Source organism: Pseudomonas massiliensis (assembly GCF_000826105.1).
Classification (GTDB): domain Bacteria; phylum Pseudomonadota; class Gammaproteobacteria; order Pseudomonadales; family Pseudomonadaceae; genus Aquipseudomonas; species Aquipseudomonas massiliensis.
Genome location: NZ_CCYK01000006.1, coordinates 115,344 through 169,986, shown reverse-complemented (window position 1 = coordinate 169,986; position 54,643 = coordinate 115,344). Strand labels below are relative to the sequence as shown.

55 protein-coding genes and 1 pseudogene (2 of these 56 only partly in view) are annotated in these 54,643 nt (G+C 63.0%); 33 read left to right on the top strand and 23 right to left on the bottom strand.

What is annotated here, in order from left to right:
• The 4 genes from dusA to BN1188_RS06845 all read right to left on the bottom strand — a co-directional run.
• On the bottom strand, positions 1-459 hold the 5' portion of the coding sequence (gene dusA, locus BN1188_RS06855) for a tRNA dihydrouridine(20/20a) synthase DusA (RefSeq protein WP_040260692.1). It extends 552 nt beyond the left edge of the window; 459 of the gene's 1,011 nt are visible here — the first part of the coding sequence; it begins with the start codon at positions 457-459; its stop codon lies off the left edge, out of view.
• A gap of 239 nt (positions 460-698) precedes the next feature.
• Entirely contained in the window at positions 699-1,319 is a 621-nt protein-coding gene (locus BN1188_RS06850) for a hypothetical protein (RefSeq protein ID WP_052469192.1), read from the bottom strand.
• A 15-nt stretch (positions 1,320-1,334) separates the two neighbouring features.
• A complete protein-coding gene (locus BN1188_RS21580) occupies positions 1,335-1,481 on the bottom strand; it encodes a hypothetical protein (protein WP_157395808.1) in 147 nt (48 codons plus the stop codon).
• A 68-nt stretch (positions 1,482-1,549) separates the two neighbouring features.
• A complete protein-coding gene (locus tag BN1188_RS06845) occupies positions 1,550-1,879 on the bottom strand; it encodes an Ogr/Delta-like zinc finger protein (protein WP_084596170.1) in 330 nt (109 codons plus the stop codon).
• 278 nt (positions 1,880-2,157) lie between these two features.
• Between BN1188_RS06845 and BN1188_RS06840 the strand changes: the two genes are divergently transcribed.
• Together BN1188_RS06840 and BN1188_RS21575 are read left to right on the top strand one after the other, a co-directional pair.
• Entirely contained in the window at positions 2,158-2,475 is a 318-nt protein-coding gene (locus tag BN1188_RS06840) for a helix-turn-helix domain-containing protein (protein ID WP_040261384.1), read from the top strand.
• A gap of 101 nt (positions 2,476-2,576) precedes the next feature.
• Positions 2,577-2,735: a hypothetical protein gene (locus BN1188_RS21575; protein ID WP_157395807.1), complete on the top strand. Its 159-nt coding sequence runs from the start codon at positions 2,577-2,579 to the stop codon at positions 2,733-2,735.
• A gap of 79 nt (positions 2,736-2,814) precedes the next feature.
• Here BN1188_RS21575 and BN1188_RS06835 read toward each other — a convergent pair whose 3' ends face one another.
• Together BN1188_RS06835 and BN1188_RS06830 are read right to left on the bottom strand one after the other, a co-directional pair.
• A complete protein-coding gene (locus BN1188_RS06835; RefSeq protein WP_040260691.1) occupies positions 2,815-3,129 on the bottom strand; it encodes a phage holin, lambda family in 315 nt (104 codons plus the stop codon).
• A 51-nt stretch (positions 3,130-3,180) separates the two neighbouring features.
• Positions 3,181-3,576, bottom strand: a complete 396-nt coding sequence (locus tag BN1188_RS06830) for a head completion/stabilization protein (RefSeq protein ID WP_052469191.1) — start codon at positions 3,574-3,576, stop codon at positions 3,181-3,183.
• 280 nt (positions 3,577-3,856) lie between these two features.
• On the opposite strand from BN1188_RS06830, the gene BN1188_RS06825 reads away from it, so the two are divergent.
• On the top strand, positions 3,857-4,246 hold the full coding sequence (locus BN1188_RS06825; protein ID WP_040260690.1) for a nuclear transport factor 2 family protein: 390 nt from the start codon (positions 3,857-3,859) through the stop codon (positions 4,244-4,246).
• Positions 4,247-4,327: 81 nt separating this feature from the next.
• On the opposite strand, the gene BN1188_RS06820 is transcribed toward BN1188_RS06825, so the two are convergent.
• From BN1188_RS06820 to BN1188_RS06810, 3 genes are read right to left on the bottom strand one after another with little or no spacing between them, the layout of a single operon-like run.
• Complete coding sequence (locus BN1188_RS06820) at positions 4,328-4,990, bottom strand: glycosyltransferase family 2 protein (protein WP_040260689.1); 663 nt, start codon at positions 4,988-4,990, stop codon at positions 4,328-4,330.
• A complete protein-coding gene (locus BN1188_RS06815; RefSeq protein ID WP_040260688.1) occupies positions 4,987-5,586 on the bottom strand; it encodes a class I SAM-dependent methyltransferase in 600 nt (199 codons plus the stop codon). The genes BN1188_RS06820 and BN1188_RS06815 overlap by 4 nt, the downstream gene beginning before the upstream one ends.
• Complete coding sequence (locus BN1188_RS06810) at positions 5,583-6,353, bottom strand: PIG-L deacetylase family protein (RefSeq protein WP_052469190.1); 771 nt, start codon at positions 6,351-6,353, stop codon at positions 5,583-5,585. The genes BN1188_RS06815 and BN1188_RS06810 overlap by 4 nt, the downstream gene beginning before the upstream one ends.
• A gap of 348 nt (positions 6,354-6,701) precedes the next feature.
• On the opposite strand from BN1188_RS06810, the gene BN1188_RS06805 reads away from it, so the two are divergent.
• Positions 6,702-6,908 carry a DUF2934 domain-containing protein gene (locus BN1188_RS06805; protein WP_040260687.1) on the top strand — a complete coding sequence of 69 codons (207 nt, stop codon included), beginning with the start codon at positions 6,702-6,704 and terminating at the stop codon, positions 6,906-6,908.
• Between the two features lie 127 nt (positions 6,909-7,035).
• On the opposite strand, the gene BN1188_RS06800 is transcribed toward BN1188_RS06805, so the two are convergent.
• Both BN1188_RS06800 and ppnN read right to left on the bottom strand, forming a co-directional pair.
• Positions 7,036-7,608: a GNAT family N-acetyltransferase gene (locus tag BN1188_RS06800; protein WP_040260686.1), complete on the bottom strand. Its 573-nt coding sequence runs from the start codon at positions 7,606-7,608 to the stop codon at positions 7,036-7,038.
• 53 nt (positions 7,609-7,661) lie between these two features.
• Positions 7,662-9,035 carry a nucleotide 5'-monophosphate nucleosidase PpnN gene (gene ppnN, locus BN1188_RS06795; RefSeq protein WP_040260685.1) on the bottom strand — a complete coding sequence of 458 codons (1,374 nt, stop codon included), beginning with the start codon at positions 9,033-9,035 and terminating at the stop codon, positions 7,662-7,664.
• 254 nt (positions 9,036-9,289) lie between these two features.
• On the opposite strand from ppnN, the gene BN1188_RS06790 reads away from it, so the two are divergent.
• The 3 genes and pseudogenes from BN1188_RS06790 (at position 9,290) to BN1188_RS22250 (ending at position 12,203) form a co-directional block, all read left to right on the top strand.
• Positions 9,290-10,048: a substrate-binding periplasmic protein gene (locus tag BN1188_RS06790; RefSeq protein ID WP_040260684.1), complete on the top strand. Its 759-nt coding sequence runs from the start codon at positions 9,290-9,292 to the stop codon at positions 10,046-10,048.
• A 220-nt stretch (positions 10,049-10,268) separates the two neighbouring features.
• Positions 10,269-11,342: pseudogene (locus BN1188_RS22255) on the top strand (HAMP domain-containing protein); the annotation flags it as partial.
• Positions 11,343-11,360: 18 nt separating this feature from the next.
• Positions 11,361-12,203, top strand: coding sequence for a methyl-accepting chemotaxis protein (locus BN1188_RS22250; RefSeq protein ID WP_408633596.1), 843 nt, complete (start codon positions 11,361-11,363; stop codon positions 12,201-12,203).
• A 48-nt stretch (positions 12,204-12,251) separates the two neighbouring features.
• On the opposite strand, the gene BN1188_RS06780 is transcribed toward BN1188_RS22250, so the two are convergent.
• On the bottom strand, positions 12,252-13,178 hold the full coding sequence (locus BN1188_RS06780; protein WP_052469189.1) for a YsnF/AvaK domain-containing protein: 927 nt from the start codon (positions 13,176-13,178) through the stop codon (positions 12,252-12,254).
• Between the two features lie 29 nt (positions 13,179-13,207).
• Positions 13,208-13,651: a YsnF/AvaK domain-containing protein gene (locus tag BN1188_RS06775; RefSeq protein ID WP_052469188.1), complete on the bottom strand. Its 444-nt coding sequence runs from the start codon at positions 13,649-13,651 to the stop codon at positions 13,208-13,210.
• Positions 13,652-13,929: 278 nt separating this feature from the next.
• Here BN1188_RS06775 and BN1188_RS06770 point away from each other — a divergent pair, with 278 nt between their 5' ends.
• The 6 genes from BN1188_RS06770 (at position 13,930) to BN1188_RS06745 (ending at position 18,715) form a co-directional block, all read left to right on the top strand.
• Complete coding sequence (locus tag BN1188_RS06770) at positions 13,930-14,970, top strand: GGDEF domain-containing protein (RefSeq protein WP_040260682.1); 1,041 nt, start codon at positions 13,930-13,932, stop codon at positions 14,968-14,970.
• 64 nt (positions 14,971-15,034) lie between these two features.
• Positions 15,035-15,250, top strand: a complete 216-nt coding sequence (locus tag BN1188_RS06765) for a VF530 family protein (protein ID WP_040260681.1) — start codon at positions 15,035-15,037, stop codon at positions 15,248-15,250.
• Between the two features lie 80 nt (positions 15,251-15,330).
• Positions 15,331-16,326, top strand: a complete 996-nt coding sequence (locus BN1188_RS06760; RefSeq protein WP_040260680.1) for an aldo/keto reductase — start codon at positions 15,331-15,333, stop codon at positions 16,324-16,326.
• Positions 16,327-16,873: 547 nt separating this feature from the next.
• Entirely contained in the window at positions 16,874-17,515 is a 642-nt protein-coding gene (locus BN1188_RS06755; protein WP_040260679.1) for a glycosyltransferase family 8 protein, read from the top strand.
• Positions 17,500-17,793 carry a glycosyltransferase family 8 C-terminal domain-containing protein gene (locus tag BN1188_RS06750; protein ID WP_148485243.1) on the top strand — a complete coding sequence of 98 codons (294 nt, stop codon included), beginning with the start codon at positions 17,500-17,502 and terminating at the stop codon, positions 17,791-17,793. Before BN1188_RS06755 ends, BN1188_RS06750 begins: the two co-directional genes overlap by 16 nt.
• Positions 17,786-18,715 carry a glycosyltransferase family 2 protein gene (locus tag BN1188_RS06745; protein WP_052469187.1) on the top strand — a complete coding sequence of 310 codons (930 nt, stop codon included), beginning with the start codon at positions 17,786-17,788 and terminating at the stop codon, positions 18,713-18,715. Before BN1188_RS06750 ends, BN1188_RS06745 begins: the two co-directional genes overlap by 8 nt.
• A gap of 72 nt (positions 18,716-18,787) precedes the next feature.
• Here BN1188_RS06745 and paaX read toward each other — a convergent pair whose 3' ends face one another.
• Both paaX and paaY read right to left on the bottom strand, forming a co-directional pair.
• Positions 18,788-19,714 (bottom strand): phenylacetic acid degradation operon negative regulatory protein PaaX, encoded by a 927-nt coding sequence (paaX, locus tag BN1188_RS06740; protein ID WP_040260677.1) that lies wholly within the window; start codon positions 19,712-19,714, stop codon positions 18,788-18,790.
• 80 nt (positions 19,715-19,794) lie between these two features.
• Positions 19,795-20,394 carry a phenylacetic acid degradation protein PaaY gene (gene paaY / locus BN1188_RS06735; protein WP_040260676.1) on the bottom strand — a complete coding sequence of 200 codons (600 nt, stop codon included), beginning with the start codon at positions 20,392-20,394 and terminating at the stop codon, positions 19,795-19,797.
• Positions 20,395-20,665: 271 nt separating this feature from the next.
• Between paaY and paaF the strand changes: the two genes are divergently transcribed.
• The 10 genes from paaF to paaZ all read left to right on the top strand — a co-directional run bounded on the left by paaF (position 20,666) and on the right by paaZ (position 31,017).
• On the top strand, positions 20,666-21,439 hold the full coding sequence (gene paaF, locus BN1188_RS06730; RefSeq protein WP_040260675.1) for a 2,3-dehydroadipyl-CoA hydratase PaaF: 774 nt from the start codon (positions 20,666-20,668) through the stop codon (positions 21,437-21,439).
• Positions 21,440-21,454: 15 nt separating this feature from the next.
• Positions 21,455-22,246 (top strand): 2-(1,2-epoxy-1,2-dihydrophenyl)acetyl-CoA isomerase PaaG, encoded by a 792-nt coding sequence (gene paaG, locus BN1188_RS06725; RefSeq protein WP_040260674.1) that lies wholly within the window; start codon positions 21,455-21,457, stop codon positions 22,244-22,246.
• A 1-nt stretch (position 22,247) separates the two neighbouring features.
• Positions 22,248-23,783 carry a 3-hydroxyacyl-CoA dehydrogenase PaaH gene (gene paaH, locus BN1188_RS06720; RefSeq protein WP_040260673.1) on the top strand — a complete coding sequence of 512 codons (1,536 nt, stop codon included), beginning with the start codon at positions 22,248-22,250 and terminating at the stop codon, positions 23,781-23,783.
• 52 nt (positions 23,784-23,835) lie between these two features.
• A complete protein-coding gene (paaK, locus tag BN1188_RS06715) occupies positions 23,836-25,155 on the top strand; it encodes a phenylacetate--CoA ligase PaaK (protein ID WP_040260672.1) in 1,320 nt (439 codons plus the stop codon).
• 90 nt (positions 25,156-25,245) lie between these two features.
• The gene (gene paaA, locus BN1188_RS06710; RefSeq protein WP_040260671.1) at positions 25,246-26,235 is read left to right on the top strand and encodes a 1,2-phenylacetyl-CoA epoxidase subunit PaaA; all 990 of its coding nucleotides are present in this window, start codon (positions 25,246-25,248) and stop codon (positions 26,233-26,235) included.
• Between the two features lie 16 nt (positions 26,236-26,251).
• A complete protein-coding gene (gene paaB, locus BN1188_RS06705; RefSeq protein ID WP_040260670.1) occupies positions 26,252-26,533 on the top strand; it encodes a 1,2-phenylacetyl-CoA epoxidase subunit PaaB in 282 nt (93 codons plus the stop codon).
• A gap of 7 nt (positions 26,534-26,540) precedes the next feature.
• Positions 26,541-27,302, top strand: coding sequence for a 1,2-phenylacetyl-CoA epoxidase subunit PaaC (gene paaC, locus BN1188_RS06700; RefSeq protein ID WP_040260669.1), 762 nt, complete (start codon positions 26,541-26,543; stop codon positions 27,300-27,302).
• Positions 27,289-27,822, top strand: a complete 534-nt coding sequence (gene paaD, locus BN1188_RS06695) for a 1,2-phenylacetyl-CoA epoxidase subunit PaaD (RefSeq protein WP_040260668.1) — start codon at positions 27,289-27,291, stop codon at positions 27,820-27,822. The genes paaC and paaD overlap by 14 nt, the downstream gene beginning before the upstream one ends.
• A 25-nt stretch (positions 27,823-27,847) precedes the next feature.
• Positions 27,848-28,927 (top strand): 1,2-phenylacetyl-CoA epoxidase subunit PaaE, encoded by a 1,080-nt coding sequence (gene paaE, locus BN1188_RS06690; protein ID WP_040260667.1) that lies wholly within the window; start codon positions 27,848-27,850, stop codon positions 28,925-28,927.
• 23 nt (positions 28,928-28,950) lie between these two features.
• Complete coding sequence (gene paaZ, locus BN1188_RS06685; RefSeq protein WP_040260666.1) at positions 28,951-31,017, top strand: phenylacetic acid degradation bifunctional protein PaaZ; 2,067 nt, start codon at positions 28,951-28,953, stop codon at positions 31,015-31,017.
• Positions 31,018-31,053: 36 nt separating this feature from the next.
• Here paaZ and BN1188_RS06680 read toward each other — a convergent pair whose 3' ends face one another.
• The 3 genes from BN1188_RS06680 to BN1188_RS06670 all read right to left on the bottom strand — a co-directional run bounded on the left by BN1188_RS06680 (position 31,054) and on the right by BN1188_RS06670 (position 33,239).
• Positions 31,054-31,803, bottom strand: coding sequence for an amidohydrolase family protein (locus BN1188_RS06680; protein ID WP_040260665.1), 750 nt, complete (start codon positions 31,801-31,803; stop codon positions 31,054-31,056).
• A 6-nt stretch (positions 31,804-31,809) separates the two neighbouring features.
• The gene (locus tag BN1188_RS06675; RefSeq protein ID WP_040260664.1) at positions 31,810-32,157 is read right to left on the bottom strand and encodes a hypothetical protein; all 348 of its coding nucleotides are present in this window, start codon (positions 32,155-32,157) and stop codon (positions 31,810-31,812) included.
• 65 nt (positions 32,158-32,222) lie between these two features.
• Complete coding sequence (locus BN1188_RS06670) at positions 32,223-33,239, bottom strand: GlxA family transcriptional regulator (RefSeq protein ID WP_052469186.1); 1,017 nt, start codon at positions 33,237-33,239, stop codon at positions 32,223-32,225.
• A gap of 494 nt (positions 33,240-33,733) precedes the next feature.
• Between BN1188_RS06670 and BN1188_RS06665 the strand changes: the two genes are divergently transcribed.
• Positions 33,734-38,590, top strand: a complete 4,857-nt coding sequence (locus tag BN1188_RS06665; protein WP_040260663.1) for an NAD-glutamate dehydrogenase — start codon at positions 33,734-33,736, stop codon at positions 38,588-38,590.
• Positions 38,591-38,844: 254 nt separating this feature from the next.
• On the opposite strand, the gene BN1188_RS06660 is transcribed toward BN1188_RS06665, so the two are convergent.
• From BN1188_RS06660 to acnB, 4 genes are all read right to left on the bottom strand, one after another.
• Positions 38,845-39,789 (bottom strand): phosphatidate cytidylyltransferase, encoded by a 945-nt coding sequence (locus tag BN1188_RS06660; protein WP_040260662.1) that lies wholly within the window; start codon positions 39,787-39,789, stop codon positions 38,845-38,847.
• A complete protein-coding gene (locus BN1188_RS06655) occupies positions 39,786-40,385 on the bottom strand; it encodes a lysophospholipid acyltransferase family protein (RefSeq protein ID WP_040260661.1) in 600 nt (199 codons plus the stop codon). The genes BN1188_RS06660 and BN1188_RS06655 overlap by 4 nt, the downstream gene beginning before the upstream one ends.
• Positions 40,372-41,052 carry a CDP-alcohol phosphatidyltransferase family protein gene (locus BN1188_RS06650; RefSeq protein WP_052469185.1) on the bottom strand — a complete coding sequence of 227 codons (681 nt, stop codon included), beginning with the start codon at positions 41,050-41,052 and terminating at the stop codon, positions 40,372-40,374. Before BN1188_RS06650 ends, BN1188_RS06655 begins: the two co-directional genes overlap by 14 nt.
• 162 nt (positions 41,053-41,214) lie before the next feature.
• Positions 41,215-43,815 carry a bifunctional aconitate hydratase 2/2-methylisocitrate dehydratase gene (gene acnB, locus BN1188_RS06645; protein ID WP_040260660.1) on the bottom strand — a complete coding sequence of 867 codons (2,601 nt, stop codon included), beginning with the start codon at positions 43,813-43,815 and terminating at the stop codon, positions 41,215-41,217.
• Positions 43,816-44,207: 392 nt separating this feature from the next.
• Here acnB and BN1188_RS06640 point away from each other — a divergent pair, with 392 nt between their 5' ends.
• The 9 genes from BN1188_RS06640 (at position 44,208) to BN1188_RS06600 (ending at position 53,257) form a co-directional block, all read left to right on the top strand.
• Complete coding sequence (locus BN1188_RS06640) at positions 44,208-44,675, top strand: DUF1289 domain-containing protein (protein ID WP_040260659.1); 468 nt, start codon at positions 44,208-44,210, stop codon at positions 44,673-44,675.
• Between the two features lie 50 nt (positions 44,676-44,725).
• Positions 44,726-45,334: a MiaE family protein gene (miaE, locus tag BN1188_RS06635; protein WP_040260658.1), complete on the top strand. Its 609-nt coding sequence runs from the start codon at positions 44,726-44,728 to the stop codon at positions 45,332-45,334.
• Positions 45,335-45,439: 105 nt separating this feature from the next.
• On the top strand, positions 45,440-45,913 hold the full coding sequence (locus BN1188_RS06630; RefSeq protein WP_040260657.1) for a MarR family winged helix-turn-helix transcriptional regulator: 474 nt from the start codon (positions 45,440-45,442) through the stop codon (positions 45,911-45,913).
• Positions 45,910-47,367, top strand: a complete 1,458-nt coding sequence (locus tag BN1188_RS06625) for an efflux transporter outer membrane subunit (RefSeq protein WP_040260656.1) — start codon at positions 45,910-45,912, stop codon at positions 47,365-47,367. Before BN1188_RS06630 ends, BN1188_RS06625 begins: the two co-directional genes overlap by 4 nt.
• Before the next feature lie 15 nt (positions 47,368-47,382).
• Entirely contained in the window at positions 47,383-48,591 is a 1,209-nt protein-coding gene (locus tag BN1188_RS06620; RefSeq protein WP_040260655.1) for an HlyD/EmrA/EmrK family protein, read from the top strand.
• Positions 48,592-48,640: 49 nt separating this feature from the next.
• On the top strand, positions 48,641-50,170 hold the full coding sequence (locus BN1188_RS06615) for a DHA2 family efflux MFS transporter permease subunit (RefSeq protein WP_040260654.1): 1,530 nt from the start codon (positions 48,641-48,643) through the stop codon (positions 50,168-50,170).
• A 144-nt stretch (positions 50,171-50,314) separates the two neighbouring features.
• The gene (locus BN1188_RS06610; RefSeq protein WP_040260653.1) at positions 50,315-50,998 is read left to right on the top strand and encodes a response regulator; all 684 of its coding nucleotides are present in this window, start codon (positions 50,315-50,317) and stop codon (positions 50,996-50,998) included.
• Positions 50,995-52,341: an ATP-binding protein gene (locus BN1188_RS06605; protein ID WP_040260652.1), complete on the top strand. Its 1,347-nt coding sequence runs from the start codon at positions 50,995-50,997 to the stop codon at positions 52,339-52,341. Before BN1188_RS06610 ends, BN1188_RS06605 begins: the two co-directional genes overlap by 4 nt.
• A 190-nt stretch (positions 52,342-52,531) precedes the next feature.
• Positions 52,532-53,257 carry a gamma-glutamyl-gamma-aminobutyrate hydrolase family protein gene (locus BN1188_RS06600; protein WP_052469184.1) on the top strand — a complete coding sequence of 242 codons (726 nt, stop codon included), beginning with the start codon at positions 52,532-52,534 and terminating at the stop codon, positions 53,255-53,257.
• 306 nt (positions 53,258-53,563) lie between these two features.
• On the opposite strand, the gene BN1188_RS06595 is transcribed toward BN1188_RS06600, so the two are convergent.
• On the bottom strand, positions 53,564-54,643 hold the 3' portion of the coding sequence (locus tag BN1188_RS06595) for a high affinity choline transporter 1 (protein WP_040260650.1). 369 nt of this gene lie beyond the right edge of the window; the window shows 1,080 of its 1,449 coding nt (coding positions 370-1,449); the start codon falls outside the window, past its right edge; its stop codon occupies positions 53,564-53,566.

The following is a 54,643-nucleotide window of genomic DNA, read 5'->3' as shown; positions in this document are numbered from 1 at the left end:
GCCATTGATGCCTATTCGATGCTTGACCGTAACGGGAATGCTAACCGAATCCTGCATGGCCGCGATGCACTCGGCGACCAGCTCCGGGTGAGCCATGAGGCAGGCGCCGATCAGGTTGTTCTGCACCCGGTCGCTGGGACAGCCCACGTTAAGATTGACTTCATTGTAACCGGCGGCCTCCGCCAGCCTGGCACAGGCGGCCAGGTCCGCCGGGACGCTGCCGCCGAGCTGTAGGGCAAGCGGGTATTCGGCCGCGTCATGCTGCAGAAAACGAGCGGTATCGCCGTTGAGCAAGGCGCCCGTGGTGACCATTTCAGTGTAGAGCAGGGCGTGGCGTGATAGCTGGCGAAGGAAGAACCGGCAGTGTCTATCAGTCCAATCCATCATGGGGGCAACGGAAAAGCGCCGGGAGAGCGCAGGATGCGTGGGGGCTGGGGTTGGAGAAAGGTTTGAGGTCATTTTGAAATGTCTGGTAATGGCTGATTCGAAACCGCTTGCGCCGGTTTTGAGGGGCCGTTGGTACGTAGTGACGCCGGCCTCAAGCTACCAGTGCTTGTGGCATCGATCAGGAAGCGAAACGTAGCAACGGCCCTTATGGGTGCACTGCCCAAGTTCGGCTGTTTCGAGCTGGTGACCCAGTTTATCAGGAAAGCCGAGCCTTCAATGCACTCCACTACAGGCCAGGGTAGGACCCCATCTCAAGCCGCCGCGCTCCGCTGGTTATGCAAGTCCGCGAATTCTTCGGGAGCGACAGGATCGGCATCAGCAAGCCATTCCAGCCCTGGTTGATCAAGCTGAGGCTCGAAGCCCAGCCGCACATAGGCCCGCTCCCCCTGTACGAAGAAATCGCCGCCCCACAACGATATGCTCCCGGGACCGATTCCCAAGGCTTGCCAGGTCGGGTCGGCATCTATGCGTGCCGGGCAGTGTTGCTGCCATATATCCAGCAGACGTTCATGCTTATCTTGAATGGTGCTCGGCGTCAGCAGCCTGAGGTTCGTGGGAATGCGTGCCCGCAAGCGTAACGTCCGTGCGCCATAGCGGTCCGCGCGGCGCCAGTGGCGATCCAGTTCGACGCCGCCGACCAACTGTATGCCGCCGATGAAGCGCCCCTGCAACCAAGTAAAGGACACGGGCGTGCCGCGCAACAGATGGCCGAGGCGTTGTTTGGCATTTTCGAAGCCGGCGACCTTGGCTTCCCATTCCCGGATGGCCTGAACGATTCCGCTATCACTCGTAACCCGACAGGTCCGATAGGCCGTCTTGTCGGGGGCGCCGCAAGCAGAGGTCAATGTCCAGCTATTGAGGTCAACGTGCATGTGTGTACTCCTTTATCAGAAGGGCGGCGCTATCTCTAGCGTTCGCATCAGCTCCGCACCCAGGGGAACGCCGTAGGCCATGACGAAGATCAGGCTCGCCATGGCCAGCGCTTCGACGAAGATGACGATAAGTGCGCGCCCGAGGCGCTTTCTGGCGTGCATGGGGCCTCCTTGCACAAGGAACGGGCCTTGGCATCCTGTTCATTCAAGCGAGGTGTCTGGAACGAGGGTCAGTCCGGCGCGGACGTCTCCACGGATGCCCGGTGGAATTCGGCCAATGGAGCGCAACCGGTCCGGGCTCGATCCTTTCGCGCATCGGGCCCGGCGCGCTCCGGGACGGCAGCCCGACAGCGGCTTGCCCTTGGCAACTGAATATCAGGACGCGGCATCGCTGACGGGCTGAGCTCGTGGGTCATTTCGAATTGGGCGCGGCAGGCCCATCCACAGCCTTCGTTCATACATTGCAAGTAGGCGATGCGCAGGAACACATGGGTGCCTTCGCTAGTGCGTATGCGCATTTTTTCCTGGCAATGAGGGCAAACCAGCTTATACACGCTCATGATGGGTGGCCGCCGTAGAGGCGGCCGAAGGATCGGCGCGGTGCCTCACTTGGATTCCAGGCCGCCGCGCCCCGGACCATGCGGCTGGCGGATTCCGTAATACGGTGAACGAACTCTGTGATCAGGAAGGGGTGGGCAGTCCGAATGCGCGGACCGGTGCCTGTCTGTACTTGCTCCGGGTAAGGGCTCATAGCATATTCCGCTTATGGATGTGGTATGCATTGGATAGACGGTATTCAACGTATGTTGAATCGTCAAGAGTCGAGGTATTCGTTTTGTTGAAAATAGGTGATCGGCTCAAGGAAGAAAGGCAACGCTTGGGTTTTAGCCAAGCCGACTTTGCCGCATTGGCCGGGGTTGCCAAAACCAGCCAGTTCAATTACGAAAAGGGTGATCGCAGCCCGGATGCTGAATACCTGGCGAAGGTGCTGGGGGCCGGGGCTGACGTGCTTTACATCATTAGCGGTGGGCGAGCTGCCAGCAGCGTCGAGCTTGCCCCGCAAGAGGCGCTTTTGCTCAGCCGCTACCGCGATGTCAGTATTCGGGATCGAGAAACCCTGGACCATATCCTGGAGCGCATGCTGGCCGCCCGGTAGATAACCGGCTTGGGACGTTCACGTTTGTTTCTCAGACTTTTCTCGGCAGCTGCGGCGAGTCGCCAAGGGTCAATCTTGTGCCTCCCCTCAGGAATAGGTACATGCCCGAGCAGTTTGAAAAGAGCCCCACGGTCGAATCCCAGTTCAACAAAACGGAACGCACGCTGATAAGGTTGTACAGGCTTCTACCCCGGCGTGATCGACAGCACTTGCACCGGGTGCTGTTCATTCTGGTCAAGGCTGCGCTCAAACGGCGCTGAGGCCGTCGCCGTTGCTTCTGAGGCGTGCAGTCTCGTTTTAACTGCAGACCGGATCCGCGCCAATGGCCCGGGGGCCGACTCATGGAGGACCTACATGCCTTCCAAGCAGACGCAGCGTGAGGGCACGAATCGCCTCTACTCCCAGTAAACCGACCAAACCTCCCACGAAGGGCGCGGCGCTGTCGGCGATGTCCAGCAGCGCCAGTCCTGAACTCGCCGCCAAGGTCAGGGCAGCGCACAGCAAGGCTTCAACGAGCGTGCGACGCAGGCTTCCCCGGCGATAGATCACCCTCAGCGCAGAAATGGTCCCGGCCAGCAGGGCGGCATACACGACAGGCCAATGCTGGCCCACCCAAGCCAAAAGGCATGCGCAAGTGTTTGCTTTGTCAGGCATGATGCCGGTCCTCATGATGGATAGGAAAGGGCGCTTCGGGCCTGGTCTGGCTCAGGCTTGCTCGAGCAGCATGCAGACGGCTCGATTGCGACTGCGCTGGTAGTCGGTCGCAGTCACGCGGCATTGTCTGGCCCAGCGCGGGCATAGCGAGGCGCCAACCTGACAATAGAGCGCCCGTCGGTAAAGGCTTGACAGGGCACCCGCCGGCTCGGAGGGAGCGATCGGGACCTGCTCGACGGTGATGTAGCCCTGGGCGCGACTACGTTGCTTGAAAGTGCGCAACAGGCAGTTGAGCTCAGCCATGGCATCGAGCACCCCTTGTTCGAGGCGTGCGGTCGGCACATGCTCCAACGCCAGGGCAGTGGCTATGGAATGCAAGGCGATGTCCGGCCAGAACCCGTCGTTGTCGATAGTACCGCCGATAGTGGTCTTGATTGATCCGTTCACTTGCAATGCCCTCCGTGTTGGCTGTCATGGCCCATGTTCGGGCGGCAGCGCCAGTGGGGCAATCGGCATGGCTTGTACGGGTCTTTCCTACAAACACGGGTGTGCCAAGATCGCTCCCGAGGGGCCAAGCGATGTGGGCGGCCACGGGCAGGCGTCGTTGGCGGCATGCGCAACCATCGCGAATGTCACTGCCAGCCATGGGCAGACGCGATTGGTCGAGGACGCACCGGCCGCATAGGGTTAGCCCGCGCGCCGTTGCGCTCATTACAGAGACAGCATCATGACTGCCGAAGCCTTTACCCTTGCCGATGAGCTCATTGCCTTGGAACATGAACGCGCCCGCGCGCTCATGAGCGAAGACCACGAGAGCATCGCCCGACTATTCGCCGATGATCTGGTGTACGTACACACCACCGGGCTGGTCCAGAACAAGGTCCAGTACCAGGAATACGCCCGCAGCGCCGTGCGGTACCTGTCCGTGGAGCGGGGCGTCTTGCAGGTTCGACCCCTGGCCGAAGGCGTCGCCCTGATGAACGGCACCCAGGTCAATGTGCTGCAGAAGGCAGGCGGCGGCGAGCCGGTGCGTGCCGAGGGTTTCGTTACCCAGCTGTGGGTCAAGGGGAGTGGTGGCTGGCAAATGGTAGCGTTCCAAGGCACCCGCGCCTCCTGAAAGCGCGGGCTTACCTCATCGTACGCCCATTGCCTTATGGGCGTACTGACGGATCGAGGTCATTGGGTAGCGACAAACCCTTCAGGACTGCAACTGCTGAGCCAATCCCTTGAGGTAGTCGCTGAAGCCGCCCTGCGCCCGGCAGTCGAAGCGGGCACTGGTAATGACGCGGTTCAGGTGAGTCCATACGATGCGAGCGCCGCTGCGCTCCAGGTCCTCGACCAGGTGCACGTCCTCATGGGCGCTGAGCGGGCGGAACCCACCCACGCGACGGTAGGCCTTGGCGCACACGCCCAGGTTGGCGCCATGGATATGCCGGTGGCCATCCCGGTCCTGGTAGCTGGCCGTGTAAAGTGCCTGCACGTCTTCCGAATGCCCCGTCCAGTCCTGCACGTGCACGGTGCCGCAGACAGCCTCGGCATTGAAGGCCAACTGATTGAACAGCCAGTCCTCACCAACCAGGGAGTCGGCATCGGTACATGCCAGCCAGCGCGCGCCGCGGCCCAGCAGGTAGCTGGCGCCCACACTGCGGGCATGACCAACGTTGCGGCTGTTGACAGTCAAGGTATGCACGCCCAAGGCCATGGCAATGGCTTCGGAGCGGTCCGTGCATGCATCGAGCACCACCAGTACCTCGACAGGTTCGCCTTCCAGGCCTGGGTGACGCGCGGCGTCGAGCACTGAGCTCAAGCAGGCGCCTATCAACTGCTCTTCGTTATGAACCGGGACCAAGACACCAATCATTCGACCACCTCGCTCAAATCGAAGCCCGCCGGTTGGCGGCCCCATAGTTCTAGAATGAAGTCGTTTTCAATGTGATGAACCAGCGACTCGAGCTCCAGCGAGTCGGCCAGAACACGATGCACCTCGCGGCCTGTCATGGCGCATCCCTCGATCGGATGCAGCCAATGGCAGGCCAGCAGCGTGCCGCCGGAACTGAGGCTTGCCCCAGCCTGCCGGGCCACCGCCTGCCACTGCGCAGGGGCAAGGTAATAGCCCACTTCGCTGAACACGATCAGATCGAACTCACCCGTCGGCCACTGCTCGTCCAGCGACCCTTGTCGCACTTCCACGCCCTGATGGCCGGCCAGGCGCCGTTGCGCCAGCTCTACCGCCTGGGTGTTAAGGTCGGTGCACAGAAGGCGGTCGCAGCGCAGGGCCAAAGCCGCGCTCAACTCGCCATTGGAGCAGCCGGGCTCGAACCCTCGCCGGTAACGCTGGCGGGGCAGGCAGGCGAGGGTCAGGTCGCGCTTGCGCTTCTCGTACCAGCGACGTCGATAGGCCCAGGGATCCGGGTTACCGTCGTACAGTTCGTCGAAATAGTCTTCGGAGTCGCTCATACGAATACCAGTTCGAAGGGTTGCAACCATCGGCTGAGCGCTTCGGCACTCAGTACCGGCGGCGCGCCTGTGCTAGCGTCCGGTGCCAGTTGGCTGTGATGGGCTTCGATGGCTGCGCGCTTGCGGGCCAGATGTTCGTCGGACAAGGGCAGGCGCCGGGCGCGCTCCCAAGGCAAGCGCTGGTCTTCAGGCGCGGCCCAGTGCCAGGCCCATACCGGAATCTCCACCACCTGAGCGTCGACCGTTGTGGCTGCATCGAGGCAGGCCTGGCCGACCGCTTCATGGTCGCAATGGCCATCATGCCGCCAGGTGGTAAGTACCCGGTCGCCCGGACGCAGCAGCGCGGCAATGGCCCTGGTAAGCCCGGCCTGATCGCGTCCGGCCTGGCTGTCCGGAGCGTGCAGGCGGTGCCAGGTCAACTTTTCTTCCGCCAGGCCCAAGGCACTGAGCGCAGCCCGGCTTTCCTCCAGTCGAGTCTGTTTGAGCCGCTCCGGTGGCCAGACAGCAGACCCGGGATGACTACCTTCGCCGTCGGTCACCGAGACCAGCACCAGTTCTCGTTCGCTGCCGGCCAAGGCGGCGAGCAGTCCGCCACATGCCAGTACTTCATCGTCGGGATGGGGCGCTACTACCACGACTCGGCCATGACTCGGCGTGAGTGTATCCAGATCGATTTCCGCAACCTGTGCCAGGCGCTGGGAGCCTTGCCACGCGCTCAAGGGGGTACCGTCGGTTCGTATAAGATTTTCGCCGTCGCTCATGCCCATGGGCCTCCTTTCAGCGAGACCGAAACGTCCGTGACCTGAAATGCGGCCATGGGTAGACAACGGGAAGCGAGTGCCGTGGGGGGCATAATAATGGCAGGACGCTTTTCCGTCGGCAGCCGGTCATGAAGTGGCGTTAGGCGAGGCGAGGCAAGCGAGCTCATCGAGGGGTCCTGAAGCTGACATGATGTATAAGACGTGGACAACTTACGGCGGTTCACGGCATTTCGTCCGCTGCGTTCCCGACGGGGCGCCATTGTCGCCGGTGGTCGGCCTGTCGAGGCCGCTTGCCAACTTCTAACATTCTGCCCGGTCCACGATGGACCTACCTGGGACAAAAGGAGTACGGCGATGCACCTCGATGAGAAGAAGATTCAGGAGCGGGCACATCAGCTGTGGGAACGGGAAGGGCGCCCGGAAGGCGCGGCGCAGTCGCATTGGAAGCAGGCGGCGGAGGAAATTCGCTCCGAAGCCGAAACGGCGACCGAGGCCGATACCCCACGGGCCGTTTCCGGCGGCGTGGAAAGCGGCGTTGCCCAGCCGATGCCCAAGCCCTAGGCGCAGGCCCCGGGCGGTGCCCTTGCAACGGCGCCGCCTGCGGCCAGAGCAGAAATGAGCGCCCAGTGGCCATGCTCCTGGCTGAGGCTCGCTCGCGCCAGCCGGATGACGTGCCCTGGAGGAAGGCTCAGGATGGACGGCGCGGCCGCGATACTACAGATTCGATATTCTTGCGCCCGATCAATGGCGCCCCCCCGGCCGGTGGCTCTGCCGGCCCAAGCCATTTGAACATCACCAGGCAGTCCACAAGCCCGTCACGCCCATGCCTATAGGCCTTGGGTAGCCGACCGACCACCTCGAACCCCAGCTTCTGCCAGAGCGCCACGGCGACATGATTGCTGGTGACCACGGAATTGAACTGCATGGCGAGGAAGCCCAGCTCCCGAGCCACTCGCTGGGAGTGCTCGCACATTGCCCGGGCCACACCACGGCCTCGCGCCGTTTCGCTGACCATGTAGCCACAGTTGCTGACGTGGTTGCCGGGCCCGGCGGCATTGGCCTTGAGGTAATAACTGCCGAGCAAGGCGCCGTTCTCTTCCGCAACGAAGGTGCGCAAAGGGGCGTCCAGCCATAGTGCCTGGGCTTGGGCCTGGGACATCCCAGGGTCATAGGCGTAGGTATCCTGGCTGGCGATGACTCCCTGGAATGTAGGCCAGAAAGCAGTGAAGTCCACAGTCGTCATGGGGCGGATCTGGATCATGGTGTGCGTTCCGAAAAAGCGAAAGCGGCGCCGACCGGGGGCGCCGAAAAGTCTTACTGCACTACGCGGTAGCAAGGCACATAGGCCTCGCCGCCGGGCAGCTTCATGCGATGCTGGTCCACGAAGGCTCGCAGGAGTTTATCCAATGGCTGAAGGATCCCCGGATCGCCATGGATCTGGTAAGGGCCGTGGGCTTCGATCAGGCGGATGCCGTGTTCCTTGACGTTGCCAGCCACGATGCCGGAAAACGCCCGGCGCAGGTTCGCGGCCAGCTGGTGCGGGGGCACGTCCCGGCTCAGTTGCAGCGCTGCCATGTTCTCATGGGTGGGATCGAAGGGGCGCTGGAAGCTTTCCTCGATGCGCAGCAGCCAGTTGAAATGGAATGCATCGTTGCGCTCGCGACGGAACTGCTTCACATCCTTCAGGCCCTGGGCCATCTGCCGGGCGACCTCGGCCGGGTCGTCGACGATGATGCGGTACAGAGATTGAGCGTGCGCTCCGAGGGTAGCCCCGATGAAGTCATGCAGTTGCTCGAAGTAGGGCGCCGCGCTAAGGGGCCCGGTAAGCAGCAGCGGGAAGGGCAATTCGCGGTTGTCCGGATGCATCAGGATGCCCAGCAGGTACAGCAATTCCTCCGCGGTGCCGGCTCCTCCGGGGAAGACGATGATTCCATGCCCTACACGTACGAAGGCTTCCAGGCGCTTTTCGATGTCAGGCAGGATTACCAGCTCATTGACGATCGGGTTGGGCGCCTCGGCGGCGATGATCCCCGGCTCCGTCAGGCCCAGGTAACGGCCGCCGGTCAGGCGTTGCTTGGCGTGGGCAATGGTGGCGCCCTTCATGGGGCCTTTCATCACGCCCGGGCCACAACCGGTGCAGATGTCCAGTTTGCGCAGGCCCAGCTCGTGCCCGACCTTCTTGGTGTACTTGTACTCTTCGGTATTGATGGAGTGCCCGCCCCAGCACACCACCATCTTCGGCTCCACTCCGGCGCGCAGGGTACGAGCATTGCGCAACAGGTGGAATACATAGTCGGTAATGCCCTGGGAATCGCTCAGGTCGATTCTCTGGCTGTCCAGTTCGCTCTTGGTATAGACGATGTCGCGCAGCGCGCTGAACAGCATTTCCCGAGTGCTGGCGATCATCTCGCCATCAACGAAGGCATCGGCCGGCGCGTTGAGTAGCTCCAGGCGCACGCCCCGGTCCTGCTGATGGATACGGACCTCGAAGGCCTTGTAGGCGTCCAGGATGGTCTTGGCGTTGTCGACATGCGCGCCGGTGTTGAGGATGGCCAGGGCGCACTGGCGGAAGAGGGTATAGATGCTGCCCGACCCGGCTTCGCTCAACTGTTGCACTTCGCGCTGGGAAAGGGTTTCGAGGCTGCCTTTGGGGCTGATGGAAGCGTTGATTACGGCTCGTGCGGTCATACGGGGTTTCCTTGCAGCGTCCGGGCCGGAGGCGCCGGGCATCCATTGATCTGCCCTCGAGGCAGTACCACTGATGCGCATTGTTCAGGGGCTGCGTCAGGAAAGCAAACCCTGGCAGCGGTGTCGGCCTGCTGTCGGCTGAATATGCCATTGAGCCGGATGTTACGGTCAAACACTGGTCAGTGGCCGAACGGCGGCCTATCGTCGGCCAAGCGCTGTCAACCATCGGCCGGCCCGTCGGCCCGGGAGTGTCCATGGGAAGACTGTTAGTACGTTGCTGCCCCTTGGTGTGGCTGACACTGATGGCTTTTGCCGAAGCGCAGTCCTTGCAGCTGGCGGGCGACCGCTGGCCCCCGTATGTCGACACCACCTTGCCTGGCGATGGGCTGGCTACCGCGATCGTCCGCTCGGCCCTGTCCCGGGCTGGATACAGCACCGAGTTTTCCCAGGTCCCCTGGGCAAGAGCGGTTCGAGGCGTCGCCGAAGGCCGCTACGATGTATTGGTCACGGTCTGGTACAACGAGGAGCGTAATGGCTTCGGTCAGCATTCCTCAGGCTACCTGACCAACCGTATCCTGTTCTGGCGCAAGCAGGGTTCAGCCATCGAGTTCAATCGCGACCTTTCCGCGCTCAAGGATTACCCCATCGCGGTCAGTCGCGGCTATGCCTATAGTCCCGCCTTTGTCAGCGCGAAGAATCTGCTCAAGGTGCCGGTGCGCAACTTCGCCATGGCCGCCGAGATGCTGGTAGTGGGGCGGGTCGCGCTTGCGCTGGAAGACGAGCGGGTAGGGCGCCAAGTGCTGAGCCAGTCCCCGCGGCCCATGCAGGATCAGGTAGAACCACTGGATACGCCCCTGGCTGAACCGGACCTGCGTATTCTGGTAAGTCTCAAGAGGCCGGATCACGACGCCATCATCCGCGGATTCGACAAGGCCATCGCCAGCATGAGGGCAGATGGCACACTCCAGGCCCTGCTTGGGCAACGGCCTGCCAGACCTGCTCCGGCCCCCTGACCAGGCGCAGCCTCTGACCCCTGTGGTGGTCACGCGCCGGCTGGCAAATCAGCGCGCTTTTCTGCCGTCCTTACCTATGCTTTGACTTCGAGCGGCCAATTGAAGGTCAGGGCGAGGCGGGCTGATCGCCGGCCTCGGTCCGGCCTGTAACCCGATTACAGTCGGCCGAGTCTTGGTTTTCCGCGGGGCCTCGGGTCGTCGCGTTCATGGGAAGCACTTGATGAAGATCAAACAGAAGCTGGTTCTAGCCTTCGCGACCATCGCGGCCCTTCCGGTGATCCTGGTAGCCGCGGTCGTGGTATACAACCTGCGCAGCGAGGCCCAGACAGGGTTCGAAACCACCAGTAGCCGCGAGATCCGCCAAGTGGAGAACGCCATGCAACTGTTCTTCGAAGGCATCGACCAGAACGTGGCTTTCCTGGCGAACAGCCCGGTGCTGCAAAACCTTCCCGGGCATTTGACGCGCTACATGGCCAACGGCGGAGGGCCAGGCGATCGTGACGCTCAGGTACTGGGTGTTCTCGACCTTTTGCTCAAGACGCACCCCGCCTATGCCTATGTATCCGTTGGCGCCGCGGACGGTGGCTACGCCTCCAAGCCGGACTCCGAGCTCGGTGACTATGACCCACGCAAGCGCCCCTGGTATCAGGCGGCTCTGGCCAAGCCGGGGCAGACCTTGCGCACCGCGCCCTATTACTGGGCCGCGGACAAGGTAGTGCTGGTCAGTACGGTGCGGACCCTGCCCGGTCAGGACGGCAGCCCCGCCGCGGTCGTCAACATCGATGTGTCCCTGCGTCAGCTGACCGACCTGATCCAGCAGATCAAGCTCGGAGACAACGGCTATGTCATCCTGGCAAACAACGACGGTACCATCCTGGTCGACCCCAAGCAGCCGGAACACAATTTCAAGAACCTTTCCGAACTGGGCCAGGCCTATGTCAGCCTGGGCCAAGCCGAGCGGGGGCTGGCCCAGGTCACCCTCGACGACCAGGCCTACCTGGCCAATATATGGCCTTCGGACAAGCTGGGCTGGCGCTTCATTGGCCTGGTGCCCAAGGCTGAAGTCATGCACAGCGCCGTGAACCTCACATGGTTGATCGTGGTGATCGCCGCCGTTTTCGCCCTGGCTTTCGCTGGAGCCGGGAGTCTCTTCGCCGGACTCCTGGTGCGGCCCATCCATGCCGTCGCCACAGGGCTGGAGGGCATTGCCCAGGGCGAAGGCGATCTGTCCGCTCGTCTGGAGGTTCGCGGCAAGGACGAAACCGCTCAGTTGGCAGGCTGGTTCAACCGCTTCCTGGGCGCTATCGGCAGCATGATCCAGCGCATCGGCCAGGCCTCGGGACACATCCACCAATCATCCCGGGAATCGATTCAGGTGGCCGAGGAGTTGGCGCAGACCGCCGAGCGCCAGCGCACGGCGGTGGATATGGTTTCCACGGCGTTCCATGAAATGGTGGCCACCTCCAACGAAGTGGCGCGTTCCTGCAGCCAGGCCGCGGAGTCAGCCGACAGTGGCCAGCGCCAGGCCCGTGAAGGGCAATTGCAAGTCGACCAGGCAGTGGAGCGGGTCGGGCGGCTGAGTTCTGAAATCGAGGTGTCCGCCGAGGCGATGCGCCAGCTTCGTCAGGAGAGCAGCGATATCCAGTCGATTCTGAGCACCATCAGCTCTATTGCAGAGCAAACCAACCTGTTGGCACTCAACGCTGCCATCGAAGCCGCACGAGCCGGCGACCAGGGGCGAGGCTTCGCTGTCGTCGCCGATGAAGTGCGCGCGCTGGCGCGACGGACGGCCGATTCCACGGGCGAGATCGATACCCTCCTGGGCAACCTGGCACGCCGGACCCAAGCCATGGGCGAGCAGATGGAGGCCAGCCTGCGCATGTCCAGGGATACGGTGCAGGCCATCAGTGAAGCCCGCGGCAGCTTCGAGCGCATCCGTGAATCGGTGGATGTAATCAGAGACATGAGTACGCAGATCGCAACGGCGGCGGAAGAGCAGCACCACGTGGCGGAAGACATCAACCGCAATATCGGAGACATCCATGGGGATGCTCAGCGGGTTTCCGAGTTGGCGGAGGCGACACGCAATGAGGCCACGCACCTGACCGCGCTTTCTGAAGAGCTCAACGACCTGGTAGGACGGTTCCGGACTTGATGGCAGGCGGGGCGCCAGCCTGGCAGGCTGGCCTCCCCGCGGCGGTGCTTAGCGGTCTTTGAAAGGCGTATTGCGTTCAGCCGAAGCGGCAGCGCCGATCGGTTGGTTCTGGCGCGTTTCCTGGACGTCCACGTCAGTGCGACGTACCTTGTCGCGCACGGTTTCGGTGTGCTCGGTAGCCTTCTTGCCTACGCTGATTTCCTCGACCACGCGAGCGGACTTATCCACGACCACTTCCTGAGCGGTTTCCTGGATTTCCACGCTGCCTCCCTTGAACGCTTGCAGGTCAGCGGCGGTAGCGGCGCGGTCGACGGGGCGGCGCTGGATGCTGGCGTGCTCTTCACGCAAGCTGACGGTTTCTTCCACCGGACGCTCGGTCACGCGGGTGACCACACGTACTTTGCCTGTATTGATGTCGCGTTTGCCCACACGGAGCTCTTCCTCGATCACCGGAATGGCGGTACGGCCAGAGAGGTCAGCGGTGGTGGCGGTGGTATCCGTGGCGGTGATGCCCTGATGAGTGCCTGCCAGATGGGAAACCTCACCGGCACGGGCAGTCATGGGCGCGCCGTCGGTCCAGCTGGCGCTGCGCTCGTCGATATCGATAGCCCTTTGCTCTTCGAGCAGGGATTCGATGCGCTCGGCTTCCTCATCGGTGGCTGCAGTGACGGTCACCAGGGTTGCGCCACGGCGATAGGCCTCGGGGTAGGCGGAGGCGTAGCGATGAGGCTGGCCATCGTCGTCGCTGCCGAACAGCGAATGGAAGAAGTGACTGATCTTGCCGCCCATGGAGTCGTCATGACGGTCGCCATGTACCGAGCCGGTGGCCATGGTGCTTCCCATGGTAGTGCCGGTTTCAGTCTGAGGCGCCGACAGCGTGATGTTGCTGTCGGAAATGTTGAGGGCCAGCAGCTTGGCTTTGGCCGCCTGTGCGGTGGTCAGGTCATCGAAGGCAGCAACCAATGTATGTTTCATATATACCTCGCAAGTATGTCAGGAATAATTCAGAGCTCAGTTTTTCGATCAGGCGACGTTCGCGTTGATCCGAGAGCCTCGGAAACTTCACTTCTATTCACGACCACCTCTTCCTTTCTCAGGGCGATGGTGTGAGTTTCGACAACTTCGCTGACGCTGTGCCGAACATGCAGTTCTTCCTTGAGGATAAGGCGCTTTTCAATGAAGAGCATTTCTTCCAGAACAGGGATGATGGTCACGCCATTTTCAGTCCTGACCTGGGGTGGTGATACAGGGTCCACCACCGTGCCAACAGGAACCCGCTCTACGACGGCCTCTTCACGACGAAGCGGCTCCGAGATCGTCTGGGTCTGAACGTCGACGGTCTTCTCCAGCCGAACGTGCCCGGTAGGCACTGTCCGCTTGGAGACCGTAGCGACTTCTTCCAATATCGGAAGTGTCATGGAAGCTTCGAGCGTGGGTTTTTCATCCATCTTCAAAGTATTACCTGTCAGCACTTATCCGCGACTGCTATGTACTTGAGTGATGCGGCTTGGCTTGAGTTCAACCGGATTGGGCAGAGATTGAAAACATTGACGAACGGTTCGTGTCGCCGGCTGGATTCATGGAGCGGCCGGTTATGTCGCGACAATATTTAGCGCTCCAGACGTATCGGTACTCGAAATGCGATGGTCACCACAGCAAGGGTTCAAGCCTTGCGCCATCGAGCCGATAACTTCGCACATGCTCCCGCTTCCTATCGAGACCCTTCATGGACAGCCTGTCCGACACCGACCGTGCCTACGTGCTGCAGCACGCCACGAAGCAATTCTGGAAGCACATCGTGCCTATCGTAGTGATGGCGTTCATCATCCACGTCCTGTTGTTGGTGGCGTTCGCTGCGTTGGGGGTCGTGCCGTTGTTGGTCGGCAACAGCTTCAGCGTGCTGGCTTACCTGTTCTGTCTCAAGGCAATCAGGCAGGGCTCCTTCGAGATGGCCGGATTGGTCATGAGCGTTGAGATCATCTTGCACGCGATACTGGCGACCTGGGTACTGGGGTGGGCCAGTAACTTTTATTTCTACCTGTTCTGTGTTGTGCCCATCATCGCCTTCTCCTTCCAGGCTGCCCCGGTCAAGCGCGGGCTCTTGAGTTCGTCCATCGTGCTAGTGGCCCTTGTCGGCTTCGCTTGGCGGGATTCATGGGGCCAAGGCGCGGCTGCGCTTTCCTCCGTTTCACTGGAGGCTTTCGGCATGGTCAATGTGGTCATCGCCATTGGCCTGCTGCTGCAGGCAACCACCTTGAGCGAACGCTATGCCCTGGCCATGCAACTGCATCTGTTCCACAGCGCGAACCGTGACAGCCTGACCAATCTCTACACACGGCGCCGGGTGACACAGGCCGCGCGTCACCTGCCATCGCAGGGGGCGGTAAGCCTGCTGCTGCTGGATATAGACCATTTCAAGCAGATCAATGATCGCCACGGCCATGAGATCGGTGATCGAGTGCTGCAACAGGTGGCGAAGGTACTTGAGGAGACGATAGGGGAGAGGGGCATGGCTGCGCGCTGGGGTGGCGAAGAGTTCGTGCTGTTGATGTTCGATACCCCGCTGGCCCAGGCAAAGGAGGCCGCCGAGCATATTCGCAAGCATCTGAGGCGGATCAGTGCCGAGCTGGATTTCTCGGTGACGGCTACCTTTGCCGTGGCCGAGTTCGGCGATCGCGAGGCGTTGGCCAGGGTCTTACAGCGCGTAGACCAGGCGCTGTACCAAGGCAAGCTGCAAGGCCGCGACCGGGTCATGCTGGCTCGCTAGCCAGGTGAATGCCAGGGGGCATGCGATGCAGTAAGCTGGCGGCTTTCTCCATCGAACGACGCTCATGACCCAGAAAGACCCGCTCCATGGCATCACGTTGCAACAGCTGCTGACCGAACTGGTGGCTCACTACGGCTGGTCGGGGTTGGCCAAGGAGGTAGATGTGCGCTGCTTCAAGAACGATCCGAGCATCAAATCGAGCCTGGCGTTCCTGCGCAAGACCCCCTGGGCACGTGAAAAGGTCGAGGCGCTCTACGTGCGGCTATGCCGGCGCGACTGATCCGCGCAGTCGGGTCAAGACAGCTCGCGTCCAGGAGCTTCGGGCGCTACCCTCAGGACTCGACTTGAACGGGAGCGGTTATGACATTCACCAAGCTAGGTTCCACCGGGCTGGACATCTCGCGGCTTTGCCTGGGCTGCATGACTTTTGGCGAGCCGGGGGCCGGCACTCATTCCTGGACCCTGGGCGAGGCAGATAGCCGCCCCATCATCCGCCATGCAGTGGAGCAGGGGATCAATTTCTTCGATACCGCCAACAGCTATTCGGCGGGAACCTCGGAATCGATCCTCGGCAAGGTCTTGAAGGAATTCACTCACCGCGACGAAATCGTGGTGGCTACCAAGGTATTCTTTTCCCCGAGCATGCTCGGTGGCTCGAACCGGCCGAACGAGCAAGGGCTTTCGCGCAAAGCCATCATGGCGAACATCGACGCCAGCCTGACACGTCTCGGGATGGACTATGTGGATCTGTACCAGATTCATCGCTGGGACTACCACACGCCTATCGAGGAAACCATGGAGGCGCTCTACGATGTGGTAAAGGCTGGCAAGGCCAGGTATCTGGGCGCCTCTTCCATGTACGCCTGGCAGTTCGCCAAGGCCCAGCAGGTGGCCAAGGAAAACGGCTGGTCCCGCTTTGTGTCCATGCAGAACCACCTGAACCTGTTGTACCGGGAAGAAGAGCGCGAAATGATTCCGCTGTGCCTGGACCAGGGCGTAGGGCTGATGCCGTGGAGCCCGCTGGCGCGCGGTCGGCTCACCCGGCCGGCGGGCCAGGAAACCGAGCGTACTCGTACCGACCTTTCCGGTCAGTCATTCTACAAGGCCAGCGAGGCCCTGGACGTGCCGGTGATCGACGCCGTGGAGCAGATTGCCAGGGAGCGAGGCGTTCCCATGGCCCAGGTCGCTTTGGCCTGGGTACTGGGCAAGCAAGGCGTATCGGCACCGATCGTGGGAGCTTCCCGGGCAAGCCAGCTGGACGACGCCATCGCGGCGTTGAACCTGGAGCTGACCGCCGAGGAGCAACGACGGCTGGAGGCGCGGTACGTGCCTCATGCAGTAAGTGGCTTTAGCTGACTTCAGTGGGCGAAGTAAACAGCGGCAGGAAGCCGCTTCCAACCTGTCGGTGCCAACCTGGGCTGTAGGCAGGCGACAAGGTGAAGCGTTCTGTAAAATAAATTGTAACTTCTTTAAGGTTGGAGGATTTATCTGCCCTGGGGTAAGTTTTGCGGGCTCTCCTGATTTAACGGCTTCTTGATTGAAGCAGGGTGGGCAGGTGTAAGGAGTATTCAAATAAGGTTAACTTCGTAGAGTAATGGCTTTTATCATCTCGTCTCGGGCAAGCGTAGATAATTCTGAAAATCTTCGCAGAGACGGCCGCTGCGGTAGCGTCCCAAGCCAGATGCAATAGCATCCGCGCGCATGCTGGAGCGCTATGGCAGAGCCGTCCAGGGCTGCTCGACCGTGGACGTACCAGGTGTCTGTCTGCTCACTTGGGCTCGAAGGCCACCACTTGAATCAAACAAGCAGTCGTTGCGTGCTCCAGTTCAATTCATCGTCTCTCTCCAAATCCCTCAGGTTCGCGACCCATAGACTAACGGAGGCGCAAACTTCAGAGTCGCAGGTGCATCACCTTGTATTCGGCATCGATGCCAATTACTTCGAGCATGCCTGGGTCACGCTAACGACAGTACTGCGCAACCAGCCAAAGGGCCAATGTCACTTTCACTTCATTACGGCAGACGACCTCAAAGGAAAATTCTCACGTCTGGAAGGGTTCATGGCGTCCCTGGACTGCGCTATCAGTTTGCACGAAGTCGAATTGAAGGCGCTCAAGCAGTTGCCCGCGTCTCATGTCTTTCCTGTCTCGATCTATCTTCGGCTTCTCGCGCCCTATGTGCTTCATGGCGAGGCCCAGGCGCTTTACCTGGATGCCGACGTGGTGTGCCTAAAGCCCTTGTCCGCTCTGTGGAGCACCTTCGACGGCAAGGATGCCTTGCTTGCCGCGGTCGAAGACAAGCCCCTGGCGGTCGCCGAGCGCGTCCAAGCGCTGAATCTGCAGGCCGGGCGATACTTCAATTCAGGCGTATTGCTCATGCCTTTGGCGCGTTGGCGCGAGCAGCGGGTTACTGAAAAAGTACTGACCTGTATCGGCACGCACCACCACCAGCTCAAGTACCCGGATCAGGACGCGCTCAACATTGTACTGGAGGGCGCTGTTCACTACCTCGCACCGGCTTTCAACACCCAATGCCAGCTGGTGTAAGCCAGGCGCTAGTTCCCCAGGACACCGTGCTGCTCCATTACACCGGCGTGGACAAGCCATGGCAGGTCTGGAGCGATCAGCCTCAGGCCTGTCATTACCGTGCCGCCCGGGCACTGCTGCCCTGGGGCAGCGAGCCTTACGAGCCGCCCCGGCGGCTGAGGCAATTCAAGTCCATGTCCCGCTACTGCGCCCGCCACGGTAAGCGGGTCGCCAGTTGTTTCTGGCTTGCGAAGTACCGTATCTACCGCCTGTACAACAAGGTCTTTTCCAATGAATGACGCCTTCCCGTCGTCTGCCGCGCGGGTATCCGTGGTGATGCCCTGCTACAACACCGCTTCCTATGTCGAGGCGGCGTTGAAGTCCGTATACGAGCAGACCCACCCGCCGTATGAGGTCATAGTGGTGGACGACGGCTCTACAGATGAGACCTTCCAGGTGCTGGAAACGTTACAGCGCCGGTGGGGCTTCACCTTGCTTCAGCAAGCGAATCAGGGTGTCAGCGCAGCGCTCAATCTCGGATTAAGCGTGGCGAGGGGCGACTATGTCATCACCCCGGATTCGGATGACGTATTGCTGCCGGAGGCCATTGCGGTGCGCTCGACCTATCTAGATCAGCACCCTGGGGTGGGATTGGTAGGCGGGAAAGTGATCTACACCAATGCCCAGGGTGCTGAAATCAAACGAGAGGCATGCCAGGGCATCGAAACCTATCGATTCTGCGATGTGATGGCTCAGGCCCTGGCCGTGGGCGCGCCGGTAGCGATGTACCGCATGGCGGCGCTGCGCGCAGTGGACTTCTACGACCCGGCCATTCGCATCCAGGACTTCCAGATCACCCTGCGCCTGGCTCACGCCGGCTACGGCATCGCCTGCTTGCCCGCGTACATCACCCGTTACCGCCGACATTCGGCGAGTCTGTCGCGCAAGTATCGCCAGCAGCTGGACCACGATCTGGCGGCCATCGAGCCCTATCGGGACCATCCTCAGTGGCCCGCTGCGCGCATGGCCGTCATCAACAAGGCCCTCAAGTATGGCGTTCGCCAGGACCCGCAAATGAGCTGGCAACTGTTGCGTGGGGTGCCATTGCGCCAATGGAACCGCGTGACCGTCAAGCGGGCCAAGGGGTTGATCAACGGTGCGCTCAAGCGTGGTATCCATCGCGGCCTGGGCGGAAAAGGAGACAGCCAGGGTCAAGCCTGACGAGTGAAGCCAGAAGACGCTTGGCGCTGATCTGGCGAAGGTAACCACGTCAGCGCGCCTATCCGGTGGCCACTAGTCGGCCAAGCCTCCGAACCGGCGGAAAAAACTCTCCATCGGCCCAGGGACCGGGCCATCCGCGGTTTCCAGGGCTTGGCTCAACCATTGTTCGGCGCCTGGGCAGAGCACGCGGTACAGGTTGCGGCACAGCTGCCGCGCCGCCCGACCTTCCCAGCCGCTGGGCAGCAGCGCCTCCGGCAATTCAGGGTCGCGCAGCACGAGCTTGCGATACTCATGGATGAGCAAGAGCCTTGCTAGGAAGCACTCCTGGGGTGACAGTTCGACCGCTTCCCTGATGGCCGCCCAAAGCGGCCGGAACAGGCTCAGGAATTCCTCATAGTGCTGGCCCAGGGCATCGAGGTTCCAGCTTTCCCGTACCTGCACGCGAAGTGCCTTGGCCGCCAGGGTGTCGAGGGCTTCGGTACGGAATACGATGGCTTCGTCTTCCACGCCTTGCTCGCGCAAGGTGGCCAGAAGGTCCGTGCGTTCGGCGCGCGGACTGGCCATGACGCCCTGGGCCAGCAGGCCATAACCCTGCCACTCCAGCTCCTCGCGTACCTGCCTGCGTTTTTCCGGAGTCGCCCTGGGCAGCATCACCAGATGCCAGCTGCCGTCCCAGGCAGGCGACCCAGCGCTATAGACCTTGCGAAAGGCCGTTTCGAAACGGCGACGGCCGACGCCGGTCAGGCTGTAGTAACTGCGCCTCCCGACCTTCTCGGCGGTCAGCCACTGCTCCTTGGCGAGGCGGAATACCGAGGTGCGCACCAGGCGTTCATTGATCCCCATTGGCTCCAGCAAGGCGGCCAGGCTGCCCAGCCATGCGGTGCCGCCATGGGGCTCGATGGCGTCACCGTACAAGGTGATGATCAGGGAGCTGGCGCGCAGTGGCGTCTGTTGCGCGAATCGCTGCATCAAGGCAGTGAGTGGGGCGAAAGTGCTCATGCTGTTCCTGAGGCCTACCGGGGGCCGCACTATAACAGCTGGCGCCTCGGCCGATGCCAACCCGGTATCGAACCGGTCGCTCATGCGCTGCCCTCAGGCTTGGGGCGAAAACCGCTATCCCCCGGGCGCGGCCGCTCGGCCTCGACTGCGGTCAAGGGTTCGCAGGGCACCAGGCTGGCCAGGCAGCGGCGGGCCAGCGCCTGGTATTCCTCGGTACCGCGCGCTTTCCAGGCCAGCTCCCCGTCGCCCAGCGAGCGCTTGACCACCGCTGGCGCGCCCATGATCAAGCTTTGCGGCGCGCATTCGAATCCCGCTTTCACGAAGGCTGTGGCCGCCACGATGCAGCGCTCCGCTATCCGAGCGTTGTCCATCACCACCGCATTCATGCCCACCAGGCTATCGGCTCCGATGCGGCATCCATGGAGCACCGCGCCATGGCCTACATGGCCGTTGCGTTCCACCACGGTGTCGCTGTCGGGAAAGCCATGCATCACGCAGGTGTCCTGTAGGTTCGCGCCTTCCTCCAGCACGATCCGTCCAAAGTCGCCGCGCAGGGAGGCCAAGGGGCCCACATAGCAGCCAGGACCGATGATCACGTCGCCGATCAGTACGGCGGTTGGGTGGACGTAGGCGGTGGGATCAACCACCGGCCGCAGGCCATCGAGGCTATAGCAAGGCATTGGACGCTCCTGGTAGGGATAGGTGTCTTATAGACCGATTTATGGCCAATAAGAAAGAATTTTGTATCGGTTCTTGGGGGCCGGTTCTTGGCTAAAAACTCCGGGTCTCCCGGAGACGGTGATATCTGATAATCGATCAATAGATACAAATAAATAAATTTATATTGAAATTCCGTATCACGTCTGGCAACGTTGATCGCAATCGGGGCCGCGGTAACGCTCCGGCATAATTCCAATGACGGGCCCAAGCCGCCCGAAGCCAGGAGGTCCCATGCCTCACCCACTGCTGGTCGATAATCCACGCCCCGGTGTCCGCCTGCTTACGCTGCACCGGCCAGAAGCCCTGAATGCGCTGGATGACGCCCTGTTGAAGGCATTGGCCGATGCCATGGAAGAGGCAGCCAGGGATCCTGAGGTCCGTGTCTTGGTCATCGCTGGTTCGGCCCGTGCCTTCGCGGCAGGCGCTGACATTCACGAAATGGCCGGGCGGGACATGCTAGGCATGCTCGAGGACCCTCGCGTCGGCCATTGGCAGCGCATCGCGAGCTGCCCCAAGCCTCTGATTGCCGCGGTCAACGGCCTGGCCCTCGGTGCCGGTTGCGAGTTGGCCATGCACGCCGATGTCATCATCGCCGGGCATAGCGCCCGCTTCGGGCAGCCGGAAATCAACCTGGGCATCATCCCAGGCGCCGGTGGCACTCAACGCCTGATGCGGGTAGTGGGCAAATCCCTGGCCATGCAAATGGTGCTTACCGGCCAGCCTATCGATGCTCGTCAGGCCCTGGCCGCGGGGCTGGTCAGCGAGATCACCCAGGCAGAGCTGACTGTCGAGCGTGCCCTGGAGATGGCCCGGACCATCGCCGCCAAGGCCCCGGTTGCAGTTCGCCTGGCCAAGGAAGCCCTGCTCAAGGCCATGGACATGGACCTGGCCAGTGGCCTTCGCTTTGAACGCCAGGCCTTTGCCTTGCTGGCCGGCACCGTCGACCGTACAGAAGGCATCCGCGCCTTCCAGGAAAAACGCCCGGCTGTCTTCAACGGCCGCTGATAAGGACGTCACGCCATGACTTACCAGCATATCCTGTTCAGTATCGAGGGCGGGGTCGCCCACCTGAGCTTGAACCGTCCCGACCAGCTCAACAGCTTCAATAGTCGCATGCAGGACGAGGTGCTCGATGCCCTGGCCCGGCTGCGCCGAGACAGCAGCCTACGCGTTCTACTCCTGACCGCCGAAGGCCGTGGCTTCTGCGCGGGCCAGGACCTGGCCGAGCGCGCGGTCGCGCCCGACGCCGAGGTGCCTGATCTGGGAGCTTCCATCGAGCGCTTCTACAACCCTCTGGCGCGTACGCTCACCGAACTGCCCGTGCCTGTGATATGTGCCGTCAACGGCGTAGCAGCCGGAGCGGGCGCCAATATTCCCCTGGCCTGCGATCTGGTCCTGGCGGGGCGTTCAGCCAGTTTCATCCAGGCGTTCTGCAAGATTGGCCTGATCCCCGATTCGGGCGGTACCTGGATGCTGCCTCGTTTGGTAGGCATGGCACGAGCGAAGGCTTTGACCTTGCTCGGTGAGCGCTTGAGCGCGGAAGACGCCCAAGGCCTGGGGCTGATCTACAAGGTCGTCGATGACCAGGTGCTGCGAGACGAAGCCATGGCCCTGGCCCGCCATCTGGCGACCCAGCCCACCCATGGTCTGGGCCTGATCAAGCGCGCCCTGCATGCCAGCCTGGACAACGACTTCCAGACACAGCTGAGCCTGGAAAGGGACCTGCAGCGACTGGCGGGGCGCAGCGAGGATTACCGAGAAGGCGTCAGCGCTTTCATGGCCAAGCGCACGCCCACCTTCAAGGGGTGCTGACATGACGTGGATCACGGAAGACATCTTAGTCGCGGTCGTAGGGGCAGGGGCCATGGGGGCTGGTATCGCCCAGGTCGCCGCCCAGGCGGGCCATCGGGTGCTACTGCATGACATGCGCCCGGAAGCTGCCAGCCAAGCCATCGCCAGCATTGCCGCACAGCTGGAGCGGCAAGTGGCGAAAGGGCGGCTCAGCGCCGAGGCGCAAAACCAGGCGTTGTCCCGCTTGCAGGCGGTAACCACGCTGGAGCAGGTAGCCGATGCCAGTCTGGTAATCGAAGCCATTGTCGAAGACCTGGCCGCCAAGCAGGGGTTGTTCACCGAGCTGGAGCGGATATGCAAGGCGGGTGCCGTCCTGGCCAGTAACACCTCTTCCATTTCGATCAGCGCCCTGGCCGCGCCCCTGCGGCACCCTGAGCGGGTCGCCGGGCTGCACTTCTTCAATCCGGCGCCGGTCATGGCGCTTGTCGAGGTAGTCTCTGGCCTGGCCACGGCGCCATGCGTGGCCGAGGCGCTTCATGCCATGGCTGCGCGCTGGGGCAAAAAACCCGTCCATGCCAGGTCCACGCCGGGTTTCATCGTGAACCGGGTTGCCCGGCCCTTCTATGCCGAAAGCCTGCGCCTGCTTCAGGAAGGGGCGGCCAGCTGCGTCACCCTCGACGCCTTGCTTCGGCAGGCGGGGGGCTTTCCCATGGGGCCTTGCGAGCTGATGGATTTCATCGGCCACGATGTCAACTACGCGGTGACTTGCTCGGTGTTCAGCGCCTTCTACGGCGACCCGCGGTTCCAACCGTCGATGTTGCAGAAAGAGCTGGTGGACGCCGGTCGCCTTGGGCGCAAGTCCGGCCAAGGCTTTTATGTCTATGGCGATGCGACAGAAGTGCCGGCGCCGGGGTGGGCGCAGGCGAGCGAGCCACAGGTCGAATGCGTGCTGGAGGGCCATCTGGGGCCGGCCCAACCGTTGGTGGCCCGTTTGCGTCAGCAGGGTGTGCAGATAGAGGAGCGCCCTGGGGCAGGGGTATTGCGCGTCGGCGAGGCGGCGCTGGTATTGGCCGATGGCCGCCTGGCCTGGGAGCGGGCCGAGGCTGAGGGGCTGGCCAACCTTGCAACCTTCGACCTGGCGCTTGACTACAGCAAGGCCGGCGCCTTGGGAATAAGTTTCGGCCCGATGAGCGAGCAGGGGCGCATGCAGATTATAGGCGTGCTGCAGCAGGCAGGCTTCGATGTGGCGGTGCTGGCTGATACGCCCGGGCTGGCCGTGCTGCGGACCATCGCGATGCTCATCAACGAAGCGGCGGATACGGTGCTCCAGGGGGTCGCCTCGGCCGCCGATATCGACACGGCCATGCGCGCTGGCGTCAATTACCCCCAGGGCCCACTGGCCTGGGCCGATGCCCTTGGGCTGCCGTTCGTGCTCAGGGTGCTGGAAAACCTGCAAAAGGCTTATGGCGAGAGCCGCTACCGGCCCTCGCTTCTGCTCAGGCGCCTGAGTGCGATGGGTGAGCGATTCCATACCGTACCTTCAATCCTGTGGGAATGACTCAGGCGGCCATTCAGCTCTCCGGTTACCAACAAGAACAACAGGGTAAGCCATGAACCTGTACCTCGATGCCAATCGCCCGCTGCTGGACCCTCTGGAAACCGCCAGCGTCGACGAACTGCGCGCCCATCAGCTCAGGCGCCTGCGCTGGTCCCTGCAACATGCCTACGACAATGTGGCCTTGTATCGTCAACGCTTCGCTGAGCGTGGCGTACTTCCCCAGGACTTGAAAAGCCTGGCGGACCTGGCGCTGTTCCCCTTTACCGTCAAAAGCGATTTAAGGGAGCACTATCCCTTCGGAATGTTCGCCGTGCCCCAGAGCGAGATCGTGCGCCTGCATGCCTCCAGCGGGACCACTGGCAAGCCAACGGTGGTGGGCTACACCCAGGCGGATATCGACAACTGGGCCAGCCTGGTTGCCCGGTCCATCCGCGCTGGCGGCGGGCGCAAGGGTGACAAGGTCCATGTCGCCTACGGCTACGGGCTGTTCACCGGCGGCCTGGGCGCTCATTACGGTGCCGAGCGATTGGGCTGCACGGTCATTCCCATGTCTGGCGGACAGACGGAAAAGCAGGTTCAGCTGATTCGTGACCTGCAACCAGACATCATCATGGTTACGCCGTCGTACATGCTCAACCTGGCCGATGAAATCGAACGCCAGGGCATCGACCCCCGTGGCCTGGCCCTGCGCCTTGGGATCTTCGGCGCTGAACCCTGGACCGATCAGCTGCGCCACGCCGTACAGGAACGGCTGGGCATAGTCGCCCTGGATATCTATGGACTCTCGGAGATCATGGGCCCCGGCGTGGCCATGGAGTGCCTGGAGACCCGGGACGGCCCGACGGTCTGGGAAGATCACTTCTACCCGGAGATCATCGATCCGATCAGCGGCGAGGTACTCCCGGACGGCCAATACGGCGAACTGGTGTTCACGTCCTTGAGCAAGGAAGCGCTGCCTATGGTGCGCTACCGCACGCGCGATCTCACCCGCTTGCTTCCTGGCACGGCGCGGCCCATGCGGCGCATCGACAAGATCACCGGGCGCAGCGACGACATGTTGATCGTGCGCGGGGTCAACGTCTTTCCAACTCAATTCGAAGAACTGGTGCTTAAAACGACACAGTTTTCGCCTCATTATGAGCTGCATTTGTACCGCAATGGTAACCTCGATCATCTGGACCTGCATGTGGAGTTGCGTCCGGACAACCTCCACCTGGACGGCGAGACCCAGCAGCGCCTTGCAATGGAGCTGGTGCGACAGGTCAAGAGCCATATCGGTATTTCAGTGAACGTGAAGGTGCTCATGCCCCATGCGCTCAAGCGATCCGAAGGTAAGGCCTGCCACGTGCATGACCGTCGCGAGCGCAGATGATAGGGGTGTAAAGTGATACATAAATGCTGTGTTTGATTAGCGATGATGTATCTTTTAATAATGGTTCACGCCATGAGCCTGGAGACTTCCATGTACGCACAACTGGTGGACACCGGCGTCAAGCGCCTGAAAAGCCTGGAAGAGATGGACCCGCAAGAGCGGGCTTTCCAGGAAAAGATCGATGCGGAAATCAAGATCGAAGCCAAGAACTGGATGCCGGAGGCCTATCGCCAGACGCTGATCCGGCAGATTTCCCAGCACGCGCATTCAGAGATCGTGGGCATGCTGCCTGAAGGCAACTGGATCGCCCGGGCGCCCACGCTCAAGCGCAAGCTGCAACTGATGGCCAAGGTTCAGGACGAAGCCGGCCATGGCCTGTACCTCTATAGCGCCATGGAAACCCTCGGTGCCGACCGCGACCAGGAGATTGCCAAGCTGCATGCCGGCAAGGCCAAGTATTCGAGCATCTTCAATTACCCCACTCTGACCTGGGCGGACATGGGCGCCATCGGCTGGCTGGTGGACGGCGCGGCCATCGTCAATCAGGTGGTATTGCAGCGCACCTCTTACGGCCCTTATGCCCGGGCAATGATCCGTATCTGCAAGGAAGAAAGCTTCCATCAGCGGCAGGGCTACGAATTGCTCCTGACCATGATGCGCGAAGGCACCGAGGCCCAGAAGGCCATGGTCCAGGACGCGATCGATCGCTTCTGGTGGCCTTCGCTGATGATGTTCGGGCCCAGCGATGCCGATTCACCCAACAGCGCTCAGTCCATGGCATGGAAGATCAAGCGGCAGAGCAACGACGAGCTGCGCCAGCGTTTCATCGACCAGACAGTGCCGCAACTGGAGTTGCTGGGCTGTACCGCGCCGGACCCGGAATTGAAGTGGAACGCCGAACGTGGCCATTACGATTTCGGGGAAATCCAGTGGGAGGAGTTCTACCAAGTGCTCAAGGGCAATGGCCCTTGCAATCGGGAACGGCTGGAGACCCGCCGCAATGCCTACGCGGAGGGCGCCTGGGTGCGTGAAGCCGCGGCGGCCCATGCCCGTAAACATCAAAACCAGACCGCAGCCTGAAGGCAGGGAGAACGACATGGCTGAGTGGACCCTTTTCGAGGTTTTCGTGCGTAGCAAGCACGGCCTGAATCACAAGCATGTTGGCAGCGTACATGCCGCCGATGCCCGCATGGCTTTGGAAAACGCCCGTGAGCTGTACACCCGTCGCAGTGAAGGGGTCAGCCTGTGGGTGGTGCCATCGGCGTTGATCACGGCGTCTTCGCCGGACGAAAAAGACCCGCTGTTCGACCCGGCGGACGACAAGATCTACCGGCATGCCAGCTTCTATGAGCTGCCGGCCGAAGTCGGCCATATGTGAGGGTGCCATGGAGAACCGTGAAGACCTTATCGAGTGGCTGCTTCACCTGGGCGACAGTGCCTTGATCCAGGGCCAGCGCCTCTGCGAATGGTGTGGCCATGCCCCTGCGCTGGAAGAGGAACTCGCGCTGATGAACGTAGGGCTGGACTTGGTCGGCCAGGCACGCAACTGGTACGCCTATGTCGCTGACCTTTCGGCCGAAGAGCTCACTCCTGACGACCTGGCGTTTCGTCGGGACGAGCGCGCGTTCCGTAACCTCCTGCTGGTCGAGCAGCCCAACGGCGATTACGGCGTGACCATGGCCAAGCAGTTCTTCTACGACGCCTGGCATCACACCGTGCTAGCCGCCTTGAGTGACAGCCAGGACGCCCGCATCGCCGGTATCGCCGCCAAGGCGCTCAAGGAGGTCACTTATCATCTGACCCGTTCCGGAGAGTGGATGGTCCGGCTCGGCGACGGTACCGAGGAAAGCCACCGGCGAATGCTTGCCGCGGTGGATCAACTCTGGCGCTTCACCTTCGAGCTGACCGAAGCGACGCCGACCGAGCTTCGCCTGGCCGAGGCGGGCGTCGTCGGCGACCCGGCCCGGCGCGCGGCAGCATGGCAGGCCCAGGTCGAGCGGGTAATGGCGCAGGCCACCTTGCCGTTGCCCGCGCCAGCGGTGCCCAACTTCCTGAGTGGCCAGCGCGGCCTGCACAGCGAACACCTTGGGCCGCTGTTGGCTCAGATGCAGTACCTGCAACGGGCCTATCCCGATGCGACCTGGTGAACTGATCGCCAGCGAGCACGGCGCCCGGGCTGGCGGCGCAACGGACCTGGTCCGCGCCTGGGCCGTGCTGGAAACGGTAATGGACCCCGAGGTCCCCGTAGTCAGCGTGGTGCAACTGGGTATTGTGCGTGACCTTGGCTGGGCTGACGGTCACCTGTGGGTGCTGCTCACCCCCACCTATTCCGGCTGCCCGGCCACCGAGGTGATCGAGCAAGACATTCGCCGCGCGCTGGAGACGGCTGGCTTTGTCGCACCGCGGCTGGAGCTGCGCCTGGCCCCGGCCTGGACCACCGACTGGATCAGCGAGTCCGGCCGCCAGGCCTTGCGCGCCTACGGCATCGCGCCGCCCGAAGGCAGTGCCAGCAAGCGCAGCCTCTTCGGCCAGGCGCCCGTCATCGCTTGCCCACACTGTGGCAGCTCGCACACCGAGCGTCTGAGCGAATTCGGTTCCACCGCCTGCAAGGCGCTCTACCGCTGCCTGGAATGCCGCGAACCCTTCGACTATTTCAAATGCCTCTGAACGGCCTCGCTAACGGAGAACAATAATGAGCCGATTCCACAGCCTGCGGATCCGTGAGGTACGTCCGGAAACCCGCGACGCCGTGTCCATTGCCTTCGAGATCCCCGATCATCTGGCTGGGCAGTTCCGCTTCAGCCATGGCCAGCACTTGGTCGTGCGCACGGAGTTGGCAGGCGAGGCGGTGCTGCGGTCCTATTCCATCTGCAGCGGCGTCAACGATGGCGAATTGCGGGTAGCGGTCAAGCGCGTCGCCGGCGGCCTGTTCTCGGCCTATGCCAACGAAGCCCTGCGCCCAGGGCACAGCCTTGAAGTGATGGCGCCGGCCGGGCAGTTCGGTCGCCCGCTGGATGCTTCACGGCATGGCCGTTACCTGGCGGTGGCGGCAGGTAGCGGCATCACCCCCATCCTGTCCATCGTCAAGTCTACCCTGGAGGGCGAGCCCCACAGTCAGATCACCCTGCTGTATGGCAATCGGTCCAGTGGCTCGGCCATGTTCAGGGACGCGCTGGAAGACCTGAAGAATCGTTACCTGGGCCGCCTGAACCTGATCTTCGTCTTCAGCCGTGAGCAGCAGGACATCGACCTGTACAACGGACGCATCGACGCCGATAAGTGCGGCCAGTTCTTTTCCCGCTGGCTGGATGTCCCCGGACTGGATGCGGCCTTCATCTGCGGGCCCCAGGCCATGACGGAAACCGTGCGCGACCAGCTACGCGTCCATGGCATGGCACCGGAGCGCATTCATTTCGAGCTCTTCGCTGCCCGAGGCGACGACAGCAAGCGCCAGGTACGTCAGGCCCGCTCTGTGGAAGCGGTGCCGGAGCTGTGCGACGTCACGGTTATCAGCGACGGTCGCGCCCAGGCCTTCGCCATGGCTCGCAACCAACAGAGCATTCTTGACGCCGGCAATGCCCAGGGCGCCGAACTGCCTTATTCCTGCCGGGCCGGGGTCTGTTCCACCTGCAAATGCAGAGTGATCGAAGGGGAGGTGGAGATGGATGCCAACTTCGCCCTCGAGGATTACGAAGTGGCCGCTGGCTATGTGCTGTCCTGCCAAAGCTACCCCTTATCGCCCAAGGTCGTACTTGACTTCGACCAGCTTTGATGACCCTTTTCAGGAGAACTGTCATGCCCGAAGCGCCCGTTCTGCAAAGCCTGATCGCCAACCGCTGGCAGGGTCAGCGCCCGGCCCAGGCGTTGCGCAGCGCACTGGATGGCCGGCCCGTTGCCTACGCCCACGAAGAGGTGCCTGACTTTGCCGAGGCGCTAAGGCATGCTCGGAGCCAAGGCGCTCAAGGCTTGCTCGCCCTGGACTTCCAGCAGCGCGCCGCCCGGCTCAAAGCCCTTGCGCTATACCTTAACGAGCACAAGGAACAGCTTTACCGGCTTTCCCGGCAGTCGGGCGCGACCCGGGCCGACAGCTGGGTGGATATCGAAGGCGGCACCGCGACCCTGTTCAGCTACGCCGGGCTCGGCGCTCGCGAGCTGCCCTCCGGCAACTTGCTCCATGAAGGTCCTGCCATGCCGCTGGGCAAGCAGAACCGTTTCGCCGGTACCCATATCCTGGTGCCGCGGGGCGGGGTGGCGGTGCACATCAACGCTTTCAACTTTCCCGTCTGGGGCATGCTGGAGAAGTTCGCCCCTACCTTCCTCGCGGGCATGCCCTGCATCATCAAGCCGGCCACGGCCACCAGCTATCTCACCGAGGCCGCGGTGCGCCTGATGCTGGCCTCCGGTGCCTTGCCGGACGGTTGCCTGCAACTGATCATCGGCAGCACGGGCGACCTGCTCGACCTGCTCGACGGCCAGGACCTGGTGACCTTCACTGGCTCGGCCGACACCGCGGCCAGGCTGCGGGTCAATCCGAACCTGGTGGCCAATGCCGTACCCTTCAATGCCGAAGCCGACTCGCTCAACTGCGCCATCCTCGCTCCGGATATCGGGCCGGACGATCCGGCTTTCGATCTCTTCGTCAAAGAGGTGGCCCGGGAAATGACGGCCAAGGCCGGGCAAAAATGTACCGCCATTCGTCGCGCCATCGTCCCGCAGCGACATCTGGAGGCGGTTGCCGAACGGTTGATCCAGCGCCTGGCCAAGGTGGTGATCGGCGATCCGGCCCTGGAGGGGGTGAAGATGGGAGCGCTGGCCTCCCATGCGCAGCAAGCGGATGTGCGTGCCCGGGTCGAGCAGCTACGCCAGAGCAGTGAATTGTTGTATGGCGATGGTCAGGGCTTCGAGCCGCTGGGGGAGGGCGTGGCGGAGGGCGCATTCTTCCAGCCGACCCTGTTGCGCAGCCACGACCCCCATGCCCCGGGCGGCGCCCATGACATCGAAGCGTTTGGCCCGGTGAGCACCCTTATGGGGTATCACGACCTGGACGAAGCCATCGCCCTGGCTGCCCGGGGCAAGGGTAGCCTGGTCGCCACCCTGGTGACCGAAAGCCTGGCCACGGCGGCGAAGGTGGTGCCAGCGGCAGCGCGGCTCCATGGGCGGCTGCACATCCTCGATACCGAAGCGGCCGAGGAATCCACCGGCCACGGTTCACCCCTGCCCATGCTCAAGCATGGCGGCCCGGGGCGGGCTGGCGGCGGCGAGGAGCTGGGCGGCCTGCGCGCCGTCAAGCACTACTTGCAGCGGGCCGCGGTGCAGGGCTCGCCCAGCATGCTCATGGCGGTGACGGGCGAGTATGTGCGGGGAGCGCAGGTACTCGAAACCGAGGTGCACCCGTTCCGCCGACACTTCGAAGACCTGACCGTGGGTGAATCCCTGTTGACCCATAGGCGCACGGTCACCGAGGCGGATATCGTCAATTTCGGATGCTTGTCAGGTGATCATTTCTACATGCATTTCGACGAACTAGCCGCTCGGGATTCCCAATTCGGCCAACGCATTGCCCATGGGTATTTCGTGCTGTCCGCGGCGGCGGGCCTGTTCGTTTCGCCGGGGCCGGGGCCGGTGTTGGCCAACTACGGCCTGGACGGGTTGCGGTTCATCGAGCCGGTGGCCATCGGCGACACCATTCAGGCCCGACTCACCTGCAAGCGCAAGATCGACCAGGGCAAGCGCAGCCCCAAGAGCGAGCCACAGGGAGTGGTGGCGTGGGACGTGGCGGTGAGCAACCAGCAGGGTAAGCTGGTGGCCAGCTACGACATCCTCACGCTGGTGCGCAAGCGCGAGGCACCAGCCGGCCAGTGACGGTCATAGCGCCTGGCCCAACCCTGGCCCCACGCATCAAGCCTGGCTTAGCCGATAGAAGCGCCGGGCGTTCTCCCAGAGAACCGCCCTGGCGCCCGCGTCGCCAAGGGTGTCGCCTATGAGCTGAAGGTCCGCCGCCTGGAAGGCCCGTGGCGCACGGGTGGAGGGCAGGTCTGTGCCGAACATCAGCGCCTCGGGGTTGGCGCGATATAGCTGGGCCAGCGCGGGACCGACCGGAAAATCAACGCGGCCGAAGCCGCAGGCCTTGACCTTCGCGCCCGCTTCCACCAACCGCAGCAAGGCCGGCAAGCCATCGCCGCTCAGCCCCAGGTGATCGATACTCAGGGCTGGCAACCTGATCAGCCGTGACGCCAAGTCTTCAAGGTCGCGGCTGTCCACGTACAGTTCCACATGCCAGCCGAAGCGTTCGTGAACCCGCGCGGCCATCTGTTCCAGATCATCGAGCGGCGCCGAGCCGCCGCGTCGCAGATTGAAGCGCAGCGCGCGAACGCCTTGGGCGTGTAGCGCGGCCAGGGCCTCGTCGCTGATCGAGGCAGGCACCTGGGTGACTCCTACGTAGCCCTCTCCAAGTTGCGCCAGAGCATCGACCAGGTAGGTTTGATCGAACCCTTGAAAGGACCCTGACACCACGGCACCGCCTCGGATACCCAAGGGCCGGGCCAGGGCCAGGTAGGCATGCGCATCGAAGGCCGGCGGCAGGTAGCCCTGGTTCGGAACCAGTGGAAAGCGCGGATCGATGATATGCAGGTGAGCATCGAAAATCATCGGGTTTTACTCCCTGACCAGGGTGCCTGTGCCGTCCAGGATCACTTCGAGCGCCGCCTGGGCTTCGTCCAGATCAGCCAGGGCATCGGCAAGGTTCACCCGGATCACCGCGGCGCTGAAAGGCGCTTCGGCATCCGCGGGCAGCTCTACCCAGAGACGCTCGGCGCCCAGGGTCACTTTAAGCCCGCGCACGCCTATGGCCTGTTCGTCCCAGACCAGTTCCACTTCGTCTTCGTCCGGGGCTCGAGACAGCAACAGCATTTCGCCTTCAGTGCCCTGGCAGCACAGCAGGGCCAGGTCGTCTTCTTCTTCGTCGCAAGGGTTGCCCATCAGCAGGGCCGCATTCATGTGCATTGGCTATCGTCACCGGGAAAAATGAGGCCGGTATTGTCGCATGTCGCTCCGTAGCCAGACAGGGCTCAAGCCTGGAGCGGCGTGAGGCTGCATGTCTTGCCAGGCGAAGCAGGTGAGAGAGAGGACGCAGAGCCGAAGCGCTGGCGATAATCCAGAGGGCTGACCCCGAGGCGCTTGCTGAACAGCCGGCGCAGGCTGTCGGCGCTTTCGACGCCACAGCGCCGGGCAATGTCGGCGATGCTCAGCTCGGTATTTTCAAGGAGGTCGCGCGCGGCGTCGATGCGCGCCTCGCTGACGAAGGCCATCGGCGTGGTGCCTAACTGCTTGCTAAACAGTCGGGTAAGGTTGCGCGGGCTCATGTGTACCCGGCTGGCGAGGCTGGCAAGGCTGTGCGGCGCGTCGAGATGGGCCAGGACATAGTCGCGCAGCGCCTGGACCTGCCCGTCCGCGGCCGGCCGGCGACTGACCAGTGGCTGGAACTGCCCCTGGGCGCCTGGGCGCTCCAGATACACGAGCAGGTATTTGGCCACCTTGCGGGCCACCGTTCGACCGAAATCTTCCTCGATCAACAACAAGGCCAGGTCGATGGAAGCGCTGGCCCCGGCGCTGGTGTAGAGCCTGCCGTCCTTGAAGCAGATGGCGTCCGGACGTAGCCGTGCCCTGGGATAGGCTGCGCGTAGCCTGGGCACATCGGCCCAATGGCTGGTCACCTGGCGCCGCTCGATCAGCCCTGCGCCGCCGAGGACAAAGACCCCGTTGCAGATGGCAGCCAATCGTCTCCAGCGGGCAACATGGCCGCCGAGCCAGTCTGTCAGGGTTCGGTCTTCGTACACGTCAAATACCCCGGCGCCGCCGGGCACGATCAGCGTATCGAGCGTAGGGCAGGGTTCGAAAATATGGTGGTCGGCGATGACCGCCAGGCCACAGGCAGAACGCAACGACAGCCGGGTCGTGGCGATGGTGACTATCTCGTAGGGATGTTCACCCTGCAGCTGAACCTGGCCGAAGGCGTTGCGCGGCCCGGCAATGTCGAGCAGCTGGAAACCGGGGTAAAGCAGAATGCCAATGACGATCTTGCGCATGGGATAAATCTCGCCGGGCGTGGCCGGTGCCGGTCTGCGGCGGGAACTGCGCGTGGATCACCGCCTGGAAGTGTCGCCTGAAGGCCTAGCAAGAATCACGCTAGACGAAGCGGAGTATGGCCAGCCCCGGTGAAAGGCCTGTGACAGTGCCGCGCCGGAGCTGCCGCTGCGGCGAACCGGATCAGGCTAATGTGCCAGCGAGGTGCGCCCTGGCCACGAAGCGCACCAGGCTGAAGCGATTATCCGGCCCCTAGAGGGTTGCGCCAGGTGCAACCTGAGCCTGACTGAATATGTCGCGCCAAGGCAAGATGCGCAGCGCCGAGTGTCGCTAAGCTGATGTGTCTGTCCAGGCGCTGCCTGCTGAACCCTTGCCGGCCCTGGCAAACGAAGCTTCATCACCCTCGCGGCTTGCGCCTGGAGTCATGGTCGACAAGCCAGGTGAGGGATACACGCTACGCTTCAATCAAATACAAAGCCCGAGCGGAGTACCACAGATGGCGTTTTTCACCGCGGCCAGCAAAGCCGACTTCCAGCATCAACTGCAGGCGGTCCTGGCCCAGCACGTTGACGAACATGCCCTGCCACAAGTAGCCCTGTTCGCCGATCAGTTCTTCGGCATCATTTCCCTGGACGAACTTACCCAGCGTCGGCTGTCCGACCTGGCCGGCTGCACCCTGTCGGCCTGGCGCCTGCTGCAGCGCTTCGAGCCGGCCGAGCCCCAGGTGCGGGTGTACAACCCGGACTACGAGCGGCACGGCTGGCAGTCGACCCATACGGTGGTGGAAGTGCTGCACCAGGACCTGCCGTTCCTGGTGGACTCGGTGCGTACCGAGCTCAATCGTCGTGGCTATAGCATCCATACGTTGCAGACCGCGGTGCTGAGCGTGCGTCGGGGTACGGCGGGCGAATTGCTGGAGGTGCTGCCCAAGAACAGCCAGGGCGAGGGCGTGGCCCAGGAATCCCTGATGTACCTGGAGATCAACCGCTGTGCCACTACCGCCGGCCTGGCGGGCCTGGCCAGTGCGCTGCTGGAGGTGCTTGGTGAGGTGCGCGCCGTCGTGGCCGACTTCGAACCCATGAAGTCGCGTGTCGCCGACATGCTGGCCCTGGTGGACACCAGCCCGTGGCCGGCCGATCCCGCCGAGAAGGCCGAAGTGAAAACCTTCCTCCAATGGCTGGTGGACAACCACTTCACCTTCCTTGGCTATGAAGAGTTCGTGGTCCAGGAAGATGCGCAGGGCGCGCACCTGGTCTACGACGATGCCTCCTTCCTGGGCCTGCCGCGCCTGCTGCGTGCCGGGCTGGGCGCCGACGACCTGCGGATCGAAGACTACGCCGTCAATTATCTGCGCGAGCCGGTACTGCTCTCGTTCGCCAAGGCCGCTCAGCCCAGTCGGGTCCATCGCCCCGGCTATCCCGACTATGTTTCCATCCGCCAGATCGACGCCAGCGGCAAGGTCGTCAAGGAGTGCCGCTTCATGGGCCTCTACACCTCCGCCGTCTACGGTACCAGCGTGCAGCAGATTCCCTACGTGCGCAGCAAGGTGGCGGAAGTCGAGCGTCGCTCGGGCTTCGACCTGCGCGCCCACCTGGGCAAGGAGCTGAGCCAGGTCATCGAGGTGCTGCCGCGTGACGATCTGTTCCAGACCCCGGTGGACGAACTGTTCAACACCGTGATGTCCATCGTGCAGATCCAGGAACGGGCCAAGATCCGCGTCTTCCTGCGCAAGGACCCCTACGGGCGCTTCTGCTACTGCCTGGCCTACGTGCCGCGTGACGTCTACTCCACCGAAGTGCGGCAGAAGATCCAGCAGGTACTGATGGATCGTCTCAAGGCCAGCGACTGCGAGTTCTGGACCTTCTTCTCCGAATCCGTGCTGGCACGGGTACAGTTGATTCTGCGGGTAGACCCGAAGAGCCGCCTGGACATCGATCCTCAGCAACTGGAACGCGAAGTGGTCCAGGCCTGCCGTTCCTGGCAGGACGACTATCACGCTCTGACCATCGAGAACTTCGGCGAAGCCCAGGGCACCAACCTGCTGGCCGAATTCCCCAAGGGCTTCCCCGCTGGCTATCGCGAACGCTTCGCCGCCCATTCGGCGGTGGTCGATATGCAGCACTTGCAGGCGCTTTCCGATGCCAGGCCGCTGGTAATGAGCTTCTACCAGCCATTGGCCCAGGGCGGCGAGCGGCAGTTGCATTGCAAGCTCTATCACGCCGACGTGCCCCTGGCGCTTTCCGATGTGCTGCCGATTCTCGAAAACCTGGGCCTGCGGGTGCTTGGGGAATTCCCCTACCAGTTGCGCAATCGCAACGGGCGGGCGTACTGGATTCACGACTTCGCCTTCACCTATGCCGAAGGGCTGGACCTGGACCTGCAGCAACTCAACGACACCCTGCAGGATGCGTTCGTGCATATCGTCAACGGCGAGGCCGAGAACGATGCGTTCAACCGCCTGGTGCTGACCGCCGGCCTGCCGTGGCGTGACGTAGCGCTGTTGCGCGCCTATGCCCGTTATCTCAAGCAGATCCGCCTGGGCTTCGACCTGGGCTATATCGCCGCCGCGCTGAACAACCACACCGAGATTGCCCGGGAACTGACCCGACTGTTCAAGACGCGCTTCTACCTGGCCCGCAAGCTGAGCGGCGACGACCTGGACGACAAGCAGTTGCGCCTGGAACAAGCCATCCTCAGCGCCCTGGATGACGTCCAGGTGCTCAACGAGGACCGCATCCTGCGTCGCTACCTGGACCTGATCAAGGCGACTCAGCGCACCAACTTCTACCAGCCGGACGCCAACGGCCAGCCCAAGCGCTACTTCAGCTTCAAGTTCAACCCGTCGCTGATCCCGGAGCTGCCCAAGCCGGTACCCAAGTTCGAGATCTTCGTCTATTCGCCACGGGTGGAGGGGGTGCACCTGCGCTTTGGCAATGTGGCCCGTGGTGGCCTGCGCTGGTCCGACCGCGAGGAAGACTACCGCACCGAAGTACTCGGCCTGGTGAAGGCCCAGCAGGTGAAGAACTCGGTCATCGTGCCCCTGGGCGCCAAGGGCGGTTTCATCCCGCGTCGCCTACCGCTCGGCGGCAGTCGCGACGAGGTGCAGAACGAGGCCATCGCCTGCTACCGCATCTTCATTTCCGGCCTGCTCGACATCACCGACAACCTCAAGGAAGGCGAGGTAGTGCCGCCAGCGAATGTGGTACGCCACGACGCGGACGATCCCTACCTGGTGGTGGCGGCCGACAAAGGCACCGCGACCTTCTCCGATATCGCCAATGGCATTGCCCTGAGCTACGGGTTCTGGCTGGGCGATGCGTTCGCTTCCGGCGGCTCGGCCGGCTATGACCACAAGGGCATGGGCATCACTGCCCGCGGCGCCTGGGTAGGCGTGCAGCGGCACTTCCGCGAACGTGGCATCAATGTGCAGAAGGACAGCATCACGGTCATCGGCATTGGTGACATGGCTGGCGACGTCTTCGGTAACGGCCTGCTGATGTCCGACACGCTGCAGCTGGTGGCCGCGTTCAACCACCTGCATATCTTCGTTGACCCGAACCCGGATCCAGCCGTGAGCTTCGCCGAGCGGCAGCGCCTGTTCAACCTGCCGCGCTCGGCCTGGACCGACTACGACAGCTCGCTGATCTCCGCCGGTGGCGGCATCTTCCAGCGTAGCGCCAAGAGCATCGCTATCAGCCCGGAAATGAAGGCGCGCTTTGACATCACGGCCGACCGTCTGACCCCGACCGAGCTGCTGAACGCGTTGCTCAAGGCTCCGGTGGACCTGCTCTGGAACGGTGGTATCGGCACCTACGTCAAATCCAGCGAAGAAAGCCACGCCGATGTGGGCGACAAGGCCAACGACGCCTTGCGCGTGAACGGCAACGAGCTTCGCTGCAAGGTCGTGGGCGAGGGCGGCAACCTGGGCATGACCCAGCTCGGTCGGGTGGAATTCGGGCTGCATGGCGGCGCCACCAACACCGACTTCATCGACAATGCCGGTGGCGTCGACTGCTCGGACCACGAGGTCAACATCAAGATCCTCATCAACGAGGCCGTGGCCGCCGGTGATCTGACCGAGAAGCAGCGCAACGAGCTTCTGGGCAGCATGACCGACGAAGTGGCCCAGCTGGTGCTGGGCAACAACTACAAGCAGACCCAGGCGCTTTCCATCGCTGCCCGCCGCGCCAACGATCGCCTGGCCGAATACAAGCGGCTGATGACCGACCTGGAAGGTCGCGGCAAGCTGGACCGGGCGATCGAGTTCCTGCCCAGCGAAGAACGTCTGGCCGAGCGCGCCTCCGCTCGCCAGGGGCTGACCCGTGCTGAGCTGTGCGTGCTGATTTCATACAGCAAGATCGACCTGAAGGAGACCCTGCTCAAGTCCAGCGTGCCGGACGACGACTACCTCACCCGGGACATGGAAACCGCCTTCCCGCCAAGCCTGGTGGCCAAGTACGGCCCGGCCATGCGCCGCCATCGCCTCAAGCGGGAAATCGTCAGCACCCAGATCGCCAACGACCTGGTCAATCACATGGGCATCACCTTCGTGCAGCGGCTGAAGGAGTCCACCGGCATGAGCGCCGCGGACGTGGCGGGTGCCTACGTTGTGGTGCGGGACATTTTCCATTTGCCGCACTGGTTCCGACAGATCGAGGCCCTGGATTACCAGGTGTCTGCGGACATTCAGCTCAGCCTGATGGAAGAGCTGATGCGCCTGGGGCGGCGCGCCACCCGCTGGTTCCTGCGTAACCGTCGCAATGACCAGGACGCGGGCCGCGATGTGGCACACTTCGGGCCACATATCACCGCCCTGGGGCTGAAGCTGAACGAGCTGCTGCAGGGGCCGACCCAGCGCTTGTGGGAAGCGCGTTACCAGACCTACGTCGAAGCCGGCGTGCCGGAATTGCTGGCGCGCATGGTGGCGGGTACCACCTACCTGTACAACCTGCTGCCCATCATCGAGGCATCGGACGTGACCGGGCAACCGGCCGCCAGCGTGGCCAAGGCGTTCTTCGCCAGCGGCAGCGCCCTTGACCTGAACTGGTACCTTCAGCAGATCAGCAGCCTGCCGGTGGAAAGCAACTGGCAAGCCCTCGCGCGGGAGGCCTTCCGCGATGACCTGGACCTGCAGCAACGGGCCATTACCATTTCCGTGTTGCAGATGCCCGACGCGCCGGAAGAGGTCGACGCCCGGGTGGCCTTGTGGCTCGAGCAGCATCGCGGCAGCGTTGAACGGTGGCGCGCCATCCTCGACGACCTGCGCGCCGCTACCACGACGGACTATGCCATGTACGCCGTGGCCAACCGGGAACTGGCGGACCTGGCGCTCAGTGGCAGCAAGCAGGCCTGAGGCGCGACCTGGCGTGCAAACCTTGGTGGAGCCGGCACAGCCGGCGACCACCCGGGCAGGTAAACGTCCCAACGCCCGTTGATAAAAAAACCCGCTGAGGCGGGTTTTTTTATTCGGTCAACTTAAGCTCATCGCTTCATTCGGGGTCGGGCAAGCAGCGCACGATCCTGATGTGTGGGGGTTTGCGAGCGGGTCGCAGCATTGCACGGGCCTGCCTTGCCGCCGGGCTGCGCGCCTCGCTCAGCCAGCGTTGGCTAGGCCGAGAAGAAATAGCGAGTGAAATGGAAGAACACTGGCGCGGAGAAACAGATTGAATCCATACGGTCGAGCATGCCGCCGTGGCCTTTGATCATGGTGCCCCAATCCTTGGCGCTGAGGCTGCGCTTGATAGCCGACATTACCAGGCCGCCCATGAAGCCCATGCAGACGATCACGAACGACATGCCCAGAGACTCCCAGAAGGTGAAGGGCGTCATCCAGTACATGCAGCCGCCGATGAGTGTCGCTGATAGTCCGCCGCCGACAAGGCCTTCCACGGTTTTCGAGGGGCTGACCAGCGGCGCGACCTTGCGTTTGCCGAGCAACTTGCCGAATACGTATTGCAGGACATCGCTGAGCTGCACCACGAAGACCAGGTAGAACAGCAAGAGCGAGTTCTGTCCGCTGAACCCCTTCAGCTCGAGCAGCATCAGGGCTGGCGCGTGGCTGATGCAGTAGACGCAGATCATCACACCCCACTGGATTTTCGCGGTTCGCTCCAGGAAGGCACTGGTGTCCTGGCTCAATACGGCGATGGCCGGCAGGAGCAGGAAGGCGTACACCGGTATCAGCAGGGTGAACATGGAATACCATTGCATGCCGATCAGGCTGTACTGCAGCGGAATGAGGATGAAGAACGCTGCGAAAAGAGCGTTGTGGTCGCCGCGGATAGTAGGGGCGAGGGTGATGAACTCCCTGAGCGCGAACAGGGAAATGAAGCCGTACAACACAACGGTGGCCATCGGCCCCATCAGCCAGGACAACACCAGGATGATCACCATGCCCCACCAGGCATTCACTCGCTGGTTGAGGTTGTCCACGGTCGCCGTGGCGCTTTCGCTCCTGGCCTTGCGCGACAGCACATAGCCGATGAGCGAGGCCACCGCCAGCAGTGTGACAATGCCGGCGAAAAACCAGAGGCTCTTTTGTTCAACAGTCATTGCGCCAGCCTCACTATCGCGTTGCGCGCTCGTTCCAGGAAGGCGGTCTTGTCTTCGCCGTCGATGCGCTCGATGGGCTGCCCGATGCGAATGGTGCACAGGATGGGCAGGGGGACATGCTTGCCCTTGGGCATGGACCGATGAAGGTTCTCCAGGTAAACCGGCACGAGATCGACACCAGGAAACGCCTCGGCCAAACGGAACAACCCGGACTTGAACGGGCCGGGAAGCGCCTGGCAGCCGCGCGTGCCCTCGGGGAAGATGATGATCGAATGGCCTGCCTCGACCACACCCATGATGGGTGCCAGCACGTTTTGGCCGGCCTGGGGCGTGCGATCGATCAGCACCGCATTGAGGCCTCGCTGGGCGATATAAGCCAGAAACCGGTTCTTGCCCCAGTAATCCCTGGCCGCGACGGGTTTGACATTGAGTCGTGCCTGCGCCGGTAGGGCGGCCATGATCGCCAAGGTATCCATGTGGCTTGTGTGGTTGGCGAAGTAGATACGCTGGCGGCTGAGGTCCGGCTCGTTCTCCCAGCGAGCGGTCACCCCGATCAGCAGGCGCAGTACCGAGATAAGAGCGCTACTGATCCACATGCGCGCCACCCTCGGGTTGGGAGTACAACGTCTGGGCAGGTTCGGTAGGGTGCGAGGCCTGGATGTCCCGAGCCAGCCGCAGGCTGCGGGTAACACAGGTGATCGCTGAGCCGATCCCGATGATCCATAGCCCGACAGCCAGGCAGTGATGGGTGCCGAACAACAGCGACTCCAAGGCATTGAGCGCCAGGCTGCCGGTCATTACCGCCATGCGATGTTGCTTGGCCATGGGCCCGCTGAAGCGCTGGGGCAAGCCGATGGAACCGCCGAACACCCGGACGTACGCCGTCAGCGCCGCGGCCAGGGCGGCGAACCATCCAAGGGCCGGTAAGCCGCAGGCATAACCCAGCGAAACGATCAGCAGGCTGTCGGCGAGACGGTCGGGGAATTCGTTGTATAGGCTGCCCAAGGCGGACTGCCTGCCACCTTCGATGGCCACCATGCCGTCGAAGAGGTTGCACAGTAACCTGAGCTGGATGGCCAGGATACACACCAGGGAAGACCAGAACCCGGTATCTGCCAGCAGCGCAAGGGCGCCCAGGCCAGCGAAGCCGACGCTGGCTGTTGAAATCTGGTTGGGGGTGATGTCGCGCTCGACCAGGCGCGCGGTGATGGTCGCTGCCCAGCGCGTGGAGCGCGCCTGGATGGGCCTTCGGTTGTCGCTCATGGGTGGGCTGTTCCTTCTGCAAGATGGCGCTCGACGCATCCACTGCGCCGGGCGCTGAAGGATAGAACATCGCGTCCCCAGGGTCATCTGCGGGAAGAGCGCTCATGAAAAACCCGCCACTAGGGCGGGTATTTCATTACGGCTTGCAGTGTGCGGCTTGGATCACGCCTGCACGACCGGGATCTTGGCCTTTTCCGCGGCTTCACGGAAATCGGCGATCTGGTCGAAGCTCAGGTAGCGATACACGTCGGCAGCCATGCTGTCGATGTTCTGAGCGTACTGCATGTACTCTTCCACGGTTGGCAGCTTGCCCAGGATCGAGGCGACAGCGGCCAGTTCCGCCGAGGCCAGGTACACATTGGCACCGTCGCCGAGGCGGTTGGGGAAGTTACGGGTGGAGGTAGATACCACCGTGGAGTTGGCGGCTACCCGTGCCTGGTTACCCATGCACAGCGAGCAGCCTGGCATTTCCATGCGCGCGCCCGCCTTGCCGTAGATGCCGTAGTAGCCTTCCTCGGTGAGCTGGTGGGCGTCCATCTTGGTGGGCGGAGACAGCCAGAGGCGCGTCGGGATGGCACCCTTGACCTTGTCCAGCAGCTTGCCGGCGGCGCGGAAGTGCCCGATGTTGGTCATGCAGGAGCCGATGAACACTTCGTCGATCTTCTCGCCGGCCACGGTAGAGAGCAGGCGGGCGTCGTCCGGGTCGTTCGGGGCGCAGAGCACGGGCTCCTTGACCTCGGCCAGGTCGATCTCGATGACCTCGGCGTACTCGGCGTCGGCGTCGGCTTCCATCAGCTGCGGATCGGCCAGCCAGGCTTCCATCGCCTGGGCGCGGCGCTCCAGCGTGCGGGCATCGCCGTAGCCTTCGCTGATCATCCAGCGCAGCAGGGTGATGTTGGATTTCAGGTACTCGGCGATGGCCGCTTCCGGCAGTTTGATGGTGCAACCGGCAGCGGAGCGCTCGGCCGAGGCGTCCGACAGCTCGAAGGCCTGTTCGACGGTCAGGTCGTTGAGGCCTTCGATCTCCAGGATGCGGCCGGAGAAGATGTTCTTCTTGCCTTTTTTCTCGACGGTCAGCAGGCCTTTCTGGATGGCGTGGTACGGAATCGCGTGTACCAGGTCGCGCAGGGTGATGCCAGGCTGCATCTTGCCCTTGAAGCGCACCAGCACCGACTCGGGCATGTCCAGCGGCATCACGCCGGTGGCAGCGGCGAAGGCCACCAGGCCGGAACCGGCCGGGAAGGAAATACCGATCGGGAAGCGGGTGTGAGAGTCACCACCGGTGCCGACGGTGTCCGGCAGCAGCATGCGGTTCAGCCAGCTGTGGATGATGCCGTCGCCAGGACGCAGGGATACGCCGCCACGGGTGCGGATGAAATCCGGCAGGGTGTGGTGGGTGGTGACGTCGATGGGCTTGGGGTAGGCCGCGGTGTGGCAGAAGGACTGCATCACCAGGTCGGCGGAGAAGCCCAGGCAGGCCAGGTCCTTGAGTTCGTCCCGGGTCATCGGGCCGGTGGTGTCCTGGGAGCCCACGGTGGTCATCTTCGGTTCGCAGTAGGTGCCAGGGCGAACACCGGTCACGCCGCAGGCCTTGCCCACCATCTTCTGCGCCAGGGTGTAGCCCTTGCCGGTATCGACCGGGGCTTCCGGCAGCTTGAACAGGTCGGTGCCGCCCAGGCCCAGCTCGGCGCGCGCCTTGTCGGTCAGGCCACGACCCACGATCAGCGGGATACGGCCGCCGGCGCGGACTTCGTCCAGCAGCACGGGGGTCTTGAGTCCGAAGGTAGCCAGCACTTCATCGGTGCCATGCTTGCACACCTTGCCAGCGTGCGGGTACACGTCGATCACGTCGCCCATGTTCAGGTTCGATACGTCGAACTCGATCGGCAGGGCACCGGCGTCTTCCATGGTGTTGTAGAAGATCGGGGCGATCTTGGTACCGAAGCAGAAGCCACCGGCGCGCTTGTTGGGCACGTAGGGGATGTCGTCGCCGAAGAACCAGAGTACCGAGTTGGTCGCCGACTTGCGGGAAGAACCGGTACCGACCACGTCGCCGACGTAGGCTACGGGGAAGCCCTTGGCCTTGACTTCCTCGATCTGCTTGAGCGGGCCGATCGAACCGGGCTGCTCGGGCACGATGCCTTCGCGGGCCATTTTCAGCATGGCCAGGGCGTGCAGCGGGATGTCGGGGCGGGACCAGGCGTCCGGCGCCGGGGAAAGGTCGTCGGTGTTGGTTTCGCCAGGCACCTTGAACACGGTCAGGGTGTACTTCTCGGCAATGGCCGGCTTCTTGGTGAACCACTCGCCGGCGGCCCAGGATTCCAGGACGGCCTTGGCGTGGGCATTGCCAGCCTTGGCTTTCTCGGCCACGTCGTGGAAGGCGTCGAACATCAGCAGGGTATGCTTGAGCTGTTCGGCGGCCACGCTGCCCAGCTCGGCGTCATCCAGCAGCTCGACCAGGGTATGGATGTTGTAGCCGCCCTGCATGGTGCCCAGCAGCTCGGTGGCGCGCTTCTTGTCGATCAGCGGGGAGGTCGCTTCACCCTTGGCCAGCGCGGACAGGAAACCGGCCTTGACGTAGGCGGCTTCGTCCACCCCTGGCGGTACGCGGTTGGTGATCAGGTCGACGAGCAAGGCTTCTTCGCCAGCGGGCGGGTTCTTCAGCAGCTCGACCAGGCCTGCGGTTTGTTCGGCGTTCAGCGGCTGGGGCACGATACCCTGGGCGGCACGCTCTTCGGAGTGTTTGCGATAGGCTTCAAGCACAGTTATTACCCTCATCAGTGGTCCCGCGTAGGGACGCTTATCCAGCGGCGCTCCCGTACACCCGGGCCATGCGACTTTGGGAGCCGGCTGACCGGTGTAGCGATGAGTGCCAGGCAGAAGCTGCTTTCAAAGTTTTACGCCGCAGAATGGCTGGGCTGATGAGGGGTGGCACGGTGAGGGGAGGCCGCGCCAACGCCATTCTGACGGATCGACTGTGCTCGTGACGCTTTGAAAACAGCTTCTAGATGGACATTGGTGCCTTCAAGCAGGCTGGATGATTCTACGGCAAAAATTTCCCGAAGGTAAGTTGCCCGTTCGTAGCGAAGGGGTGAAAGCGCTACGACGAAGGGCTAAGATGGCCGGCCTACCGCTTCGTCGATGCTGCTTTGACCATGGCCAAATCCCCGATCAAAACCCCCTGTGTAGGCCTCTGTTCCACCGTGTACGGGGACCTGGTATGCCGTGGCTGCAAGCGTTTCCACCACGAAGTGATCCACTGGAACAGCTATGACGAGGCGCAGAAGCGGGCGGTGTGGCTGCGCCTGGAGCAGTTGCTGGTGCAGGTGATGGTGGCCAAGCTGGAGGTCTACGAGCCCGCGCGCCTGCGTGGGCAACTCGAGCAGCGACAGATCCGCTTCCAGCCGCAGCAGTCCGAATACTGCTGGGCCTACCAGCTCATCGCCCGAGGCGCGCGGGTTATTTCTAACCTGGACGCCTACGGTATCGCGCTCATGCCGGAATTTCGCGACTGGGATCTGCCCGCGCTGCGCGATGCCATCGATCGGGAATTCTTCCTGCTGTCCGAGGCGCACTACCAGCGTTATATCGCACCGGCTTTCTTGCGCGAGGCCATGGGGTAGGGCAGGGCCAGCGGGTATACTGCGCCGTTTTCCCCTGCACGAGACGGCGCATGCTGCCTGAAATCCACGAATTCCTTGGTTGCCGCACGCCCCAGGCCTGGGTCGAGGCGGCCCTGGCGGACCAGGAAACCTTGCTGATCGACCACAAGAACTGCGAGTTCAAAGCCGCTTCCACGGCCCTGAGCCTGATCGCCAAGTACAACAGCCATGCGGACTTGATCCATTTCATGTCCCGCCTGGCGCGGGAAGAGTTGGTGCACCATGAACAAGTGCTGCGCTGGATGAAAAAGCGCGGTGTGCCGCTGCGCCCGCTGAACGCCGGCCGCTATGCTTCGGGCCTGCGCAAGCTGGTGCGCGCTCATGAGCCGGTGAAGCTGGTGGACACCCTGGTGGTCGGTGCATTCATCGAAGCGCGCAGCTGCGAGCGATTCGAAGCCTTGGTGCCTCACCTGGATGCCGACCTCGGCGGCTTCTATCACGGCCTGCTCAAAAGCGAGGCCCGGCATTTCCAGGGTTACCTGCGCCTGGCTTACCAGTACGGGGACGCCGAGGACATTGCTCACACCATCGACAAGGTGCGGGAGGCTGAAGTCCTGCTGATCCAGAGTCCGGACGAAGAGCTGCGCTTTCACAGCGGCGTGCCTGCGCTGGCCCACTGAAGAAAAGTCGTAGGAGTTGGGCCGGCAGGTAGATGCCTTGACATTATCTGCCTAGGCAGTAATATCTCGAAACATTCTCTGCCTGGGCAGTCATTGTTTCTCCTCATGAGCCATTTCACTCCCGAGAACTTTTTCGACAGCCAGCTGGGCATGCTGCTTGGTCGCACGGCCAGTCTGAAGGACCGTATTCTGGACCAGTACCTGGAGGTCCACAGCGTCACAGCGGCGCAGTTCAAGGTGCTGATCATAGTGGCGGAGTGGGGGCTGGACAGCCCGGGGGATCTGTGTCGCCACCTGTCTCTGGACAGCGGCTCGATGACCCGGATGCTGGATCGCCTGGAACAGAAAGGGTTGATCCGCCGTGCCCGTAGCGAGGCGGACCGTCGGCAGATCTGTATCACCCTGACCCCCGATGGCCAGCAACTGGTAGCGCGCCTGCCGCATATCGGCGCCGATGCCATGAACCGGCTGGTCGGCGTGCTGGATACCGCCGAGCTGGCGGAGCTGGAGCGCCTGTTGAAAAAAATCCTTCTCAATGCCGGCGACCCTGTGGCCTGCTGGCGCATGGGTAAAAAATGAACGCCCGATTGCCTTTCTTCAAATGCTTGCCACTGGTACTGGCCCTGGCCGTGGCAGGCTGCGCCAACGACCATGGCCTCAAGCCGAACGCCGATCTGGCTGAGGCTGAAGGCCTGGGTGCCCAGGCCAGCCTGACGGATGTCGCGATCAGCCCCGCGGCCTGGCCATCGCCCACCTGGTGGACAAGCCTCGGAGATCGCCAGCTCGATGCCCTGGTCGATGAAGCGCTGCGTGACAGTCCGGACCTTCAAGTCGCCGCTGCTCGCGCGCACCAGGCCATGGCGGCGGCCAATGCCGCTGACGCCGATCGTCAACCCTACGTGGCGGCTGATGCCAGCGTGTCCCGCTCGCGCCTGGCCAAGGTGCAAGACCCCCTGCTGACCGGCGATCGCTATTCCACCCTGCGCAGCGCCGAAGTGACCTTCGACTACAGCTTCGATCTTTGGGGTGGTGAGCGGGCCGCCTGGGAAGCGGCCCTGGGCCGGGCCCGCGCGGCCGAGGTGGACCAGCAGGCAGCACGGCTGACCCTGGCGGTGGACGTCGCGCGGGCCTATAGCGACCTGGGCCATGCCTATATCAGCGCGGACCTGGCCCGGGAAGATCTCGAGCGCACGCGGCAGATGCTTCAGCTAGGGCGTCAGCGCCTGGCCGCAGGCATCGATAGCCAGTACCAGTTGCAACAGACCGAAAGCCTGGAAGCCAGCGCTCAGGAACAGGCGCTCAACGCTGACAAGCAGTTGCGCAGCGCTCGTATCGCGCTGGCGGTGCTCCTTGGCAAGGGGCCTGACCGCGCCGGAGATATCGAGCGGCCGCGGATCCTTCAACCCGCCGCTGTGGCCTTGCCTTCCCGGTTGCCGGCCGACCTGCTGGGCCGGCGACCGGACCTGGTGGCTGCCCGGTGGCGGGTGGAAGCGGCCAGCCGGGATATCGACGTGAGCAAGACACGTTTCTACCCCAACCTGAACCTGACCGCCGCCGCCGGGACCCAGTCCATGCTCGGCGATGCGTTGTTTGGCAGCGCCAGTCGCTTCTTCAATGTGGCGCCAGCCGTCTCGTTGCCGTTGTTCGATGGCGGTCGCCTGCGCGCGGGCCTGGACGCCCGTGACGCGGACTACGAACTCGCCGTGGCCCAGTACAACAAGACACTGGTAGGTGCGCTCGGAGAAGTGGCCGATGCCATCAACCGGCTGCAGGCCCTGGGCAACCAGGTCGCTGCCAAACAGCACGCGGTGGACGTGGTGCGCCAGTCCTACGACACGGTTACCCAGCGGTACGGCTCGGGCATCGGCAACTACCTGGATGTACTGACCCTGGAGCAACAGTTGCTTGGTGCCCAGCAGCAATTGGCTGCGCTCAATGCCGAGCGCATCGACGTCTCGATTCAACTCATGCAGGCCCTCGGTGGCGGCTATCAGGGGCTAGCCCTGGCCAGCACCCAGGCCCCACGCGATTAACCAAGGTACCTTTCCATGGCCACTGCCAATTCCCAAGCTCACGGCGACCAGGCTGGAAATGCCCAGCCCCAGGGCAACCCGCGCAAGCGCAAGCTGATGCTTTTCCTTTTGCTGCTGCTGGTGGTCGCCGCCGGGGTGGCGGTATTCGCCTGGCACGAGCTGCATGGACGCTTCTATGAAGAGACTGACGATGCCTACGTCAACGGTAACGTCGTAGAGGTCACCCCATTGATCGCCGGCACTGTCGTCAGCATTGGCGCCGATGATGGTGACCTGGTACATGAAGGTCAGACGCTGATCACCTTTGACCCGGCCGATGCGCGCATCGCCCTGGAAAACGCCCAGGCCAATCTCGCCCGTACGGTTCGCCAGGTGCGCGGGATGTACAGCAACGTAGACAGCCAGCGCGCCCAGACCAACGCTCGCCGCGTCGAATTGCAAAAAGCCCAAGAAAACTACAACCGCCGCAAGACCCTGGCCGCTACCGGCGCCATTTCCCAGGAGGAGCTATCGCACGCTCGCGATGACCTGGCCGCCGCCCAGGCCGCGCTTGGAACGGCCCAGCAGCAACTGGCCGGCACCGTCGCGTTGGTGGACGATACGGTGATTTCCTCGCACCCGGACGTGCAGGCCGCCGCCGCGCAACTGCGCGACGCCTACCTGGCCCGGGCGCGCACCACCCTGGTGGCGCCGGTTACCGGCTATGTGGCCAAGCGCACCGTGCAATTGGGCCAACGCGTGCAGCCCGGCACGCCAACCATGGCGGTAATTCCGCTGGATCAGGTGTGGGTAGACGCCAACTTCAAGGAAACCCAGCTGCACGATATGCGCATCGGCCAGCCAGTGACCCTGACCTCGGACCTGTATGGCGACGATGTCAGCTATCACGGTACGGTGCAGAGCATTGGCGCGGGTACCGGCAGCGCCTTCTCCTTGTTGCCGGCGCAGAACGCCACCGGTAACTGGATCAAGATCGTGCAGCGCGTGCCGGTGCGCATCGAGCTCGATCCCGAGCCACTCAAGGCGCATCCGCTGCGCATCGGCCTGTCCACCGTGGCGACCGTGGACCTGCATGACCAGAGCGGCGCGATGCTGACTCAGCAAGCGACCCAGCAGGCGGTGTTTTCCACCGCCGTCTACGAGCAGCAGCTCAGCGAAGCCGATGACATGATCGCCCGGCTGATCCACGACAACAGCGCCCAAGGCAAGACGGCCCAGCGCTGAGCCCAGTCGCGCCCCCGCACGGGGCGCCCTCCGTTTGCAGGATACCGCGATGAGTTCCAACGCGTCCTTTACGCCGCCGAGCCTGGTGCTGAGCACCATCGGCTTGTCCCTGGCGACCTTCATGCAGGTGTTGGATACCACCATCGCCAACGTCGCCCTGCCGACCATCTCCGGCAACCTGGGCGTGAGCGCGGAGCAAGGCACCTGGGTGATCACTTCCTTCGCCGTGAGCAACGCCGTGGCGCTGCCGCTGACCGGCTGGCTGAGCCGCCGCTTCGGTGAGGTAAAGCTGTTTATCTGGGCTACCTTGCTGTTTGTATTGGCCTCCTTCCTCTGCGGTATTTCCACGTCCATGCCCGAGCTGGTGGGCTTTCGCGTGTTGCAGGGCCTGGTCGCCGGGCCACTGTACCCCATGACGCAGACCCTGCTGATTGCCGTGTACCCGCCGGCGAAGCGAGGCATGGCGTTGGCGCTCCTGGCCATGGTCACGGTGGTCGCGCCCATCGCGGGCCCTATTCTGGGTGGCTGGATCACGGACAGCTATAGCTGGCCATGGATCTTCTTCATCAATATACCGGTGGGGTTGTTCGCTGCGGCCGTGGTGCGCCAGCAGTTGGCCAAACGCCCGGTGCAAACCAGCCGCCAGCCCATGGACTACATCGGCCTGCTGACCTTGATCATCGGCGTGGGCGCGCTGCAGGTGGTGCTGGACAAGGGCAACGACCTGGACTGGTTCGAGTCCCGCTTCATCATCATCGGCACCGTGATCGCCGTGATCGCACTGGCCGTTTTCGTGATCTGGGAGATGACCGATGCACACCCGGTGGTGAACTTGCGGCTGTTCGCCTTCCGAAACTTCCGGGTAGGCACTGCCGTGCTGGTATTCGGCTATGCCGGCTTTTTCGGTATCAACCTGATATTGCCGCAGTGGCTGCAGACCCAGCTGGGCTATACGGCCACCTGGGCCGGGTTTGCCGTCGCACCGCTGGGTATCCTGCCAGTGCTGATGTCGCCCTTCGTCGGCAAGTACGCGCACAAGTTCGACTTGCGGATCCTCGCCGGTGGCGCCTTCACCGCCATTGGCCTGAGCTGCTTCATGCGTGCCCAGTTCAACACTGAAGTGGACTTCCTTCACGTGGCCCTGGTACAGCTGTTCATGGGTATTGGCGTGGCGCTGTTCTTCATGCCTACCCTGAGCATCCTTCTCTCGGACCTGCCGCCTCAGCAGATTGCCGACGGGTCCGGGCTGGCAACCTTCCTGCGGACCCTGGGAGGCAGTTTCGCCGCCTCCCTGACCACCTGGATCTGGAGCCGCCGGGCCATCGAGCATCATGCCTACCTGAGCGAGAACATCAGCACACTGGACCTTGCCACCCAACAGATGCTCCAGCAACTGGGCGGCGCCAACGACAAGAGCTACGCCCAGCTCGAACAGATGGTCAATGCCCAGGCTTATATGTTCTCCACGGTGGATTACTTCACCCTGCTGGGCTGGATCTTCGCCGCGCTCATTCTGCTGGTGTGCCTGGCCAAACCACCATTCACGGCCAAGGCAGGGCCGGCTTCGGGTGGTCACTGACGCCTGGCCAGGGCCGCCGGGCATCATGGGGCATGTCAGCCGGGTGCGCTCCAGGCGTGCCCAGGCCTGCGCTCATGGCCGCCTAATGCAGGCTTAATCAGGTCGGCGTACGCTAGACACCTGTCAGCAACCATCGAAACGCCTATGCACCTCTTACTCTGTGAAGACCACGACCTCATCGCCAGCGGCATCGTTGCCGGGCTCGGTGCCCAGGGCGCGGTGGTAGACCGGGTGGACACCGCTCGCGCCGCCGAGGCATTGCTCAAGGTCGCTCGGTTCGATGCCATGATCCTGGACCTTGGCTTGCCGGACGAAGACGGGCTAAAGCTGCTCAAGCGGCTGCGCCAGCAGGGCCAGGCGCTGCCTGTGCTGGTCTTGACCGCCCGTGATGCCATCACCGACCGGGTAGCGGGCCTCGAAGCCGGGGCCGATGATTATCTACTCAAGCCCTTCGACCTGCGCGAGCTCAATGCCAGGCTGCACACTCTGCTGCGCCGAATGGCCGGACGGGCTCAGAACCGCATCGAGCACGGTGCCCTTTGTCATGACCCCAGCAGCCGGGAAACCTGGCTGGGCGGCGAGCCTGTGGACCTTTCCCGGCGCGAGCAAGCGTTGTTGCATGCTTTGCTGCAGAACAAGGGTCGGGTGTTGAGCGCCGAGCAACTCAAGGACTGCGTCTATGGTTTTGGCGACGAAGTGGAAAGCAATGCCTTGAACGTGCATATCCATCATCTACGCCGCAAGCTCGGCAACAATATCGTCGAAACCGTTCGAGGGCTGGGCTATCGCCTAGGGCCGGCCGGCAGTGACCAACGGGAGCGTGCATGAGCCTGCGCTTGCGCCTGATCCTGATCCTCGGTGGTGCCTTCGTGCTCATCTGGGCCTTGGCCGCCGCCTGGATGTTCCGCGACCTGCGCGGGCAGATGATGTTTTCCCTGGATCAACGCCTGGTAGCCTCGGCGCGCATGGTGGCCGGGCTGGTGCAGCAGTTGCCGCACCCCCTTGGCGCTCAGGCGGAGGGTGCGCGTATTGCCGCGGACCAGGCCAGCTTGCCGGATGGCATGGCCTGCAAGGTAAGCTCGCTGCGTGGCGAGATTCTGGCTACCAGCCAGCAGGGCGTTGAATCGGTCCTTGGTCAAGAAGGTAATGGCTTCCATGACCAGCTCATCGATGATGAGCACTGGCGCAGCTTCACCCTGGTTCACGCGGATGTGCGCATCACCACGGCCGACCGTCAGCAGGAGCGCGAAGCCCTTAACCAGTCGGTGTTGTTGGCGGCGTCCGCGCCTGTGCTGATGGCGCTATTGGGCAGCCTCGGTGTGCTCTGGCTGGGCGTGGGGCAGGGGCTGGCCCCGCTCAATCGCATCCGCGACGCGCTGACCCGACGCAGCCCTGATGCCCTTGAGCCGCTGCAGGTTCACCCGTTGCCCAGCGAGTTGCGCCCCCTGGTCGACACCCAGAACCAGCTGTTCCAGCGCATCGCCCAGGCCATCGAGCGAGAGCGGCGGCTCACCGACGATGCCGCCCATGAATTGCGCAGCCCCCTGACCGCGATCAAGACCCACCTGCAAGTCGCCAGGTTGACCGAGGGCACCGCGCACGCTCAGGCGCTTGGCTGCGCGGAGGAGGGGGCCGATCGGCTGCACCGCACCTTGGAGCAATTGCTGTTGCTGGCGAGGGTGGAAGGGCGTTTGGCCTTCGAGCAAGAAGGCGGTTGCGCGGTTGCCGAAGTCGCACGGCTGGCGATCAACGACACGCCAGCCGATGAAGCTCCACGCATTCAGGCCGAGCTGGGCGAGGACAGTGCGCAGGCCCCGCTGGATGTACCTCTGACCCTGGCGGTGGCGGCCTTGCGCAACTTGTTGGACAACGCCCTGTGCCATGGCGCGCCTGAAGCACCAGTGGCGTTGGCGGTCAGTCGTGAACACGATCAGGCCCTCTTCCGCGTGCGTAACCACGGGCCAGACCTGGCGCCTGGTGCAATGCTCCACATGACCGAACGTTTCTGGCGCTCCAGCCGGAGCCAGGGCTGCGGGCTTGGGTTGGCCATCGTGCAGGCTATCGTGCAGCGCTGCCAGGGTCGCCTGGAGTTTCACCCCCGGCCGGATGGGCTGGAGGTCGAGCTGCGCCTGCCATTGCAGGCGCAGCGGGAGCAGGTGCCTGACCGATAGCGGAGCCGAGTTGCCGGCCGCCTGGGCAATCGTCTATTATGTTTGACATTGATCACCCTTCACCTTCGGATGCGCCCTGTATCCGGCCATCTCCGAAGCAAGATGATTGAAATGTTTTACAACTGACCAGCCTCGGCGGTGCTTCGTGAAAAGCGTAACTACAAAAAGCCGGTCCAAACCGGTCGTCCTCATGACCATGGGCGTGCAGGAACGGAAAGGCCACCTCTATCAGGTGATGACCCATAAATACATTACGCCTCTGGTGGATATCGCCGACTGCGTTCCGGTACTGGCCCCTACCTGCTGCGGTATCGAGGACCTGGAGCGTTACCTGGACATGGCCGACGGGGTGTACCTGACGGGGGCGGGCTCCAACATCGACCCTAGCCTTTATGGGCAGGAGAACCTTACCCCTGAGAAAACCCAGGACCCGGACCGGGACAATTTCGATATTCCGCTGATCCGCGCCGCCCTGGATCGGGGCATGCCCATCTTCGCCATCTGCCGCGGCATGCAGGAAATCAACGTGGCACTGGGTGGCAACATTCATCAGAAGCTCTACACCGTGCCAGGTGTCATGGATCACCGCGAAAACCCTGAAGACCCGGTAGACAAGCAATATGCCGATAGTCACGGTGTAGCGCTCCAGGCCCAGAGCTGGCTGGCAGAAGCCGTAGGCCGTCAGGACATCCAGGTCAACTCCCTGCACGGCCAGGGCATCGACCGCCTCGCCGAAGGCCTGGAAGTGCTTGGGCGCGCGCCGGATGGCACCATCGAGGCCTTCCACGCGCCAGCCATTTCCCCGTTCATGGTAGGGGTGCAATGGCACCCGGAATGGCAAGCCATGAAGAATCCTGTATCCATCAAGCTGTTCGAGGCGTTCGGCGACGCCTGCAGGCGTTTCGCCAAGGCCTGAACGGATTCGCCGCAGCACAAATGGGGCGCAGCCGGATGCGCTCGCCCCTTTGGTCGAAGCCCCGGTCGAGGAATACTCAGGTCCTGCTCATTGAGCAGCGGGCCTGCGTCGAAACAGGGTCTTGAAACCTACCCAGGATACCGCCAGGGCGAAAGCGCGCCGGAGTATCCTGCCTCCTTTGAAGTCTCCTTGAGCTCCGTATCCGCCAGCCTTCACGCTAGGGTGAAACTGTAGCGGGAGGCGACATTACGGCGGGCCATGAAAAAGCCCGCTGATCACAGCGGGCTCTTGCGCTTCAAGAGTGGCTCAGCGCTGTGGCGCCGGGTTGAAGTCCATCTTCTCGCCCCGGTGGGCAGAGAATTGTGGCAGCAGCGAACCGACGATCATGCCCAGGGCGCTGCACAGCAGGCCGGCCAACTGAGGCGGCCAGAAAGCATCGGGTTGTTGGGTAAGCTCCAGCGAGCCCCACACTGCCACGCCCATGAACATGGCCAGGAAGGCGCCCTGGGTGGTGGCCCTTTTCCAGAACAGCCCGAAAAACAAGGGCACCACGGCGGCGACCAGCGTCACCTTGTAGGCGTTGCCGACCATTTCATAGATGCTGGAATCCGAGTGCAGGGCAAAGGTAATGGTGGCGGCGGTCATGCCCAGCACGCTGCAGCGCATGGCCAACAGCGCCTGCTTGTCGGTCATGTTCGGCAGCATTGGACGCAGGATATTCTCGGTGAAGGTCACCGAGGGGGCCAGCAGGGTGCCCGAAGCCGTAGACATGATGGCCGAAAGCACCGCCCCGAAGAACATTACCTGGGCGAACAGCGGGGTGCGCTCCAGGACCAGGCGCGGGAGGATCAACTGCGAATCGCCGGCCAGCAGTTCCTGGACCATGGCCGGGTCGATGAGCTTGGCCGAGTAGATCAGGAAGATGGGCAACATGCAGAAGCACAGGTAGAAGCAGGCGCCGGTCATCGCGGCGCGGGAGGCGACGGTCTCGTTCTTGGCCGACATGACCCGAGCGTAGACGTCCTGCTGCGGAATAGAGCCGAACATCATGGTGACGGCCGCGCCTATGAAGGCCACGATGTCCTTGGCCGAGGTGCCTTCGAGGAAGTGGAACTTGCCTTCGGCCGCGGCATGGCCGATCACCACCGAAGGGCCACCGGCCATGCCGCCGATCAGCCAGGTCAGGTAGAACAGGCCCGCGACTATGATGATCATCTGCAGGAAGTCGGTCAGGGCGACCGACCACATGCCCCCGAACAAGGTATGCAGCAGCACGATCAGGGTGCCCAGCAGCATGCCTTGGGTCAGCGTGAGGCCGCCGTCGGAAAGAGCGTTGAAGATCACCCCCAGGGCGGTCAATTGGGCAGCCACCCAGCCCAGGTAGGA

What these genes read in the sequence shown, in the direction of transcription:
- BN1188_RS06850 (WP_052469192.1), bottom strand. Translation starts at nt 1,319, where the DNA reads ATGCACGTTGACCTCAATAGCTGGACATTGACCTCTGCTTGCGGCGCC.
- BN1188_RS21580 (WP_157395808.1), bottom strand. Translation starts at nt 1,481, where the DNA reads ATGCACGCCAGAAAGCGCCTCGGGCGCGCACTTATCGTCATCTTCGTC.
- BN1188_RS06845 (WP_084596170.1), bottom strand. Translation starts at nt 1,879, where the DNA reads ATGAGCGTGTATAAGCTGGTTTGCCCTCATTGCCAGGAAAAAATGCGC.
- BN1188_RS21575 (WP_157395807.1), top strand. Translation starts at nt 2,577, where the DNA reads ATGCCCGAGCAGTTTGAAAAGAGCCCCACGGTCGAATCCCAGTTCAAC.
- BN1188_RS06835 (WP_040260691.1), bottom strand. Translation starts at nt 3,129, where the DNA reads ATGCCTGACAAAGCAAACACTTGCGCATGCCTTTTGGCTTGGGTGGGC.
- BN1188_RS06825 (WP_040260690.1), top strand. Translation starts at nt 3,857, where the DNA reads ATGACTGCCGAAGCCTTTACCCTTGCCGATGAGCTCATTGCCTTGGAA.
- BN1188_RS06820 (WP_040260689.1), bottom strand. Translation starts at nt 4,990, where the DNA reads ATGATTGGTGTCTTGGTCCCGGTTCATAACGAAGAGCAGTTGATAGGC.
- BN1188_RS06815 (WP_040260688.1), bottom strand. Translation starts at nt 5,586, where the DNA reads ATGAGCGACTCCGAAGACTATTTCGACGAACTGTACGACGGTAACCCG.
- BN1188_RS06810 (WP_052469190.1), bottom strand. Translation starts at nt 6,353, where the DNA reads ATGGGCATGAGCGACGGCGAAAATCTTATACGAACCGACGGTACCCCC.
- BN1188_RS06805 (WP_040260687.1), top strand. Translation starts at nt 6,702, where the DNA reads ATGCACCTCGATGAGAAGAAGATTCAGGAGCGGGCACATCAGCTGTGG.
- BN1188_RS06800 (WP_040260686.1), bottom strand. Translation starts at nt 7,608, where the DNA reads ATGATCCAGATCCGCCCCATGACGACTGTGGACTTCACTGCTTTCTGG.
- ppnN (WP_040260685.1), bottom strand. Translation starts at nt 9,035, where the DNA reads ATGACCGCACGAGCCGTAATCAACGCTTCCATCAGCCCCAAAGGCAGC.
- BN1188_RS06790 (WP_040260684.1), top strand. Translation starts at nt 9,290, where the DNA reads ATGGGAAGACTGTTAGTACGTTGCTGCCCCTTGGTGTGGCTGACACTG.
- BN1188_RS22250 (WP_408633596.1), top strand. Translation starts at nt 11,361, where the DNA reads ATGATCCAGCGCATCGGCCAGGCCTCGGGACACATCCACCAATCATCC.
- BN1188_RS06780 (WP_052469189.1), bottom strand. Translation starts at nt 13,178, where the DNA reads ATGAAACATACATTGGTTGCTGCCTTCGATGACCTGACCACCGCACAG.
- BN1188_RS06775 (WP_052469188.1), bottom strand. Translation starts at nt 13,651, where the DNA reads ATGGATGAAAAACCCACGCTCGAAGCTTCCATGACACTTCCGATATTG.
- BN1188_RS06770 (WP_040260682.1), top strand. Translation starts at nt 13,930, where the DNA reads ATGGACAGCCTGTCCGACACCGACCGTGCCTACGTGCTGCAGCACGCC.
- BN1188_RS06765 (WP_040260681.1), top strand. Translation starts at nt 15,035, where the DNA reads ATGACCCAGAAAGACCCGCTCCATGGCATCACGTTGCAACAGCTGCTG.
- BN1188_RS06760 (WP_040260680.1), top strand. Translation starts at nt 15,331, where the DNA reads ATGACATTCACCAAGCTAGGTTCCACCGGGCTGGACATCTCGCGGCTT.
- BN1188_RS06750 (WP_148485243.1), top strand. Translation starts at nt 17,500, where the DNA reads ATGCCAGCTGGTGTAAGCCAGGCGCTAGTTCCCCAGGACACCGTGCTG.
- BN1188_RS06745 (WP_052469187.1), top strand. Translation starts at nt 17,786, where the DNA reads ATGAATGACGCCTTCCCGTCGTCTGCCGCGCGGGTATCCGTGGTGATG.
- paaX (WP_040260677.1), bottom strand. Translation starts at nt 19,714, where the DNA reads ATGAGCACTTTCGCCCCACTCACTGCCTTGATGCAGCGATTCGCGCAA.
- paaY (WP_040260676.1), bottom strand. Translation starts at nt 20,394, where the DNA reads ATGCCTTGCTATAGCCTCGATGGCCTGCGGCCGGTGGTTGATCCCACC.
- paaF (WP_040260675.1), top strand. Translation starts at nt 20,666, where the DNA reads ATGCCTCACCCACTGCTGGTCGATAATCCACGCCCCGGTGTCCGCCTG.
- paaG (WP_040260674.1), top strand. Translation starts at nt 21,455, where the DNA reads ATGACTTACCAGCATATCCTGTTCAGTATCGAGGGCGGGGTCGCCCAC.
- paaH (WP_040260673.1), top strand. Translation starts at nt 22,248, where the DNA reads ATGACGTGGATCACGGAAGACATCTTAGTCGCGGTCGTAGGGGCAGGG.
- paaK (WP_040260672.1), top strand. Translation starts at nt 23,836, where the DNA reads ATGAACCTGTACCTCGATGCCAATCGCCCGCTGCTGGACCCTCTGGAA.
- paaA (WP_040260671.1), top strand. Translation starts at nt 25,246, where the DNA reads ATGTACGCACAACTGGTGGACACCGGCGTCAAGCGCCTGAAAAGCCTG.
- paaB (WP_040260670.1), top strand. Translation starts at nt 26,252, where the DNA reads ATGGCTGAGTGGACCCTTTTCGAGGTTTTCGTGCGTAGCAAGCACGGC.
- paaC (WP_040260669.1), top strand. Translation starts at nt 26,541, where the DNA reads ATGGAGAACCGTGAAGACCTTATCGAGTGGCTGCTTCACCTGGGCGAC.
- paaD (WP_040260668.1), top strand. Translation starts at nt 27,289, where the DNA reads ATGCGACCTGGTGAACTGATCGCCAGCGAGCACGGCGCCCGGGCTGGC.
- paaE (WP_040260667.1), top strand. Translation starts at nt 27,848, where the DNA reads ATGAGCCGATTCCACAGCCTGCGGATCCGTGAGGTACGTCCGGAAACC.
- paaZ (WP_040260666.1), top strand. Translation starts at nt 28,951, where the DNA reads ATGCCCGAAGCGCCCGTTCTGCAAAGCCTGATCGCCAACCGCTGGCAG.
- BN1188_RS06680 (WP_040260665.1), bottom strand. Translation starts at nt 31,803, where the DNA reads ATGATTTTCGATGCTCACCTGCATATCATCGATCCGCGCTTTCCACTG.
- BN1188_RS06675 (WP_040260664.1), bottom strand. Translation starts at nt 32,157, where the DNA reads ATGCACATGAATGCGGCCCTGCTGATGGGCAACCCTTGCGACGAAGAA.
- BN1188_RS06670 (WP_052469186.1), bottom strand. Translation starts at nt 33,239, where the DNA reads ATGCGCAAGATCGTCATTGGCATTCTGCTTTACCCCGGTTTCCAGCTG.
- BN1188_RS06665 (WP_040260663.1), top strand. Translation starts at nt 33,734, where the DNA reads ATGGCGTTTTTCACCGCGGCCAGCAAAGCCGACTTCCAGCATCAACTG.
- BN1188_RS06660 (WP_040260662.1), bottom strand. Translation starts at nt 39,789, where the DNA reads ATGACTGTTGAACAAAAGAGCCTCTGGTTTTTCGCCGGCATTGTCACA.
- BN1188_RS06655 (WP_040260661.1), bottom strand. Translation starts at nt 40,385, where the DNA reads ATGTGGATCAGTAGCGCTCTTATCTCGGTACTGCGCCTGCTGATCGGG.
- BN1188_RS06650 (WP_052469185.1), bottom strand. Translation starts at nt 41,052, where the DNA reads ATGAGCGACAACCGAAGGCCCATCCAGGCGCGCTCCACGCGCTGGGCA.
- BN1188_RS06640 (WP_040260659.1), top strand. Translation starts at nt 44,208, where the DNA reads ATGGCCAAATCCCCGATCAAAACCCCCTGTGTAGGCCTCTGTTCCACC.
- miaE (WP_040260658.1), top strand. Translation starts at nt 44,726, where the DNA reads ATGCTGCCTGAAATCCACGAATTCCTTGGTTGCCGCACGCCCCAGGCC.
- BN1188_RS06630 (WP_040260657.1), top strand. Translation starts at nt 45,440, where the DNA reads ATGAGCCATTTCACTCCCGAGAACTTTTTCGACAGCCAGCTGGGCATG.
- BN1188_RS06625 (WP_040260656.1), top strand. Translation starts at nt 45,910, where the DNA reads ATGAACGCCCGATTGCCTTTCTTCAAATGCTTGCCACTGGTACTGGCC.
- BN1188_RS06620 (WP_040260655.1), top strand. Translation starts at nt 47,383, where the DNA reads ATGGCCACTGCCAATTCCCAAGCTCACGGCGACCAGGCTGGAAATGCC.
- BN1188_RS06615 (WP_040260654.1), top strand. Translation starts at nt 48,641, where the DNA reads ATGAGTTCCAACGCGTCCTTTACGCCGCCGAGCCTGGTGCTGAGCACC.
- BN1188_RS06610 (WP_040260653.1), top strand. Translation starts at nt 50,315, where the DNA reads ATGCACCTCTTACTCTGTGAAGACCACGACCTCATCGCCAGCGGCATC.
- BN1188_RS06605 (WP_040260652.1), top strand. Translation starts at nt 50,995, where the DNA reads ATGAGCCTGCGCTTGCGCCTGATCCTGATCCTCGGTGGTGCCTTCGTG.
- BN1188_RS06600 (WP_052469184.1), top strand. Translation starts at nt 52,532, where the DNA reads ATGACCATGGGCGTGCAGGAACGGAAAGGCCACCTCTATCAGGTGATG.